Raw genomic sequence first — 56,761 nt, forward strand, 5'->3', positions numbered from 1 at the left:
AAGGATGAAGTCGATGCCGACCTCCTCGGCGATCAGGGCAAGACGCAGATTGTCTTCCCAGTCGCCCGACCAGCGCTCGGGGACCTTGGTGATGGACAGCCCCGAGGCCGTGTTCGGGGAGAACAGGCCCAGTTGGAAGTCTTGGCGGAGCGTCATTGCTCACTCGCCTTTCTGAGAGGTCGTTTTCCGGATGCCACCGCGTCCACCGGACGGGGCCGCTGCGCGTCCCTATAGGGGGAGCGATTAACGCATAACACGTCATAACTAGCCTTTTCCAACCAATCTCAACCCACCGCGACATGTCCGTTTAGCGCGCCGTCCAGAGTCCTAGTAGCCAGAAAACGAAAACCTCAGTAAGTTGAGTGTGTCCGGTAGGTTTCTCCCGCTTCCGGTGGGACGTCGTCCTCCGGCGGCCCGGAATGCGGACGGCATACCCGGGCTGCGGCGGCACCGGCCCCCTTGTCACGTCGCCAGCGCGACAACGGACCTGCTCAGCGGTCAGGTCCACCCTGTCAAGGGGGCCCGGTGCCGATCTCGGCGAAACACCTGCCACGCCCCGGAACACTTCGGCAGACGGCGCTCTCGCGCACAACGGAGCACGCCGCGCACGTCGTACAGGAAAAGAGATGGTCCTGTGTCAGATGATCCCAGCGAAGCCCTCGTGATACGCCTGTCCGGCGAGATCGACATGGCCACCGGACCGGCTCTGGGCGAATTGATCCGGCGCAGCGGATCCAGTCAGGCCCTGCCCCGCCCCGTCATCATCGACCTCTCGCACGTGGCCTTCCTCGACTCCGCGGGACTGCGCTCACTGTGCATGGCCCACGACACCCTGGCAAGGCAGGGGGTGGAGTGTGTGTTCGCCGAACCCCGCGGGATCACCGCCACCCTCCTGGAGTTGCACGACGTCGCACGCAGCATCGACGTCTACCCCATCGTGGAGACCGCACAGGCGGCGCTGAACCAGGCGGACCGGTGCGGCGACCGCTCGGGGACGGCGGGACGCAAGCAGCACTGAGAAGACTCCGGCTCCATCCGTCAGCCGTTCCCTCCCCACCATGGTTACCGGCGGCCCCACGGGTGGATCGGACACGCGGACACCAAGCACCGACCTCCCCGGCCTGAGGGTGAACCCTCCGGCCGGGGAGGTCCGCACCCCGGTGCGCTACCGCAGCTTCGACGGAGCGGGCCCCGACGGTGACCGACGACGGCGCGATCGTGCCCCACAACCGGATCGACGCCCGGAACCAACCCGCCGGCGTCTCGCCCCCGCCCGCAACCACGGGCGTGGGAAGGCACCCGCCCGAGGACGTATGGACACAGGGCGGACCCGGACAGCTCACGCCGGGGCGGCCTCGATGAGACAGAGTCCTGCGCCCGGGCCCGCCTGGCTGATCGCGGTGAGGGTGAACCCCGCCCTCTCGCACAGACGGACGAAATCGCTCCGTGTCCGCTCCAGGCCGCCGACGTTCACCAGCATGTTGAGATCACTGAGATAGGAGACCGGCTGCTGCTTGGGCTCGACTGTTTCGGGGAGCACCGGTTCGACGATGAGAAGCCGCCCCGTCTCGGGGACGACCCGGCGACAGTGACCGAGGATCGTCGCGGCACGGTCGTCGTCCCAGTCGTGCAGGATGCTCTTGAGCAGATAGAGGTCGGCCCCCTCGGGGACAGCCGCGAAGAAGTCGCCGGTGACGACACGGCAACGGTCGGCCACACCGGCCTTTTCGAGGGTGCCCACTGCCTGGGCCGAGCCCTCGACAGTGTCGAACACGATGCCGCTCAGGTGGGGATAGGCGCGCAGTACCGCGGACACCAAGGTGCCGTCCCCGCCCCCGATGTCGGCGACGGTGGTGAAACTGCCGAAGTCGAACTGCTGGGAGACGGCCGCGGCCAGCCCTTGGGTGCCCTGGCTCATCGCGGCGTTGAACAGAGCGGAGAGCTCGGGCTTGTCCTTGAGGTAGCCGAAGAAATCCGTGCCGAACACCGCGTCGAAACTGGTCTCGCCCGTGCGCAGGCTGGTGTCCAGGTGCTCCCAGCCCCGACACATCAGGGGTGCGGTGAACACCCGCACCAGTGCGTGCATGGAGTCCGGACGATCGGTGCGCAACAGCGCGCCGGCAGGGGCGAGCCGGAAGTGGTCGGGGCTCTCCTCCGCGAGAATGTCGAGGGCCGCGAGGGCACGCAACAGACGCCTCATCGACTGCACGGACAACTCGTTCTCGGCGGCGAGGTCGGGAGCGGAACGCACCCCGTCCCCGAGGGCGTCGGGCAGCCCGAACCGGGTGGCCGAACCGACGACCTGGGCCGCCATGGTCCCGAACATCAATCGGACGAGTCCGCCGCGTACCGCGGCCTCGGTACTCGTGTTCGTTGCCTCTGCCATGCCGGATCCTCCCCGTCGGCCCTGCCGAGTGTTGTTACGTCACAGCCCGACTCGACACCCCATCCGCACAAGAACAGCCGCCGAAACCGATCCCCGCCTATGAGAAACAGGACGGCGAACGCTGGCCGGCGTAACCCAACGACATATGCCGTGACCTGCAAATTCGCTTTCTTTCAATGGGGTGACACGGGTGATGCCCTTCGAGCGCGCTGGTGCTGTGCGAGGGACCCGACCAGCGGCCCCGGCCCGTGTCCCCGCCCCGGATCGGCTTCCATCCCTTGTGGTCCGCTGAGGAGTGCCTACAATGCTTCTCCGGTTCGGATCGCAGTAGGAGGTGGTCCCGGTGAAAACGGCGCCCCAGCCGTCCGCCAGGAGGGTCCGGAGCACGGACGGTGGGTCCCGGAAGGAACGAGATGTCCCGCACGGACAAGAGCAAACCGCTGTGGGTGCGCCAGCGCGAGCACGGCGCGGTGCCGGTGCACGACCACCGTTTCGGAACCTGCGACCTGCCGCCGCAACCGCTACGGGAGGATGCCTCGACGCGGTGCCGGTGGGAATCCCCCGAGGCGCTGTTGATGGGACACGAATGCTGTTCGGGGTGCCACAAGCGCGGCTGCACCGCGGAGTGGCAGGCCTACAACAGGACCGCCAACCGCAGACGGCGCCACGCGGACCGGTTGCGCACGCACCAGTGGGTGCGCAAGGCCAACACGCGGTAACCGCTCTGGCGACCACCGCCTCCTACAGCTTGTGCCCCGTCGTCCCGCCTGCCGTCGGGCCGATGCGAGCCATGGGAAGCCGGGCCGAAACACCAAGCGCCGCTGGCCTGTACTCGCAGGTCGGCGGCGCTTTTCCCATGTGTACGGCGAGTAGGCCGGGCGGGGCTCGAACCCGCGACCCAGGGATTATGAGTCCCCTGCTCTGACCAGCTGAGCTACCGGCCCCACACCCTGGAACCTCGAAGACGCTCCATACTTTCGAACCAGTCACAGGTTGACGGGGTGCCCGCGATTCTAGCAGTACCGGTCTTCTCGGCCACGGGCGCGATTGTCGGTCCGGCATGGGAAACCCGACCCGCAGCGCCGGCAAGGGGTTTCTCGAGGTCACCGTAACGACCGGACCGTCTCACGGGTGATCTGCGGGGACAGGGCTCATTTTTTCTCGATCGCGCAGTAGCCCGGAGGCCGGATTCGGCCACCTCTGGCCCGGGCGGTCCCGGCGCCGCGGTGACACACCGTGTCACCGAACATCGGCGGGGAGTAGGGGCGGGAGTAACGTGCGAAGACATGACGACTCACGTCCACTCGACACTGCTGGACCGGCTGCGCGCCGGCCTCCCCGACACCGTCTTGAGCAGCGATCCCGACGTTCTCGCCGGCCATCGCGAGGATGCGGCACCGCTGAGCCCCGTGGGTGTGCCCGCGGCGCTGGTGCGCGCGGGTGAACTGGGGCACGTGCGGCACGTGCTGGGAGTCGCCCAGGAACTGGGGGTCCCGGTGGTGCCCCAGGGGGCGCGTACCGGCCTGTCGGGCGGGGCCAACGCGGTCAACGGCTGCGTGCTGTTGAGCACCGAGCGGATGAACACGATCGAACGCATCGATCCGGTCGAGCAGATCGCCGTGGTGCGCCCCGGGGTGCGCAACGCCGACCTCTCACGGGCGGTACGGGCCGAGGGTCTGTACTATCCGCCCGACCCCGGCTCCTGGGAGACGTCAACGATCGGCGGCAACGTCGCCACGAACGCCGGCGGGATGTGCTGCGTCAAGTACGGGGTCACGGCCGACTTCGTGCGAGGTCTGGAGGCGGTCCTGCCGGGCGGGGAGGTGGTGCGTACCGGTCGCAGTACCGCCAAGGGCGTGGCCGGGTACGACCTCACCCGGTTGCTGTGCGGTTCCGAGGGCACGTTGGCCGTCATCACCGAGGTCACCCTGGCGTTGGTCCCGGAGCCGGAGGCTGCGCTGACCGCGGTGGCCACGTTCGGTTCGGTGCAGGATGCGGCGCGCGCGGTCGCGGGGGTCATGGCGGCGGGTCACCGTCCCTCGCTCCTGGAGCTGCTCGACGCGCCGACGATCCGCGCGGTCAACGCCCATCGCCCGATGGGACTGCCCGAGGAGGCTGCGGCGATGCTTCTGGTCCAGTCCGATCGCGGACCGTTGGCGTCCGGGGACATCGCCGCCTACGCGGAGGTGTTCGGCAGCCATGGCGCCCAGGAGGTGGCGACCGCTGACGACGCGGCGGAGTCGGACATGCTCTTGGAGGCCCGTCGCCTGCTGCTGCCGGCCCTGGGGGACCTGGGGTCGGTATTGGTGGACGACGTGTGTGTGCCGCGGGGGCGAATGGCGGAGCTGGTCGAGGGGGTGGCCGCGCTGGGCGCGACGAGCGGCCTGGTGACGGCGTGTTCGGGTCATGCCGGTGACGGCAACATGCACCCGTGCGTCATCTTCGACGCGGCCGACCCCGGCCAGGTGGAGCGGGCGCGGGAGGTGTTCGCCGCCATCATGGACCTGGGCCTGGCCCTGGGCGGGACCATCACCGGTGAGCACGGTGTGGGCCTGCTCAAACGCCCGTGGTTGGCGACCGAGCTCGGTCCGGTGGCGATGCGGCTGCACCGCGAGGTCAAGCGGGTGTTCGACCCCAAGGGCATCCTCAATCCGGGCAAGGTGCTCGGTTGAGGGGTGCGCGGCGGCGCGGTCGGGACGGGGGACGTCGGGGAGCGGGCACTATGGAGGGGTGAGCCTCATCGATCTTCTCCCCAGCGGCGGCGCCGAACCCGACTCCCTTTTCGACGCGTTCGAGACATGGGCCTCGGAGCGGGGGCTCACGCTGTACCCGCACCAGGAAGAGGCCCTGATCGAGGTGGTGTCGGGGTCCAACGTCATCCTGAGCACGCCCACGGGCTCCGGTAAGAGTCTGGTTGCCGCTGGGGCGTTGTTCGCGGCGCTCGCGCGGGACGAGTGCGCTTTCTACACCGCGCCGATCAAGGCGTTGGTGTCGGAGAAGTTCTTCGAGCTGTGCGCGATCTTCGGTACCGACAACGTCGGCATGATGACCGGTGACGCCAGTGTCAACGCCGATGCGCCGATCGTGTGCTGCACCGCGGAGGTGCTGGCCAACATTGCGTTGCGCGACGGTTCGTCGGCCGACATCGGCACCGTCGTGATGGACGAGTTCCATTTCTATGCCGAACCGGACCGGGGCTGGGCCTGGCAGATCCCGTTGCTGGAGCTGTCGCAGGCGCAGTTCGTGCTGATGTCGGCGACGTTGGGCGACGTGACCCGGTTCGAGGAGGACCTGGTGCGGCGCACCGGTCGGACCACGAGCGTGGTGTCGTCGGCGGTTCGCCCGGTCCCCTTGTACTACTCCTACAAGACCACGCCTTTGCACGAGACGTTGGAGGAGTTGCTCACCACGCGTGAGGCGCCCATCTACATCGTGCACTTCACCCAGGCCACGGCGGTGGAGCGGGCGCAGTCGCTGATGAGCATCAACATGTGCAGCAAGGCGGAGAAGGAGGCGATCGCGGCCGAGATCGGGGCGTTCCGCTTCACGACCAAGTTCGGCCGCAACCTCTCCCGTTACGTGCGGCACGGGATCGGTGTGCACCACGCCGGCATGTTGCCCAAGTACCGCCGGTTGGTGGAGCGTCTGGCCCAGTCGGGGCTGTTGAAGGTCATCTGTGGTACCGACACGTTGGGGGTGGGGGTCAACGTGCCGATTCGTACGGTGCTGTTCACCGCACTGTCCAAGTACGACGGTTCGCGGGTGCGCCGGTTGCGGGCCCGGGAGTTCCACCAGATCGCCGGGCGGGCCGGGCGGGCCGGGTTCGACACGGTGGGCAATGTGGTGGCACAGGCTCCCGAGCACGTGGTGGAGAACGAGAAGGCCCTGGCCAAGGCGGGTGACGATGTCAAGAAGCGCCGCAAGGTGGTGCGCAAGAAGGCCCCTGAAGGATTCGTGAGTTGGGACGAGGCCACCTTCGAGAAGCTGATCGGGGCCGATCCGGAGCCGCTGGTGTCGCGGTTCAGGGTCAGCAACGCGATGTTGCTCAGCATTATCGCGCGGCCCGGTGACTGCTTCGCGGCGATGAAGCACTTGCTCACCGACAACCATGACGAGCGCCGCAACCAGCGCCGCCATATCCGCGAGGCGATCGCGATCTACCGTTCGTTGCTGGACGGGGGGATCGTGGAGCAACTGCCCGAACCCGATGCGCAGGGGCGCACGGCGCGGCTGACCGTGGACCTCCAGCCCGACTTCGCACTCAATCAGCCGTTGTCCACGTTCGCTCTGGCGGCGTTCGATCTGTTGGACAAGTCCGCGCCGACCTATCCGCTCGACGTGCTCACGGTGGTGGAGTCCACTCTCGACGATCCGCGCCAGATCCTCGCCGCCCAGCTCAACAAGGCGCGTGGCGAAGCGGTCCAGCAGATGAAGGCCGATGGGATCGAGTACGACGAGCGGATGGAGCGGTTGGAGGAGATCTCCTACCCCAAGCCGATGCAGGAACTGCTCGATCATGCCTATGACGTCTATCGACGGGGTCACCCGTGGGTGGGCGACCACCCGTTGCAGTTGAAGTCGGTGGCGCGCGACATGTTCGAGCGCGCGATGACCTTCACCGACTATGTCGGCTATTACGAGTTGGCGCGTTCTGAGGGGCTGGTGCTGCGTTATCTGGCCAGTGCCTACAAGGCGTTGAACCAGACGGTTCCCGAGGACGCAAAGACCGAGGAGCTGCTCGATCTGATCGAGTGGCTGGGCGAGTTGGTGCGGCAGGTGGACTCCAGCCTGTTGGACGAGTGGGAGCAGTTGACCAATCCGGTCAACGAGCCGGGGGCGGCCCCGGTGGAGGCCAAGCCCAGGCCGGTCACGGGCAACGCGCGGGCTTTCCGGGTTCTGGTGCGCAACGAGCTGTTTCGTCGGGTGGAGCTCGCGGCGTTGCGCCGGTACTGGGAGCTGGGGGCTTTGGATGCCGAGGACGGCTGGAACACCGAGGCGTGGGAGGAAGCCATGGCGGAGTACTACGCCGACCACGACTCGCTGGGCACCGGTCCGGACGCGCGCGGCCCGCAGCTGCTGTTGATCGAGGAGAAGCCGGGTCTGTGGGAGGTCCGTCAGGTCTTCGACGATCCGGCCGGGGATCACGACTGGGGGATCACCGCGGAGGTGGATCTGGCGGCCTCCGACGAGGAGGGGCGCGCGGTCGTGCACGTGGTCGAGGTGGACCGGCTCGGCTAGGGGCCGAGGAGGTGGGCGTTGACCTCGCGCACGAGTGGAGCGAGGTCGGGGGCCTCGACGACCGTGCGGCCTGCGGCACGGAGGAGTTCGGCGCCCTCGCAGTCCACGAACAGCGCGGGTTCGCGCCAGGCGAAGACGATCCTGGTCACGGGGGTGGCCAGGATGAGCTGAGCGCACGGGACCGGACGCGAGGCGCGGGTGCTACAGGGTTCCAGGGAGCTGTAGAGGGTGGCGCCGGCGAGCCGGGGATCGCGGGCCGCCAGTGAGCGCAGGGCTGCCTCTTCGGCGTGCTCGTGGGGGTCGTCGCGCCGGGAGTAGCCGTCGGCGATGACCTCGTCCCGGGCGTCCACGATGAGGGCGCCGACGGAGAAGGCCGTCGCGGACGGTGGGCAGGAGCGGGACAGTTCGATGGCGGCGTGCAGGTGGCGTAGGTCGTTTTCGGTGGGGCCGCTCATGGGGTGCTCCTGTCGGTCGCGTAGTGCAGGACGGCGATGTCGCCGAGGGATCGGGTCCGTACGAGGCGCATGGGCCGGGCGGGCGGGTTGGTGAAGGTGCCCGGGTGGACGAAGCGCGGGGCGTCGGGGTCGCCGATGAGGAACGGGGCGACGGCGAGCCGTAGCTCGTCGGCGAGGCCGTGGGTGAGGAAGGCGGTGTGTACCGCTCCCCCGCCCTCCACCATGAGGCGCTCGATACCGCGCTCGGCGAGGTCGGAGAGCACGGTGGCCAGGTCCAGGGGCTCTCCGGCGGCGATGATGCGGGTGTTGGGGCGGTCGGCGAAGCGGTCGGCGGTGGCGGCGTGCACGGGGTCGGGGACGTAGACGAGGGTGCCGGCGTCTCCCGTGGTGAAGATGCGCGCTGTGGGATCGAGTTCGCCGCTGGCGCTGAGGACGACTTTGACCAGGTGGGCGGTTGTTCCTTGGTCGATTCTTCGCTGTTGGCGTTGGGGGGAGCGCACCAGGAGCCGTGGGTTGTCGGCCCGCACGGTTCCCGCGCCGACGAGGATCGCGTCGCAGCGGGCGCGCAGTTCGTTGACCTCGTCGAAGTCGGCCTCGTTGGACAGGCGCAGTCGGTCGGGGGAGGCATCGTCGATGTAGCCGTCGAGGGACATGGCGCAGCTGAGTACGACGTGTGGGCGGAGCGGATCCATGTCCGTCAGGCTAGCGTCGGGCCGGGCTGCGCCCCTCGAACGGGGGCGGGTGGCAAGGACGGCGCACCGTGCGGGCGTGGGTGGACAGCCGGACCGGGACGGTGGCCCGGCGTCGGCTGTCGGCAGCGGTGGCTCTCAGCCGCCGTGTCCGAAGGGGCAGCCGGCCTGGCGGGCCGTCACGCGGGGGTCGGGGAGGTAGTTGGGGAGCAGGTCCGCCTCGTCGTAGTAGCGGTGGTAGACGGGGGTGATCCCGCTGGACATCGGGGGAACGATCCAGGTCCAGTCGGCGGGCACGATCCGGCCTGCGCGCTCTTCCTTCTTCAGGTGCAGCAGGAAGCGTCGGGACTCGGTGTGGTGGTCGGTGATGGTCACCCCGGCTTCGCCGAAGGAGTGCAGGACCGCGCGGTTGAGTTCGAGGAGCACGCGGTCGCGCCAGAGGGTTTCTTCGCGGGAGGTGTCCAGACCCAGGCGTTTGGCTACCTCGGGGATGAGGTTGTAGCGGTCCTCGTCGGCGAAGTTGCGGGCGCCGATTTCGGTTCCCATGTACCAGCCGTTGAACGGGGCGGGGTAGCTGATGCCGCCGATGCTGAGGAGCATGTTGGAGATGACGGGGACGGCGTGCCAGCGCATGCCGAGCTCGGCGAACCAGGGAAGCTCCGGGTGGGTGATGAGGACTTCGAGGACCAGTTCCTCGGGGACGTCGCCGAGTAGTGGCTGATGTCCGGGGGCTTCGATGACCAGCGGCAGGAGGTCGAAGTCGCTTCCGCTTCCGCCGGTCCAGCCCATACGGCGGGCCATGGCGGTGAACTGGGCCTGACCGGGGTCGCCGACGACGGAACCGTCGGGGCGGCTCCAGCCGGCGTAGCGGATCAGCTGCTCGTTGTGGACGCGTACGCCTTCACCGTTGGGTTTGAGTGGGGGAAGGACGGTGACGACGGGGCGGATGGCTCCGCCGTTGGTGCTGATGCGGAGGTGGTCGGTCAGTGCCTGGTAGATGCCGGCGGGGGTGCGCTGGGACCGGTGGTCGCGCACTTGGAGGCTGTTCCAGTAGAGGCGTCCGATGCAGCGGCTGGAGTTGCGCCAGGCGACCTTGGCCCCGAACTGCAGTTCCTCAGGGGTGTGGGTGTAGGTGCCGGTCCGGGCGATCTCCACCCGGACCTGGCTCCAGCGGGTGCGGAAGTCCCCCGCGTCGGAGCGCTCCGTGTGGAAGAGCCGCAGGAACTCCTCTGCCTCCCCGGGGTCGGTCTCCACCGGCTCCACGGCGCCCGTGGGCTGCGGCGCGGCTGCTCTGACGCGCTCGGTCGGCTCTCCGGCAACAGCGCTACGACTCAACTCTTGATCCCCGCTTCCCACGAAACCACGACTCGTTCGTGCTCCATCACGCGACCAATAGGGTCCCATGTTCCACAAGAAAACGCCCCCCCGCAGGCGAACCGGAAAGAAAGCAACGAAAGATGCTTTTCTTCCCGGATTCGGCGCACCACCTCCACTGGAGGCCAGGGCGTGATCGAGGGGAGAAATCAGCTGCTCAGGGGGAGAAGAGCAATACTCTCACCCAGAGTAACCGCTCACTTTTTTCCGGTGAGCCGATCAAGCGTCGCACAGTCGCCCGCAAAAAGAGACATCGCCCCCATGCGCCCCACGGCACGCAAAGGGGACCTGCGCGAGACCTGCGGGCCCGCCCTGCTCCATGACGGCCCCGTCTCGAAACCGTTGGTGTGGCGGAGGGTAGGACAACGGGAAACCCGGGCACAGCGACCACCAGGGGGAATGACATGGCGGAGCACGGGGCCGGGGTCCTCGCTTCCTTCTCGCTACGGTGCGAGGAAACCGGCGAGGGCCGCAGCCAGCTGGGCGGGTGTGTTCTCCTGCACGAGATGCCCCGCCCCCGACAGCATGTGCAGGCGCGCACCGGGGATGAGTGCCACCAGTTCCCGCCCCTTCTCCGGGGGGATCCAGGTATCGAACTCACCCCAGCACACGAGTACGGGCAGATCGATTTCGCCGTAACGGGGCTGTACCTCGTCGGTGTGCTGCTGTCGGGCCTGGGCGATCTGGCGGTAGAACGCGGGTTGCCCGTACTCCCCCAGCCAGGGCGCCGTGAGCGCGTCCAGGGTCGGGGCGGGCAGTTCTCGGTGGCTGGCCGAGGCGATGTACGCGCGGACGAGGGCTTCGTGCAACGCGGGTGGCAGCGCGGCGAACACGTCGGGGTTGTCCCCCACCAGACGGAAGAACGAGGAGCCCCAGGGCGCCACGGCCACCGGGTTGACCAGCGCCAGCCGCTCGTAGTGTGCCCCGTGCAGCAGATGGGTTCGCAGCGCCACCGCACCGCCGAAGTCGTGGGCGACCACCGCGGGGGCGGGGAGTTCCCACAATCTCAGCAGATCGGCGAACACGTCCGTCTGCGCGGCGAGCGAGACGTCCTGGTCGGCTCGCTGCTCGGAAGAGCCGTAGCCCAGCATGTCCCAGACGTGGACACGGTGGGTAGCAGCCAATCCGCGAGCGATGTCGCGCCACACATAGGAGGAGAAAGGGGTCCCGTGCAGCAGGACCACGGGGGTGCCGCTGCCGAAGCGGTCCCACCGTACGGTCCCGCCCGGTGTCTGGTGGGCATGGCGAAGAGTCCAGTCGGTCACGGTCATGGGCAACACACGCGACAGGCCGGTCGATTCCCGGCGCCGCAGCGGATGCAACCGGTAAGGAGGATCAGGGATGAGCATTGACGTGCACTACACCGTTGACGGGCCGGAGGAGGCCCCCTTGGTGGTGCTGAGCGGTTCGTTGGGCAGCACGTTGGAGATGTGGGACCCGCAGATGGCCGGACTCGCGGGACGTTTTCGGGTGGTGCGTTACGACATCCGGGGGCATGGACGGTCGCCGCTGCCGCGTACACCGTGGACCATCGCCGACCTCGGCTCGGACGTGCTGCGACTACTGGACCGGCTCAAGGCCCGGCGGGCGCACTTCGCGGGGCTGTCCATCGGCGGGATGACCGGTATGTGGCTGGGCGCGCACGCGCCCGAGCGCGTGGGAAGACTCGCCCTGATCTGCACGTCGCCCAAACTCGGCACGCCTGAGGGGTGGGCGGCGCAGGCGGCGCTGGTACGCGCCAAAGGCACCGGGGCGGTCGCGGACGCGGTGATCGGGCGCTGGTTCACCCCCGCCTTCCTCGAACGGGAACCGCAGATCGTCGCCGACCTCACCTCGATGATCGCGGGAACCCCCGTTGAGGGCTATGCAGGCTGCTGCGAGGCGATCGGGTGCATGGACCTGCGCGGGGACCTCGGGTCGATCTCCGCCCCTACTCTCGTCATCACCGGTGAGCATGACTTCGCCGTCCCCCCGGAGGAGGGGAAACTGATCGCCGACATGATTCCCGGGGCCCGCCTCGAGGTCCTGGCCGACGCGGCGCACCTGGCCTCGTGGGAGCGTGCGCCGCAGATCAACGATCTCCTCACCGCGCACTTCACGGCGTGATCGGCCTTGCCCGCGGTGCGACGACGAACGGCTCGAAACGGTTGGCGTATATACAGGGGCCGGGCGCCGTAACGATGCCTCACCCATGGTCCGCCGACTCAGTGCCCGCGTCACCCGAGCAGTTTCTTCTCCCTGGCCCACGGTTCGAACGCGCCTTTGGAGAAAGGGAGCCGCATGCCCGAATCATGGAGCGGGACCACGCCCCTGCAAAACACCCCGAAACGCAGGCAGGACCCCCACCCGAGGAGGGTGGGGGTCCTGCCTGGCTGCTTTTTGCTCCCGCGATTGGACTCGAACCAATAACCTGCCGGTTAACAGCCGGCTGCTCTGCCAATTGAGCTACGCGGGATTGCGCTGTGCCGCCTGTTTCTTCGGGGCTGGCCCCTGGCGACATGAAATAGATTAGCGCACTCGGGCGGGTGTTCGTGACAGGTTTTCCTGCCGGGCACCACCGTGCGGCCATGCGCCCGCCGCCGGCGGCGGGCGCCTCCCCGAACGCGAGGTGACCACCGGGTAACCTGACGACCGTAACGACCGTGCCACGTCGAGAGGATCACATGCGCTACCGGATCACCTTCGTCGCTGGACTGGCCGTCGGCTACGTGCTCGGGACCAAGGCAGGCCGAGCCCGCTACGAGCAGATCACCCGCGCAGCCCGACGGATCACCGAGAACCCGGCCGTGCAGGAGACCGCGGGCCTGGTGGGCGCCCAGGTCAGCAATGCAGGAAAAACCGTCTACACCCAGGTCTCCCAGCGGCTTCCCGTCACCTCGGTCCGCGATTTCCTGTCGCGCCCCACCGAGGAGGAGGCCGCCGAGGCCGCCCTGATCGAACACGCCGAACTCAACGGCCGGCCACCGGGCGCCCCGCCCCGCGGCTGAACGACGGGCAGGGGGCTACCGTGGGAAGCATGCGATGGCCACACCGCGATCCCCTGCCCAGACACGTCCGCGAGCAACTGGCCCTGAAACGGGGCGAGCGGGTCCTGGCCCATGCCGGCACCCCGGAGGGAGCCGCGGTCGCCACCACCACGGCGCTGCACCTGCCCGACGGGGAAGTCGTTCCCTGGGAGAACCTCGACCACGCCCGCTGGGGCGAGGACGGTCTGCTGTTCACCGTGGCGGGCGAGCAGGAACGCTCGTTGCCGGTGGCCGAGCCGGGACGACTCGCCGAGACCGTGTTCGAACGGGTCACCTCCACCATCGTCGTCTCCAGCCACGTGGAACTGCTGGAGACCCCCGACGGTTCACGGGGCGCCCGGCTCGTCGCCCGACGCTCTCCCGGCTCCGCGGACATCGTCTGGCGGGTGCACTACGACGACGGCGTGGACCCCGAATCGCCGGGGATACGTTCCCGCGCCGAGACCGCCCTGGCCCACCTGCGTGCACAGATGGGCGTGTAGGAAATCGTCCTGCCTGACAGGAGATGTCAGGCAGGAGGGTGATACTCGGTTCCCATGACGACTTGGCAATCCTTCGCCGCGCAGGCGCCCGACCTCGCCGCACGGGTCCGCACCCGCTTCGAGGCCAACAAACACCACGTCCTCGCGACCCTGCGCAGGGACGGATCCCCGAGGGTGAGCGGCACCGAGGTCTCCTTTCACGGCCCCGACCTGGCCATCGGCTCGATGCCCGGTGCCCGCAAGGCCCGGGACCTCCAGCGCGACGGCCGGTTCGCGATCCACACGGGCACCGGCGACTCCTCCATGGACGGCGGCGACGCCAAGGTCGCCGGAGTGGCGGTGGAGGTGGTGGATCCCGCGGCGATCGAGGCGTACCGGGAACCGGGAACTCCGGCCGGTCCCTTCCACCTGTTCCTGCTGCACCTGACCGACGTGACCCTGACGTCGCTGGACGGCGACGCGTTGGCCATCGACACCTGGACGGCCCGCGACGGTGTGCGCCGGGTGCGGCGACGGTGAGCACACCGGCCGCGGTCAGTCCAAGGACTCGTCCATCGCCTCGACCAGTTCTCCGTCGGGGTCCATGTCCAGGTTCCACAGCATCAGACCGGCAAGGCCGTTGTCGCGGGCGTAGGCGCCCTTGAGCGCGACCACCTCCGGGGTGTCGTAGGTCCACCACTCGTCGCCGTCGTAGACCCAGTAGGCGCCGTTCTTGTCGTCGAGGAAGCGCTCGCCCGCGCGCTGTTCGAGGTCGGCGTAGGAGTCGGTGGCCATCCCGTAGCCCCCCTCAGCGGGCCCCTGCGCCTCGGCGTAGCGACCGGCTCCTTCTGCTCCCACGCCGTTCCATCCCCGCCCGAACCCCGGGAAGCCGAGCACGATCTTCTCCGCGGGCAGCCCGTAGTCGCGGTAGCGCCGTACCGCCCGGTCCGCGCTGGCCTCGTCGGGCGCCTCCTCCGAGGCGTAGAGCTGCGAGTGGTGGCCGGTGGTGGTGCTCCAGGAACCGGTGAAGTCGTACCCCTGGACCGTGGCGAAGTCGAGGTGACCGAAGACCTCCGGCTCATAGCCCTCGCGCATCGTCTCCTCACTGTGGGTGAGCGAGGCCGAGAGGGTGTAGTCGCGTCCGGTCTCCTCGCCCAGCGCATCCAACTGGCGGCGGAACTCCTCCACCACGAGGGTGAAGTTGCGCTTGTCCGCGGGGTGCTCGGTGTTGTCGGGGTTTCCGTTGCCGCCCGGCCACTCCCAATCCAGGTCGATCCCGTCGAAGATCCCGGCGGCCACTCCCGCACCGCCCTGGGGTTCGCCCGCGAACCGAGGCAGGTCGCCGCGCAGCCAGAGATCCACGCAGGAGGCGACGAACCGCTCGCGCGACTCCCGGGTGCGCACCGCCTCGGAGAAGTGGACCGACCAGTTCCATCCGCCCAGGGAGACACTGGCGTTGAGCCCGGGGTAGTCGTCCTGGAGTTTGCGCAACTGGTTCAGGCTGCCCGCCAACGGCTGCTCGTACTCGTCGGCCTCTCCGTCCACGCTGTCGTTCGCGTCGTAGCGGCGTTGGAAGATCTGCCAGGGCTGGCTGGCGCGCTCGGGGATATGGCATTCACCCGCCGCGCTGACGTCTCCGAACGCCCACATGAGTCGGTTGAGTCGTGCGGCTGCGCCGCTGTCGGCGACGTCCTTGATCGTGTAGCCGCGGTTGGCGGTGTTCCAGTCCGCGAAGTAGGCGATGCGCTGCTGGCCCGGCTCGGGCAGCGGAAGGCGGCCGGTGGCCACGACGAAGACACTGGCGAGGAGGGCGCAGAGTACGAGGACCGGCAGGGCTTTGCGGAGGGCGCTCCTGCGCCGCGTGGCCGGGCTTCGGGTCCGGTTCCGATTGCGGGCAGACATCTCCCCCACACGCTATCGGGATCGCCGTTCACTCGACAGCGTGTGGGCCAGTCGATGCCGTGTGCGGCCGGTATCGGCCGCGCCGGCAGGGTTGCGGGCAGCGATGGCCGTGCGCCCGGCTCCGCCATCACCTCAAGTAGTCGCGCAGCATCTGTGCACGGGAGGGCTGGCGCAGTTTCGCCAGGGCCTTCGACTCGATCTGGCGGATACGTTCCCGGGTGACGCCGAACTCCCGTCCGACCTCCTCAAGGGTGTGTGGACTGCCGTCGGCCATACCGAAGCGAAGTTCGAGAATGCGCTGTTCCCGCGCCGACAGTTCGCCCAGCATCCCGATCAACTGGTCCTGGAGCATGATGAACGCGGCGGCCTCCACGGGCACCACGGCGTCGGAGTCCTCGATGAAGTCACCGAAGTCGGAGTCCTCTTCGCCGATCGGGGCCTGGAGCGAGACCGGTTCCTGGGCGATGCGCTGGATCTCGGCTACCCGCTCCCCGCCGAGACCGAGCTCGCGCGAGACCTCGTCCGGAGTGGGCTCGCGGCCCAGTTCCTGGTGCAGCTGGCGCTGGACGCGCATCAGCTTGTTGATGGTCTCCACCATGTGCACCGGGATACGGATGGTGCGGGCCTGATCGGCGATCGCGCGGGTGATCGCCTGGCGGATCCACCACGTGGCGTAGGTGGAGAACTTGTAGCCCCTGGCGTAGTCGAACTTCTCCACCGCGCGGATCAGCCCGAGGTTGCCCTCCTGGATGAGGTCCAGGAGCATCAGCCCGCGCCCGATGTAGCGCTTGGCGATGGACACCACCAACCGGAGGTTGGCCTCGATCAACCGGTTCTTCGCGCGTTCGCCCTCCCATTCGAGTGCGCGGAGGTCGGCGAGCCGGTCGGGGTCGGGCCCGGGTGCCGGGATGCGGGACAGGTTGACCGCACAGAGCTTCTGCCGAGCGCAGAGCCCGACCTCGATCGACTTGGCGAGCTCCACTTCTTCTTCCGCCGTGAGCAGCGCAACGCGCCCGATCTCGCGCAGGTAGGTGCGGACGAGGTCGCTGGTCGGAGCACCGCGGCCCGTTCCGAGGGCCGTTGGCTCCTCCTCGGCCGGGTCGATGACGTTGACCCCCTGTTGGGACAGGCCGCGAACGACATGTTCGAGCGCCTCGGCAGGAGCATCCAACCGGTCCAGGACGGAGAGGACGTCGGCCAGGGGGACAGCGCCGTCGGTCTTCTCGCCCGCGACCAGTTCCACCACCTGCCGGATCGGTGGTATTTCACTGGACAGCGCCGAAAGAGCCACACCTACAGTGTGCCCGTTATCGCCCCGATATAGAGAGGTCTAATTTTGTCACCCTCGCGTCACGCACCCCCGGAGAAACGATCCCGGGCCGCTCGTTTGCGCTGGCCAAGCGCACCGAGCTGCGTCAGGATCGCGGTGCACTCCTCTGCATCGGCGATCGCGTCGAGCCGACCCAACCGGGCTTTCAGGTTTGACTCTTGACGATTAATGGAATGAATTCTTACCGTGCCGATAATTAGTCCGGCGAAGTGTTCGTCGAGTTCTCCGTCAACCTCGAGCGGTTCCACCGCGAGCTGGGTCACCAGGCCCTGCTGGGCCTCGTTGGGTGCGGCCTCGCGCAGTCGCCCCGCCCACTGGCCGGGGTCTGCTGCCGCCTCCACACCGCCCTGCGTCCGGATCAGCTGATGGACGGCCCGGTGCTGGGGCACCCCGAACGTGTCGTCATCGAGTTGGTCGAAGCCGGCCGCCAGGCCGGGAAACTGGATGGCGATCTTGAGGGCCTGACGCTCGCGCTGCAGTGAGGGGTCGCGCAGGTTGTAGACGGCCGCCTCGGCGGGGGCCACGGGACGTACGGGCTCGGGTGCCTGCCGCTGGCCGCGCGATGCCCGCTTGTCGCTCATGTGCTGCGACACCCGGCGCAGCACCTGCTGCTCGTCCATGAAGCCGGTCCACTTGTCGAGGTCCTTGGCGTACTCACGGCGCAGACCGCTGTCACGGATGGTCGCGATGACGGGCGCCGCGGCGTCGATCGCGGCCAGGCGCCCCTCATTGGTGTCGAGATTGTGTTCGATGATCCGGCTGCGGATCACGAACTCCACGAGTGGTTTACGCGCTGCGACCAGGTCGCGAACAGCGGCATCACCCTGCTGGATACGCAGGTCGCAGGGGTCGAGTCCATCCGCCTGCACCGCGACGAAGCTGTCGGAGCTGAACCCGTGCGTCTCCTCGAAGGCGCGCAGGGCGGCTTTTTGTCCTGCGGCATCGCCGTCGAAGGTGAAGATGACCTCGCCCCCGAACTCCGAGCGGCCGAGAAGCATCCGCCGCAGGATCTTGGCGTGCTCCTCGCCGAAGGAAGTACCGCAGGTGGCGATGGCGGTGGTGACCCCGGCCAGGTGGCAGGCCATCACATCGGTGTATCCCTCGACGACGACGGCCTGGCGCTGCTTGGCGATCTCGCGTTTGGCGAGATCGATGCCGTAGAGCAGAGTGCTCTTCTTGAACAGCGGGGTCTCTTGGGTGTTGAGGTACTTGGGGCCGTCGTCGTCGGGGTCGAGCTTGCGGGCGCCGAACCCCACGACCTCGCCGGTGACCTCGCGTACCGGCCACAGCAGGCGGTTACGGAACTTGTCGTAGGGGCCGCGCCGCCCCTGGCTGGCGAGGCCACCGAGGATGATCTCCTTGTCGGTGAAGCCCTTCCCGCGCAGGTGGGTGGTGAGGGACTCCCATCCGGGAGGGGCGTACCCCACTCCGAAGTGCTCGGCGTCGGCCCGCATGAACCCCCGCTCGGTGAGGAAACGGCGCGCCTCTTGGGCCTGTGGGCTGAGAAGTTGCTCGGCGTAGAACTCCGCCGCGGCCTTGTGCGCCTCGATGAGGCGCTGGCGCTGCCCCTGCTCGTTGCGGGGAACGTAGCCGCCCTGTTCGTAGCGGAGCTGGATGCCCGCCCCCCGGGCCAGGTTCTCCACCGCCTCGACGAAGCTCAGGTGCTCCATCTGCTGGACGAAGGCGATGACGTCGCCGCCTTCGCCGCACCCGAAGCAGTACCAGAGGTTGCGCGAGGGGGTGACGTTGAACGAGGGGGACTTCTCGTCGTGGAAGGGGCACAGGCCCTTGAGGGAGCCGCCGCCGGCGTTGCGGAGCTGGAGGTACTCACCCACCACGTCGGCAATGGGGGAACGCTCTCGCACGAGTGCGACGTCTTCGTCTCTGATTCGACCGGCCACGATAGATCAGGGTAGTTCGTCGGGATGACGGTGGAGCACAGGGCGCTTGCGCGGCGTCCGCGGTCGGGGCCTGGCGGGCGGCCCCGGACCTCAGTGCCCTCAGCCGATGTCGAGGTGGCGCAGCACGCCCTTGGCCTCATAGGCCAGGCGGGTGGCGGTGACGAGCGCATCGAGTTCTTTGCGCACCTTGGTGATGCCGATGGCGCCGCCCATCATCCCGGTGCTGGCCTGGAACAGCGAGACGGTGACGGTGTCGTCGCCGTTGAGGTCGATCTGTAGGGAGTAGGGGTAGTACATGGAGAAGACCCCGAGCAGTGCCGCCTTGGTCTTGCTGCCCTTCTCCGCCAGGCCGCGCTGCTGGTGCTCCCAGGAGTAGCGGTAGCGTGCGGCGGTGAGCACCTCCTGCAGGATGAGGCGGGCGTCCTCCGGGTGGAGGGCTACGACGAACTTCGCGTGTTTGGCCATCGGTTCTTTCCTCGGTTCGGGTAGCGGCGGGCCATGAGCGGCCGCGCGGTACCGGTCGCGCCGAACCCCCGGCACGACCGGCCAAAACCTACCGCTCCCGGTGCTCACCGGGATGATCGGGCGATAACAAGCTCGTCACATCGCCGGGGCCCTGCCCTTCTCTTGCGCCGGGACCGGTTCACCGCTGTCGGGGGCGGTGTGCTGTGCGCGGTTCTTCCTGCGCCGGGTGCCCACCCGGTTCTTGTTGTAGATGTCGAACGCGACGGCTGCCAACAGGACCAGGCCCTTGATGCCCTGCTGCCAGTCCACTCCGAGGCCGATCAACGACATTCCGTTGTTCATGACGCCCATGACCAGTGCGCCTACGACGGCGCCGATGACGGTACCGACGCCGCCGGCCGCCGACGCCCCGCCGATGAAGGCAGCGGCGATGGCGTCCAGTTCGAACATCGTCCCGGCCCGCGGGGTGGCGGCGTTGAGGCGGGCCATGAAGACCAGGCCGGCCAGGGCCGAGAGTGCTCCCATGGTCACGAAGACCCAGAAGGTCGTCTCCTTGGTCTTGACGCCCGACAGCATCGCCGCCTTCTCGTTGCCGCCCACCGCGTAGACGTGACGCCCCATGGTGGTGGCGTTCATGACGAACGAGAAGACGACGATCAGCGCGAGGAGCAGCAACCCGACCACCGGGATGCCGCGGTGGACGGCCAGAACGAAGGCGAAGGTCAGCACGACGGCCACCAGCGCCGCCTGTTTGAGGGCGAAGACCCGTGCCGACGACGTGCCCAGGCCGTGGCGCAGGGAGCGGGCACGACTGCGCGACTGGGTCCACACGAGTACCGCGGCCGCCGCGCCCCCCAGGACGAGGGTGAGCACGTGCACCGGCGCGTCAACGATGTCGGGGACGTAGCCCGATCCCAGCGCGCGCAGTGAGTCGGGCAACGGGCCGATGGACTCGCCCCCCAGGACGATCATGGTGGCACCGCGGAAGATGAGCATGCCCGCGAGGGTCACGATGAAGGCGGGGATGCGCACGTAGGCGATCCAGAAGCCCTGCCAGGCGCCGATGAGCGCGCCCATGAGCAGGGCGAGTGGCACCACCACGAGGGTGGGCAGCCCCCACCCGGTGAGCATGACGGCGGAGGTGGCGCCGACGAAGGCCACGATGGAGCCCACCGAGAGGTCGATGTGGCCGGTGATGATGACCATCATCATCCCGATCGCCAGGATCAGCACGTAGCTGTTCTGCATGATCAGGTTGGTGACGTTGAGGGGGCGCAGCAGCAGCCCGCCGGTGAGGATCTCGAAGAGGACGACGATGACGACGAGCGCCATCAGCATCCCGTACTGCCGGGCGTTCTCGCGCATTAGGCGGCGAAGGGCAATCACGGGGCATCACGCCTTGGGGTGCTCGCGGTGGTCATGAGTCGCATGAGGGGCTCCTGGGCTGCGCTTTCCCGGGGCAGTTGTCCGGTGATACGGCCCCGGTTCATCACGTAGATGCGGTCGCACATGCCCAGGAGCTCCGGGAGTTCGGAGGAGATGAGCAAAACGCTGCGCCCTTGGGCGGCGAGGCGCCGGATGATGAGGTAGATCTCGTACTTGGCGCCGACGTCGATGCCGCGCGTGGGCTCGTCCAGGATGAGCAGTTCGGGGTCGGTGAAGACCCATTTGCCCAGCACGACCTTCTGTTGGTTGCCGCCGGACAGGTCGGCGGCCGCCTGGAAGACGTCGCGGCTCTTGACGCCGAGCCGGCGGCGGGACTCCTCCGCCAGGACCACCTCCTGGCCGGGGTCGATGACGCGGCGCCGGCTGACCTTGCCCAGTGCGGCCAGCGTGGTGTTGCGGCGGATGTCGTCGTCGAGGATGAGTCCGAGTTCTTTGCGGTCCTCGGGTACGTACGCGATACCGGCGGCGATTGCGTCGCCGACGTCGCGGATGCGCAGCTCCCGGTCGTCGCGGTGGACCCGCCCGGAGACGTAGCGGCCGTAGGAGCGTCCGAACAGGCTCATCGCGAACTCGGTGCGGCCGGCCCCCATCAGCCCGGCGATGCCCACGATCTCGCCGCGGCGCACCTCCAGTCCGACGTCTTCCACGACTCGTCGTCCGGACTGGGTGGGGTGGTCCACGGTCCAGCCGCTCACCCGGAACCGGACCTCCCCGATGTCGCCTTCGCGTTCGGGGAAGCGATGGTCGAGGTCGCGTCCCACCATGCCGCGGATGATGCGGTCCTCGGTGACTTCGCCGGAGTCGGTGCGCAGCGTCTCGATGGTGCGGCCGTCGCGCAGGATGGTGATGGAGTCGGCGACTCGGGTGATCTCCTCCAGTTTGTGGGAGATGAGGATGGAGGTGATGCCGTGCTCGCGCAATCCGTCGAGCAGGGCGAGGAGGGTGTCGCTGTCGCGGGCGTTGAGCGCGGAGGTGGGCTCGTCCAGGATCAGCAGACGCACCCGTTTGGACAGCGCCTTGGCGATCTCCACGAGTTGCTGGCCGCCGACCCCGAGTGCGGCCACCGGCATCGACGGGTCGGCGTCGAGCCCGACCCTGGCCAGTAGTTCGGTGGCCTCACCGGTGGTGCGCCCCCAGTCGATGACGCCGCGCCGGGCCCGCTCGTTGCCGAGAAAGATGTTCTCGGCGATCGAGAGCTGCGGGATGAGCGCCAGCTCCTGGTGGATGATGACGATGCCCGCGGCTTCGCTGTCCTTGATCCCGTCGAACGCGCAGACCTTGTCGTCAACCAGGATGTCGCCGGTGTAGGAGCCGTGCGGGTAGACCCCGCTGAGCACCTTCATCAGGGTGGACTTGCCGGCGCCGTTCTCCCCCATCAGGGCGTGGATCTCGCCCCGTTCCACCTCCAGGTCCACGTCTGCCAGGGCCATGACCCCGGGGAACTCCTTGGTGATGGCGCTCATGCGCAGGATGTGGTCGGTCATTGTCGGTCTCCTCGCCGGGCAGCGGTTCAGCCCGCCAGCGCGTCCTCGGTGTAGTAGCCGCTGTCGAGGAGCACCGACTCGTAGTTGTCGGTGTCCACCGACACCGGTTCCAAGAGGTAGGAGGGAACGATCTTGACGCCGTTGTCGTAGGTCTCGGTGTCGTTGACCTCGGGTTCCGTTCCGCTGACGATGGCGTCGGCCATGGTGGCGGCGGTGGCGGCGAGTTCGCGGAGGTCCTTGAAGACGGTCTGGGTCTGCTCGCCGGCGATGATCGACTTGACCGAGGCGACCTCGGCGTCCTGGCCGGTGATGATCGGCATGGGTTTGGCGTCGGTTCCGTAGCCGGAGCTCTTGAGGGCGGAGATGACGCCGATGCTGATGCCGTCGTAGGGGGAGAGCACGGCGTCGAGGTCGTCTTCGCTGTAGTTGGCGCCGATGAGGTTGTCCATCCGGGCTTGGGCGGCTGCGCCGTCCCAGCGCAGGGTGGCGATCTGCTCCATGGTGGTCTGACCGCTGCGCACTTCGAGTACGCCTTCGTCGATGTAGGGGCGCAGGACCGACATGGCACCGTCGTAGAAGAAGTAGGCGTTGTTGTCGTCGGGTGAGCCGCCGAAGAGCTCGATGGTGAAGGGCCCTTCTTCTCCGGCCAGGTTCAGCCGCTCTTCGATGTAGGTGCCCTGCAGCACTCCGACCTGGAAGTTGTCGAAGGTGGCGTAGTAGTCCACGTGCTCGCTGCCGAGGATCAGCCGGTCGTAGGAGATCACCGGGATGTCGGCGCTGTCGGCCTGTTCGAGGACGTCGCTGAGGGCCCCGGCGTCGATGGGGGCGATGACGAGGACGTCAACGCCCTTGGTGATCATGTTCTCGATCTGGGAGATCTGGTTCTCCACCACGTCCTCGGCGTACTGGAGGTCTGCGGCGTAGCCCAGTTCTTCGAACTCGGCGACTATGTTGGCGCCGTCGTTGACCCAGCGCTCGGAGGACTTTGTCGGCATGGCGATCCCGGCCGTACCGTTCTCGCCCTCCGAGCGGGCGGCGTCGCCCACTGCGCAGGAGGAGAGGGTCAGGCAGGCGCTCAGCAGCAGGGCCGCGAAAGCCGTGGTCTTCTTCATGTCAGCACCTCTGTAAGGGGGGCTCCGGAGGGCGGAGCGAGGAGTGGGCAAAGAAGTCAGGAGTCGGCAGGAGGGGGTGTACTGCCGGGAGTGGGCGGTTGGCTGGTCATACGCGGTGGAACTCGATGCCGGCCAGGGTGCAGAACACCTCCCAGTCGGCTGCGCGGTGGCCCAGGTTCATCACCATGTGGTGGGTGCCCCCGGCGCGCAGCCAGGCGTTCATACAGGCGCGCACCCCGGTTTCGGGCCGGAACTGCCCGTAGGGCATCTCCAAAGCGGGCAGGGGCGGGCTGTCCAGGACCTCGCCCTCGCTGACGACCAGGCGGAAGCGCTCACCGCCCAGCGCGACGAGGGAGGCGAGTGTCGCGGGTCCGGGCCGGACGCGGAACACGATGGTCGGCGGGTCGTCGAGGTCGCCGATTCCCAGCGGCCGTTTGATGAGGCGGACCGGTTCGTCGTCGCGGGCGACCTTCCAGTTCCCCTCCCCCATGTGGCTCATGAGGATGGAGTCGGTGGGGAAGTCCATGGCGTACATCTCGGTGAAGTGGCCGTCCCCGCACAGCCTCGCCCCGGCGTGGACGACGGATGCGGCGAGCACATCGCCTTCACCGGCGAACCCGTACCCCTTGGCCATGAGGGTCGAGGCCGCCGCCATGGGGAGCCGGGTGAAGCGGCCGTCCTCGCCGATGGCGTCGAAGTGCGTGGAGTAGGCCTCACAGCCGTAGGCGGTGAGAAGGTGTTCGATTCCCAGTTGGAGGCGGGCGTGGTCCTGGCGCTCCTCCTTGGTCAGGCGGGGGTCCACTTCGAAGCGTCCGTCCTCCCAGTCAAGGAGTTCGGTGACGACGTCGTCGGGCAGTTCGCCCATGGTGCGGTGCAGTTCGCCCGGGGCGATGACGTGCACCTCGGGGCCGAGCGCACGGATGAGCGCGCTCTCGTCGAAGCGGGCGTCGCCCATTCCGTTCATCGCGTACCCGAAGACGCCTACACGCAGGCGCCGCCAGGCGGTGAGCGCGCGGGCGGCTCGTGCCCAGCGGCCCACGCGCTCGGCGAACGCATCGGTGTCCCATTCCTCGGTGACGACGTCGAAGGCGAGTCCGGCGCGCACCATGGCGTTAGCGGTGTCCTGTGCGCCGTGGATGCCCTGGTTGTAGGTCATGTCCGCCATGTCCCAGGCGGGGGTGACCGAGGGTTCGGGCTGGATGTTGGCCAGGCACACCGGCAGCCGCATCTGGCTGAACAGCCGGGTGACGCGCAGCGACGGGCCGTAGGTGAGCATGATGACGAGTACCCCGTCGAGGTCGGCGTTCTCGAAGTCGCGGACGACTCGTTCGGCGTCGGCCCGGGACCGCGCCGGGGGTGCGACCGTGCAATCGGCGACGGCGGACAACCGCCTGGCGACGTCGGCCGCGTATCCGGCCTGGCGTTCGGTGATCTCGGGGAGCATCTGGTCGTAGAGGGACTGCATGATGCCGAGAACGCCGATGCGGGGCTGGCGGTGGTTCATGGCCGTGCTCCTTGTGGGTCGTCGTGCTGGCCGTAGACGTTCTGGTAGCGCTCGTAGAGGGCGTCAACATGGTGCTCGGGCAACGGTTGGAGGGGGCCGTGCACCCGGGCCAGGTGCACGGTGCGGGCCACGTCCTCGCACATGACCGCGGCTTTGACCGCCGCTTGGGCATCGGCGCCGATGGTGAAGACTCCGTGGCCGCGCATGATGACCGCCGGGGAGCGGTGCCCGGAGAGGGTGGCCACGATGCCGCGGCCGATCTCGTCTCCGCCGATGAGGGCGAACGGCCCCAAGGGGATCTCCCCGCCGAACTCGTCGGCCATGGCGGTTATCGCGCAGGGCACGGCCTCGTTGCGGGCCGCCCAGGCGGTGGCGTAGGGGCTATGGGTGTGGACGATGCCGTTGACGTGGGGCATCGCACGGTAGACGTAGGCGTGGGAGGCGGTGTCGCTGGAGGGGGCGTGCTCTCCCTCGACGACGGTGCCGTGCAGGTCGGTGACGACCATGGTGTCGGGGGTGAGGTCGGCGTATCCCAGTCCGCTGGGTTTGATCACCATCAGATCGGCGTCTGGCACGCGAGCCGAGACGTTTCCACTGGTCCATGCGACCAATCCCCAGCGGAGGAGTTCGGCGTGCAGGCGGTTGACCTCCTCGCGCACCCGGCGCAGGGTCTCGGCTGGGCGGCTCATCGGTTCCCTTCCAGAGTGGCGTTGCGGATGCGGCGCAGCCGGTGCAGGGCGTCGCTTGCGCCGCGCCCGAAGTGGTCGTGGAGTTCGGTGTAGACGGCGTAGAGGGCGTCGTAGGCGTCGGCGCGGCCGGGGTCGGGGGTGAAAGCGTCGCGGCGGACCCGGCCCATGGCGACGGCGGCCTTTTGGATGGTGGGGTGGGCGCCGGCGGCGACCGCGGCGTGGATGGCCGCGCCCAGGGCGGGCCCTTGGTCGGAGTCGGTGGCGTGCAGGGGCCGGCGCAGGACGTCTGCGTAGATCCCCATGACGAAGGGGCTGGCGACCAGGCCGCCGGCGACGGTGATGTCGTGGACGGGCACCCCGTTGCGCTCACAGGTCTCCACGATGGTGCGGGTACCGAACGCCGTGGCCTCGACGAGGGCACGGTAGATCTCCTCCGGGCGGGTGGCCAGGGTCAGACCGGCGATCACCCCGGAGAGGCCGTGGTTGACCAGGACCGAACGGTTGCCGCTGTGCCAGTCCAGCGCGACGAGTCCGTGCCCGCCGACGGGCTGGTCGGCGGCCCTTGCGGCGAGCAGTTCGTGGGCGGAGAGCCCCTGGGCGGCCGCTTCCTGTGCGTAGTCGCCGGGGACTCCGGTGCGCGTGAACCAGGCGAAGATGTCGCCGACCCCGCTCTGGCCGGCCTCGTAGCCCCACAGACCGGGGATGATGCCGTCGCGCACGGCACCGCACATGCCCGGGACCTCGGCCAGGGTCTCGGAGTTGACGAGGTGGCAGGTGCTGGTGCCCATGACCGCGAGCATGCGGCCCGGTTCGACCGTCTGGGCGGCGGCAGCCGTGGCGTGGGCGTCGATGTTGCCGACCGCGACCGCGATCCCTTCGGGAAGTCCGGTCCAGGCTGCTGCACGGGCGGTGAGTCCCCCAGCGCGTTCCCCCAGTTGGGAGATGGGGTGTTCGAGCTTGTCCCGGGCGAAGTCGGCGAAGCGGGGGTGCAGCGCGGCCAGGAAGTCGCGGTCGGGATAGGCACCGTCCTGGTGGATGCCCTTGTAGCCGGCGGTGCTGATGTTGCGCGTCTCGTGTCCGCACAGCTGCCACACGATCCAGTCGGCGGCCTCGATCCAGCGTTCGGCACGGTCGTAGACCTCGGGGTCCTCCTGGAGCACCTGGAGGGCCTTGGCGAACTGCCATTCCGCGGAGATCTTGCCGCCGTAGCGGGCCAGCCAGGGCTCGCCGCGTTCGCGGGCCAGGGTGGTGATCTGGTCGGCCTGGGGCTGGGCGGCGTGGTGCTTCCAGAGCTTGGGGTAGGCGTGCGGGCGGGCGGCGAGGTCGGGGAGTTCGGCCAGCGGTGTGCCGTCAGCGGTGGTGGGAAGCACGGTGCATGCGGTGAAGTCCACCCCGATGCCGACGACACTGTGTGCGGGGACCCCTGCTGTCGCCAACGCCTCCGGGACGGCTCTGCGCAGGACGTCGCGGTAGTCGTCGGGGACTTGGAGGGCAGTGTCGGGTGCCAGGGCGGTGACCGCTCCGGGCAGGGTCGTCTCGACGACTCCGTTGGAGTAGGCGTGGACGGCCTCGCCCAGGTGGGTGCCGTCACTGGCGCGCACGACGACGGCCCTGCCCGAGAGCGTCCCGAAGTCGATTCCCACCACGCAGGAAGATGAAATGTTAACGCTAACATTCAGGTTCACGGTTGGCTCCTCGGTAGGGCACCGAAAGGTCAGGGCATCCTGGTCAGGGGCGATTCACGGGGCGCTGGCCCGGGCGATCAGCCGGGCGGGAACGATGTCGGAGGCGGGAGGCTCGGTGGAACGGGGCGCCTCGATACGGTCGAGCAGGAGGTTGATGCTGCGCCGGCCGACCTCGGCGAAATCCTGGAAGACGGTGGTCAGGGGCGGGGTGAAGAACTCTGCCTCGGGGATGTCGTCGAACCCTGCGACGCTGACGTCCTCGGGCACCCGCCGCCCCGCTTCGGCAAGCGCCCGCAGGACTCCCAACGCCATCTGGTCGTTGGCGACGAACAACGCGCTGACGTCGGGATCGGCTGCCAGTTGCGCACCGAGCGTGTAACCCGAGCGTGAACTCCAGTCGCCGTAGACGGGCTCGGGAACCGGGCGCCCGGCCTCCTCCAGCGCCTGACGCCAACCCAGCACCCGCCCCTCCGCCTCGAGCCAGCCCAGCGGGCCGGCGAGATGGTGGACGGTGCGATGGCGCCCTTGCGCCAGCAGGTGCCGCACGACGTCGCGCGCACCTCCTCGCTGGTCAACGCAGACCACGGGAAGTCCGGGCGCCTCCCCTCCTTCCACCGCCACCACCGGCAGGGGAAAGGCGAGCTCGGCGAGTGCGTCGACGACGATGCGCTGGGGGGCGATGACGATGCACCCTTCGGCGGACTGCTGGGCGAGATAGTCCATGGCCTCGCGCATCGCCTCACGGGTGACGCCCTGGAGACCGACCATGCTGAGGAAATATCCCTGTGCGCGGGCCGCCTGCTCGATCCCGGCGAGCGTGCGCGCGGGCCCGTAAAGGGTGAGGTCGAAGGCGACGACCCCGATGACGCTGGTCCGGCGGGTGACCAGGGCGCGGGCCGAGGAGTTGCGGCGGTAGCCCAACTCCTCGATCGCGACCAGGACCCGGGTCCGAGTGGCCGGCTTGACATTGGGATGGGAGTTGAGGACGCGCGACACCGTCTGGTGCGAGACCCCCGCGAGTCTGGCCACGTCGGCCATGACCGGCTCCCTGCTGCTGGCCGACGACATGGCCCCACCACTCCCCCGTGTGACACGTCACGCACTCTGCTGTGACGTGAGCTACATTGTTAGCGCTAACACAATGGGGGGTCAAGGGAGTGGCGCACGTCTCTTGCCGCCGGATTCAGCTCAGTAGTCGGGCGTGCCAGGCGAGGGCTGAGGTGTCGGTCAGGGCGGATACCTGGTCAATGACGACTCGCAGGGCCGCGGCGTCGTCGCGGGCGGCGGCGTAGTCGGCGCGAAAAGGCGTGTCCAGCGTCGCGGGGGCACCCAGACGTATCGCCGACACCAGTTCGGCGATCACCTCACGCTCGCGGGCCTGGTAGGCCTGGGCCTCCGAGCGCGCCATCACGTAGTGGGCGGCAAGGGCCTTGAGCAAGGCGCACTCCAGGAGCTGGCGGCGGGGCACCACCAGTTCGGCGGCGTAACGGGTCAGCGGCTCCGGTCCGTAGGCAGCACGGGTCGCCTGCTCCGCGGCACGGCAGAAGCGACCGATCAGCTGGCTGGTCAGGTTCTTCAGTGCCGCCAGGGAGGTGAGGTCGCCGTCGTAGGAAGCCGGCCAGAAGGACCGGGTGAGCAGGTGCTCGAAGACCTCCGACAGTTCTGCTGGGTCGGCGTCGCAATAGCGTTTCGCGGCCATGGCCACGACCTCGACCCGTTCGACCGGGCTGTGCAAGGCGTCCAGGCTGATCAGCCCGGCGTAGAGACCGTCCTCCAGGTCGTGCACGGAGTAGGCGACGTCGTCGGCCCAGTCCATGATCTGCGCCTCGAAGCAGGAGCGGCCCGCCGGCGCGCCCTCGCGCGCCCAGGCGAAGACGTCGGCGTCGTCGGCATAGGCGTTGAACTTGTGGGTCCGGGGCCCGCAGCCGCGCTCCCACGGGTACTTGAGGGTCGCGTCCAGGGTGGCACGGGTCAGGTTCAACCCTGCGCTTCGCCCGTCGGCGGTAGCGACCTTGCCCTCCAACCGGGTGAGGAGGCGCAGGCTCTGGGCGTTGCCCTCGAATCCGCCGCAGGAACGGGCCGCCACGTCCAGTGCGGTCTCCCCGTTGTGACCGAAGGGCGGGTGACCGAGGTCGTGGGCCAGGCATGCCGCCTCTACGAGGTCGGGATCGCAGCCGAGCCCTTGGCCGAGTTCACGGCCGATCTGGGCGCACTCGAGTGAATGGGTGAGCCGGGTGCGGGGAAAATCGCTGGCGCCGGGCTGGACGACCTGGGTTTTGGCGGCGAGTCTGCGCAGCGCGAAACTGTGCAGGACTCGGGCCCGATCCCGCTCGAACGTGCTGCGCGAACGGCTCTTGGGCGGTTCGGGAGCCCATCGCTCCCGGTCGAAGTCGGTGTAGGCGCTGGTGGGGACGACGGTATTGACTGTCATGGTCCATCCGACTTTAAGCAATTCCGGCAACGAAAGCGCATATGACGTGCCCCACCGTGGCGTCGGCGCCGTGCCCGCTCGTGGGCGGGCACTGGGCCGCAAGGATGTCCGGGCTCTTCGGCCGGCCGGTGATCGCAGGGACGAGCGGACCTGGGCGGGGTCAGACGGCGTCGACCCGGACCGTGGCGCTCTCTCCGAAGATCCAGTAATGCCACAGCGAGACGGTTTCCCGGGTGATGTAGCGCAATTGGGTGTCGCGCTCGCGCACGGCGGGACCGGAACGGGCCGGTGAGGTCGCCGACTCGATGCCGAAGTCCTCGGCCATCTTGCGGGAGCGCAGCGAGTGCCACGGGTCGCTGACGATGACGGCGGTGCCCCATCCACGCTCACGGAAGACATCGGAGACGAGTTCGAGGCTCTGCAGGGTGTCGCTGCCGTCGCCGATCGCGACGATCTGGTCGCCGGGGATCCCTGCCTCCATGAGCCAGTTTCGGCCGCTCTCGCCCTCGGTGAAATTGTCGCCGGGCTGCTTGCCGCCGACAGTGACGATGGCGGGGGCGACGCCGTCTCCGTAGAGTTCGGCGGCGTGGCTGAGCCTGGCCTCGAAGACGGGTGAGGGAGTGCCGTTGTACTGGCTGGCCCCCAGGACGACGATCGCGTCGGAGACCGGGCGGTCGTCCTGGCGTGCGGTATACCAGACCCAGCCCCAGGTACCGACCGGAACCATGACCGCGGTCAGCATCAACAGGACCAGCACCAGTGCGGCAGGAGAACGGCGTCGGCGCCGGCGGGCAGGGGTGCGTCGGCGCGTGCTTGCACCCGCGTCGTCATCGTCGTCATCGTCGTCGAAGAAGTCGTCCAGTGGTTCCGCGACAGAGGCGCGGCGCATGGTCTGGGTGACGCCCTCGGAACGTTCCCGCCCCGGTCTCGGGTCGTCTCGGACCGGACGGTCCATGGTGCGGGTAGCACGGTCGTTATGGCCGAAAGGCTCGGTCAGGGCTCGCGGTTCCTGCACATCGGCGGCCCTGCCGAACCCGGCAGGACGGGTGAAGGTCTGCGCGTGTGCGCGATCTGGCGACCGGCTGAAGGTGTCGGAACCCGATCCTGGTCCCGGGTCGGCTGCCTCCGACTCGTCGGCGTCGTTGTCGGCCCTGGTGAAGACCTGGGTCACCTCGTCATGGGACGCGGCGGCGCCTGGGGCCTGACGGCCCTCCCCCTCGCGGCCATCCCCGGTCATGCGCACCCGCGACCTCCTCAACGATCGACAACGGACCCTGTCTGCGCGAAACGATAGCGACCTCCGGAGGCGCAGCGCATAAGGAGCACCGGAGCCGGCACGGTCCTCGGGAAACGGAACCGGGGCGCACTCGGACGGGTCTGCTGTTTTTCGCTCCTCGATTGCCAATACTACGAGAAGGTCACAACGAGATAACCCGTTTGTCCTGTATTGACTGCCACAGTCGGGCGGCGGACCCGGTGGTGCACCGGGTCCGCCGAAATCGTCGCCGGGGCGGGCTCGGCCGACGCCGTGTCAGCGTCTGGCCGCGCGCCCCGACTCCAGGCGGGCCACGGGCACCCGGAACGGAGAACAGGACACGTAGTCCAGACCGGCTTGGTGAAAGAAGTGCACCGAGGCCGGGTCGCCACCGTGCTCACCGCAGACGCCGAGCTTGATACCGGGGCGTGCCTCCCGCCCCTCCTGGACCGCCAGCGTGATCAGCCGTCCGACTCCGTCAACGTCCAACGATTCGAACGGAGAGACCCCGAATACGCCCTTCTCCAGGTAGTTGGAGAAGAACGACGCTTCGACGTCGTCGCGGGAGAACCCCCAGACCGTCTGGGTGAGGTCATTGGTACCGAAGGAGAAGAAGGCGGCGCTCTCGGCGATCTGCCCGGCGGTCAATGCGGCGCGCGGCAGTTCGATCATGGTGCCGACCGGGAAGTCCAGCTCGACTCCGGCTTCCTCTCCGACCTCCCGCATCACCTTGATCGACTCGTCTCGGACGATCTCCAGCTCCTGGACGGTCCCCACCAGCGGGATCATGATCTCGGGACGCGGCCGCCCTCCCTCCCTGATGCGCTCGGCCGCGGCCTGGGCGATCGCGCGGACCTGCATGGTGAACAGTCCGGGCACGACCAGGCCCAGACGCACGCCGCGCAGGCCGAGCATCGGGTTCTGCTCGTGGAGGCGGTGAACCGCCTGGAGCATGCGCAGGTCGCCCTCGTGCTCTTCCCCGCGGGCCTCGGCGACGGCCACACGTACCGACAGTTCGGTGATGTCGGGGAGGAACTCGTGCAGGGGCGGGTCGAGCAGGCGTACGGTGACGGGCAGTCCGTCCATTGCTGCGAAGATGCCGACGAAGTCCTCGCGCTGCATCGGCAGCAGGGTTGCCAGCGCCTCCTCCCGCTCCTTGTCGGTATCGGCCAGGATGAGCCGCTCCACGAGCGCCCGGCGATCGCCCAGGAACATGTGCTCGGTGCGGCACAGTCCGATGCCCTGCGCGCCCATCCGGCGGGCGCGCGCGGCGTCCTCGGGGGTGTCGGCGTTGGCGCGCACGTTCATCCGACGAGCGGCGTCGGAGTACTGCATGAACCGGTGCACCGCGCGCACGAGGTCGTCGGCCTGGTCCGAAGCGGGGTCGATCTCGCCGTCGAAGTAGCGCACGACCGGTGAGGAGACGACCGGGACCTCGCCGAGGAAGACAGCGCCGCTGGTGCCGTCGATCGAGATGACGTCGCCCTCTTCGATGACCTCTCCCCCGGGGGCGACCAGGCGGCGGTTCTTGGTGTCGATGTCGAGTTCCTCGGCACCGCAGACACAGGTTTTTCCCATGCCGCGGGCGACGACGGCGGCATGGGAGGTCTTGCCGCCACGGCTGGTGAGGATGCCTTGGGCGGCGATCATCCCCTCCAGGTCGTCGGGGTTGGTCTCGCGGCGGCACAGGATGACGTCCTCGCCGCTGCGCGACCACTTGATCGCGGTGTAGGAGTCGAAGACGGCCCGGCCGACGGCCGCCCCCGGGGAGGCGTTCATCCCGTGGCCCAGCCGGTGGCGTTTGGCCGCGTAATCGAACCGGGGGAACATCAACTGGGCGAGTTGGTCGCCGGTCACCCGGGAGACGGCCTCGTCCAGGGTGATGAGGCCCTGGTCGATGAGCTGGTTGGCGATGCGGAAGGCCGCGGCGGCGGTGCGCTTGCCGACGCGGGTCTGCAACATCCACAGCTTGCCGCGCTCGATGGTGAATTCGATGTCGCACAGATCGCGGTAGTGCGTCTCCAGCGTCTCCATGATGTCCATGAGTGCGGCGTAGGAAGCGGGGTCGATCCGTTCGAGGTCTCCCAGGGGGACCGTGTTGCGGATCCCGGCCACCACGTCCTCGCCCTGGGCGTTTTGCAGGTAGTCGCCGTAGACGCCCTGCTGACCGGAGGCGGGGTCGCGGGTGAAGGCCACACCGGTCCCCGAGCTCATACCGAGGTTGCCGAAGACCATGGAGCAGATGTTGACCGCGGTCCCCAGGTCGGTGGGGATGCGCTCCTGGCGGCGGTAGAGGATGGCGCGCGGCGCGTTCCAGGAGTCGAAGACCGCCCGGATGGCCTGCTTCATCTGCTCACGGGGATCGGCCGGGAACTCCTTGCCGGTCGCGTCGCGCACGATTTTCTTGAAGGTCTGCACGAGTGCCTTGAAGTCGCCGGCGTCGAGGTCGAGGTCGTCGCTGACGCCCTTGTGCTGTTTGGCCTCCTCGATGGCGTCCTCGAAGAGCTCGCCGTCGATGTCCTGGACGGTCTTGCCGAACATCTGGATCAGGCGGCGGTAGGAGTCCCAGGCGAACCGGGCTTCGCCGGCCTGCGCTGCCAGCCCCTCGACCGACTCGTCGTTGAGGCCGATGTTGAGGACGGTCTCCATCATGCCGGGCATGGAGAACTTCGCCCCCGAACGCACGCTCACCAACAGCGGGTCGTCGGTCTGGCCGAGCCGCTTGCCCATCGCGGCTTCCAGCGCAGCGAGCTTCTCGTCGATCTGGGCGTCGAGGCCCTGGGGCAGGGCCTGGTGTTTCAGGTAGTGCCGACACGCTTCGGTGGTGATGGTGAATCCCGGGGGCACGGGCAGCCCGAGGTTGGTCATCTCCGCCAGGTTGGCGCCTTTGCCGCCGAGCAGGTCCTTGAGGTCCTTGTTGCCCTCGGTGAAGTCGAAGACGTACTTGGGCACGGGTGGCTCCTTTTCACGGCCGCTTGACCTCGAACTGGCGCGACTCTACCCGAGCGTGCAGAGCAACACAGCTAACCACGGCGCAATTTAAGCGTTTTTGCAGGTCAGCGACATTAATTTGGACTAGACCAATGGTCCAGTGATTTTCGTGCCCGGACAGCCGCCACGGGCACTCCGACAGCCCCGAGGACTTCAATAACCGCTGCTCGAATGGGATAAAGATTTTTCGGCCGCCCCACCCTCGGCAGCATTGGTCCAATACGGCACCCCGAACATCGGAATGTGCCGAGCGCCACATCCCTACCTTCAAGTAACCTACGGTTGCGTAGGTAGAGTTTCACCAGAGAGCCGGGCATTCCGGCTCATCCACCGGTCGCCGTCGGCGGCCGCCATACAGCGAAATGACGGAGACGAACGTGTCAGTGGAGCAGGCCAACGAGGAGCGGCGCCCACACGGACGCAGCGACTCCGACGCAAGCACGGGAGACCCCGTCGCCAAGGCAGGCTCGGCCGCAGCCGACTTCCTGGAAGCGGTCAAACCCCGACTGCGCGGCTGGCTGCACCTGGGCACCGCACCCCTTGCCCTGGCGGCAGGAGTCGTCCTGGTCTCGCTGGCCCCCACTGGGTTGTCCCGGTTGGCCAGCGCCATCTACGCGATCAGCTCAGTACTGCTGTTCAGCACATCGGCGATCTACCACGTGGGCCGATGGTCCAACCGGGCCGTAGCGGTACTGCGGCGAATGGACCACGCCAACATCTATCTGATCATCGCGGGAACCTACACGCCGTTCGTGCTTCTGGTGCTCGGCGGCGGGCTGCGCACCGCGATGATGACCGTGATCTGGGGCGGCGCCACGGCTGGCGTGCTGTTCAAAATGTTCTGGCTGAACGCCCCGCGCTGGCTGTCCACCGCCCTCTACCTGGCCATCGGCTGGGTCGCGGTGCTGTTCATCCCGCAACTGGTGGGTGGCACCCACCCCGCGACCTGGATCCTGATCCTGGTCGGCGGCGTCCTCTACAGCCTTGGAGCGGTCGTCTACGGACTCAAATGGCCCAACCCGGCGCCGCGCTGGTTCGGCTTCCACGAGATCTTCCATTCACTGACGATCGCGGCCTTCGTCTGCCACTACATCGCGGTGTCCTTCGTGGTCTACACGGTGGGCTGACGTCATCTGCACGGAACGTCACCATCGAGCTGACCGCTTCGCGGCATTAGTCACGATTGACTTACGAGGTCGGACTCAACGGACAAAACACCGAACGAATGAGTGCTATCTCACTAGGTTGGTGCCTGGTCGGACCGTTCACCGGACCGGCCACGCGAGGCGGCCGGAGCACCTCATTCCCCCCGGAGCCGGCCGCCTCCACACCGAACACGACGGGCCGCGAAGCAGTTGCTTCGCGGCCCGTTTCGCGGTCTCCGACCGATGCCTCAGCAGCCGGGCAGGCGCTCCCAGAGGTAACGCTCGACCTGGTCCAGGGCGACGCGCTCCTGGCTCATGGTGTCGCGCTCGCGAACGGTCACGGCGTCGTCCTCAAGGGTGTCGAAGTTGACCGTGACGCAGAACGGGGTGCCGATCTCGTCCTGGCGGCGGTAGCGGCGCCCGATCGCGCCGGCATCGTCGAATTCCACGTTCCACCGCTTGCGCAACGCGGCCGAGAGGTCGCGGGCCTTGGGCGAGAGGTCGGTGTTGCGCGACAGCGGCAGCACCGCCGCCTTGACCGGCGACAACCGCGGGTCCAACCGCATGACGGCGCGCTTCTCCAGCTTGCCCTTGGCGTTGGGGGCCTCGTCCTCGGAGTAGGCGTCGAGCATGAACGTGAGCAGCGCGCGGTCCACACCTGCGGCCGGCTCGATCACGTAGGGGATGTAGCGCTCCTTGCTCTCCTGGTCGAAGAACGAGAGATCGGTGCCCGACTTCTCGGAGTGCGTCTTCAGGTCGTAGTCGGTGCGGTTGGCGATTCCCTCCAGTTCTCCCCACTCGCTGCCGATGAAGTTGAACCGGTACTCGATGTCCACGGTCCGCTTGGAGTAGTGCGACAACTTCTCCTGCGGGTGCTCGAAGAGCCGCAGGTTGTCCTTGTTGATGCCCAGGTCCGTGTACCACTGGAACCGGGTGTCGATCCAGTACTGGTGCCATTCCTCGTCGGAGCCGGGCTTGACGAAGTACTCCATCTCCATCTGCTCGAACTCACGCGTGCGGAAGATGAAGTTCCCGGGCGTGATCTCGTTGCGGAAGGACTTGCCGACCTGGCCGATCCCGAACGGGATCTTGCGCCGTGCGGACTGCTCGACGTTCTTGTAGTTGATGAAGATGCCCTGCGCGGTCTCGGGGCGCAGGAAGGCCAGGCCGCTCTCGTCCTGGATCGGGCCCAGGTAGGTGCGCAGCAGGCCGTTGAACATCCTCGGCTCGGTGAAGGAGCTCTTGGCACCGCAGTTGGGGCAGTTGAGGTCGGCGAGGCCGCCCGCGGGCTCCTTGCCGTGCTTCTCCTGATAGGCCTCGACGAGGTGGTCGGCCCGGAAACGCTTGTGGCAGGACTGGCACTCGGTCAGCGGGTCCACGAAGGCGGTGATGTGGCCGGACGCCTCCCAGACCTCACGCGCCAGGATGACGCTGGAGTCGAGGCCCACGATGTCGTCGCGCTCCTGGACCATCGAACGCCACCACTGGCGCTTGACGTTGTTCTTCAGCTCCACGCCCAGCGGGCCGTAGTCCCAAGAGGCGCGCAGACCCCCGTAGATCTCACTGGACGGGTAGACCAGACCCCGGCGTTTGGCGAGATTGACCAGGGTGTCCATTGCCTCTGACTTGGCGGCCATGGTTGATTGACTCTCCATCCGGCTGGCGGTCGGCGGATCGCGTAGAAGGCGCGATGCTCGATTGAAAAGGGTGAGCGCCAAGCCTATTGGACCTGTCGGCGTTGACGTGCCCGAACGGGAATACGTCCGGGTCCGCCTCTCGCGCTCCTCTTCGACGGTACGCCCGGTTGCGGCGACGTGAAAGCAATTAACCGTCGGCGGGTCTGCGCGACACCACTTCGAACGCGCTCGCCTCGTCGTGGGCGGTCAACAGGAGCGGAACCGCGGCGATCTTGACATCGAAGTTCGAGAGAGCCCTGCGGTAGAAGCCGGGCCCTTCCCACTCGGTGACGACGGTCCACAGCTCCGGCTCGTCAACGGCACGCGCCATCGAGCCCGACTGATAACCGGGTCGCCTGGCGAGCGCATCCAGCGCCGCGGCGGCACGCGCCACGAAGTCGTCTGCGTCCTCGGGGGCAACGGTGTGTCTGGTGATGACGATCACGCCCCCATCGTGGCACGGACCGGTGGCGTCCGAGCCGGTCTACCGCCAAAATCTTCAGTGGTCTATACCGGTACGAACCACTTTTCCTTCCATTCGAGGAGTCCCGCCCATGTCATTGCGCTTCGAGGTCTGCACGGAGAGTGTGGCCGGCACCGTCATCGCCGGACAGGCCGGAGCCGACCGGGTCGAGCTGTGCTCGGCACTGGTGGCGGGCGGGTTGACCCCGACGCTGGGGACGGTGCGTGCGGCACTGGCTGCAGCTCCCGACCTCGGCGTACTGCCGATCATCCGCCCCAGGGGCGGGGACTTCATCTACGACGACCACGAGGTCGCGGCGATGGAGCAGGACATCCTGGAGTTCCGCCGAGAGGGGGTCCATGGCGTGGTGATCGGCGCCCTGACGCCCGAGGGCGAGATCGATGTCCCGGTCACCGCACGCCTGCTGGACGCGGCCGGCCCGTTGACCGTCACCTTTCACCGGGCCTTCGACATGACCGTTGACCCCCGTGGCGGCCTGGAGACACTGATCGAACTGGGCGTGGAGCGGGTGCTCACCTCCGGGCAGGAGGCGACCGCGCTGGAGGGCGTCGAACTGCTGGCCGAACTGATCGGGCAGGCCGCGGGCAGGATCGTCGTCATGCCCGGCAGCGGGGTGAACGAGGACAACGCGGCAACGATCATCGCTCGCAGCAAGGCCGAGGAGTTGCACTTCTCCGGGATGGACACCACCCCGGGCCCGGCAGTTTTTCGCAACCCGCGCGTAGCCATGGGCGGCGGCGCAACACCCTCGGAGTACGAACGCCGGATGAACTCCCCCGAACGCATCAGGCGCATCATGGCAGCGGCCGGAAACCAGGCGACCGTGATGGACGGCCAAAAGCGCCGCCGTACGCTTGAGTAGGCTTTACCGACCGTTTAGCGCCGAACCCCCTGGAGGAGTCGGGTGTCCCCCAAACGCGAGAAGCCCGATCGGGAAGGACCGTCCGAACGGCCGTTGCCGCCCGGAACGACGCTTTACACCCCCGGCGCCTCACCGCTGCGCCGCGCGATCGAGAAGCGCAGCGCCGTGCCGCTCCTGGTCCTGCACAACGCACCCAGGTGGGTACTGCCCGTGGCGATGGTCGGGGTGTTCTTCTCCGGGCTGATGCTGGCCGGAGTCGCCGGTGCACTGCTCTTGGGGCTCATCGCGGCGTTCTTCGCGTGGCTCACCTTCCTCGGCTGGCCGCGGCTCCAACGCTCGGAGCGAGCGATGCGCTGCATCGTGGCGGCGACACTGCTCGGTCTGGGCATACTACAAAGCGGTCTATTTTGACAACCGTTTTCGTTTTCTTAGACTGGTGAAGTGTCTACAGACGCTCTACCCGCCCAGAACCTCGCCGCTGTGAGCGGCTTCGAGCGCTCCCCCGCCTTCACGGTGCGCGACGCCGTCGTCGAGTACGACCGCGTTCCCGTGTTGCGCGGTGTCTCTTTGACGATCGACGCGGGTGAGACCGTCGCCATCGTCGGCGCCAACGGGTCGGGCAAGTCCACCCTGCTGCGCGCGATGCTCGGCTTGGTGAACCTCGGCTCGGGTTCGATCGAGGTACACGGGCGCCCGCTCCGGCGCTTCCGGGATTGGGCCAGGGTCGGCTACGTCCCCCAGCGCCTCTCCGCCGGGGGCGGGGTGCCCGCCACCGTGCGCGAGGTCGTCTCCTCCGGGCAGGTCGCCCGGAGGCGCCGATTCCGTCTGCCCACCGCCGCCGACCGCGCGGCCGTCAACCGGGCGTTGGCCTCCGTGGGACTGACCGAGCGCGCGGGGGACTCGGTTCACGAACTCTCCGGCGGCCAACAGCAGCGGGTGCTCATCGCACGCGCCCTGGCAGCCGAGCCCGACACCTTCGTCATGGACGAACCGATGGCCGGAGTGGACGCCACCAACCAGGAGGCACTGGCCACCACCATCGGACAGCTGTCCGCGCGCGGGGCGACCGTCGTGGTGGTCCTGCACGAGCTGGGCCCGCTGGCCTCCCTCATCGACCGCGCCGTCACGCTGGACGACGGCGAGATCGCCCATGACGGCTTTCCCCTCAGCCCTCAGGGCGACTGCGCCCGCCCCGGCCATGACCACGTCCACCCGCACGCCGACGCCGGGCGCAGCGCCCCGGCCGTCCCGGTCCTTGAGGTCCCCCGCCGTGATTGAGCTCTTCACCATCGATTTCATGATCCGCGCGTTGATCTCGGCCGCGCTGGTCGGCCTGGTCGCACCGGCGATCGGCACCTTCATGGTGCAGCGCAAACTGGCCCTGCTCGGCGACGGGATCGGACATGTCGCGCTGACGGGGGTCGCGCTGGGCATCCTGACCGGGACCTCCGAAGTACTGACCGCGTTGATCGTCTCCTCAGCGGGAGCGATCCTGATCGAACTGGTGCGTGTGCGCGCCCGCACCAGTGGCGACGTCGCACTGGCACTGCTGTTCTACGGCGGGATCGCCGGAGGCGTTCTCCTCATCGGACTGGCGCCGGGTTCCAACGTCGGCAACCTGACCAGTTTCCTGTTCGGCTCCGTGGTCACCGTCAGCGAGCAGGACGTGTACGTGATGGTCGGGTTGGCCGTACTCGTACTCGGTTTGATGGCCTACTTCGGCCGTGAACTGTTCGTGCTCTGCCAGGACGAGGAGGTGGCGCGCACTCACGGTCTGCCGGTGCGGTTCCTGAGCATGGTGATCGCGGTGACGGCAGCCCTGACCGTGGTCATCTCGATGCGGGTGGTGGGCGTGCTGCTGGTGAGCGCCTTGATGGTGGTGCCGGTGGCCGCCGCTCAGCAGCTGACCAGGAGTTTCCGGGTGACCATGGGGCTGGCCATGGTGATCGGCGTCCTCTCGGCAGTGGGCGGACTGTCCACCGCCTACTACACCGACACCGCCCCCGGGGCCTCCATCGTGCTGATCGCGCTCGCCGTGTTCGGCGTCGCCATCGGCGTGGGGCAGATGCTGCGTGTCCGGCGCGGCAGGCACGGCCGCGATGCGCGGCCGACCGTGTCCGTGGGTACGATTTCCCGGACAGAAGCGGGGAGTGTACCGACATGAGCACACGTCGCGAGACCGTGCGGCAGGCACTGAACGACAGCATCGGCTTTCGCAGTGCCCAGGACCTGTACGCGGCACTACGAGCCGAAGGATCGAAGATCGGCCTCACGACCGTCTACCGGGCGCTCCAGGCGCTCAGTGACGCGGGCGAGGTCGATGTGCTGCGTACCGACGACGGGGAGGCGGTCTACCGCGCCTGTCTGACCGACGAGCACCACCACCACCTGGTCTGCCGTTCCTGCGGCAAGGCCGTGGAGATCGAGGGACCCGCTGTGGAGGACTGGGCCGAGGGCCTGGCCGCCAAACACGGGTTCGTGGACCTGACCCACACCGTCGAGGTGTTTGGCACCTGCACGGAGTGCGCACGGGCCGGGGTCCACGCCTAGGGGCTGGGCCCTCGCCATCCGAACAGCCGTAGACGGCCCCTCCGCACGATCCGCGGAGGGGCCGTCTCACGTCTCCCCTCCATCAAGCTGGGAACGTAGCGCAGGCCCCGCCCCTCGATATCCCTACCTGTTTCGTCGGTTAATGGTTAGACTCAGCCCACGAATGAACACTCTCCGGATTCATTTGACTACCACCAGCCATGTGACAAGGAAATGGGGTGTCGTCATGAGCGTGACCGACGAACTACTCGCCAACGCGGCAGACTACGCGCAGAACTTCGACTTGGGAGACCTCGCCCTGCCCCCGGCAAAGAAACTCGCCGTCGTGGCCTGCATGGACGCGCGGCTCAATCCTTACGCACTTCTCGGGCTGACCGAGGGCGACGCCCATATCATCCGCAACGCGGGCGGAGTCATCACCGCCGACGAACGACGCAGCCTCGCGATCAGCCAGCGACTGTTGGGGACGGAGGAGATCATCCTGATCCAGCACACCGCATGCGGGATGCTGACCTTCACCGACGACGACTTCAAACGGGAGATCGAGCAGGAGACCGGAATCAAACCCGACTGGGCCGCCGAGGCGTTCACCGACGTGGAGGCCAATGTCCTGCAGTCGATCAGGCGAATCGAGGCCGACCCGTCGATCCCGCGCAAGGACTCCATCCGCGGTTTCGTCTACGAGGTCGAGTCCGGCAAACTCCGCGAGGTCGTCGCCCGGCCGAACTGAATCCGACCGGCCCGCGCCCCTCGGGCGCCGGCTCCGGTTATCCGGGGCGCTGACCGAGACGCTCCAGGTTGGGCCGTTTGGGACCCAAGCCGTCACCGGAGGAACGTCCGGTCAGCCGGCGGTGGATCCAGGGCACCAGGAACTCCCGCGCCCAGTGCAGGTCATCCTGGCGGGCCGCACGCCAGTGCATCGGCTCGGCGCCGGGCCACGGCTCGTTCCAGTCCTCCCCCGCCTCGGCCCCCACCGCCGCACACACCTTGAGTGCGAGCCTGCGGTGCCCCTCGGTGAACAGATGCAGGCGATCCCAGTCCCACGCCTGACGGTCCTGGAAGATCTTCATGCTCCACAGGTTGACGACCTGGCAGCCATGGGCATCGGCGATACCGCGCAGGTGCATGTTGTAGGTCGCGATGCGTCCGCGCAGGTGACGCATGACCGGCTGGAACCCGATGTCGAAACCCGTGAAGATGATGACGTCGGCACCGGTGGCACGCAGTTGCCCAATACCGTCCTCGAAGATTTCTGCGAGCACGTCGGGATCCGCACCCGGCCGGATCAGGTCGTTGCCGCCAGCGCAGATCGTCACCAGGTCCGGAGCGAGCTCGACGGCGCGCGGAAGCTGATCGGCCAGAATCTGGCGCAACAGCTTGCCGCGCACCGCGAGATTGGCGTAGCGCACTTCCCGCCCCTGGTCGGCGAGATGCTCGGCGAACCGGTCCGCCCACCCGCGGAAACCACCGTCGGGATGGGGGTCGCTGAGACCCTCGGTGAAACTGTCACCGAGGGCGACATAGGAAACGATGTCATGCCCGTTGTGAAAACCGCTCATGGTAGACGATGATGCACCGACCGTCCATGGTTACGCGACAGTAGGTTTTGGGTTCGCGGCCCATTGTGATGCAGAGCTCACCTACCCTCCGGGCAGGAACTTCTCCAGGTCGGGACGCTTGGCGTCGAGCGTGTCGCCCGAGGATCGTCCGGTCAGGCGGCGCCCCACCCACGGCACCAGGAACTCCCGCGCCCAGCGGGCGTCCGCCCGACGCGCGACCCTCCACTCCACGGGCTGCACCTCGGGCAACGGTTCGTCCCAACACCGCTCTGTGGGCACCCCCACGACTTCCGCGACCCGCAGCGCCAGGCGACGATGCCCTTCGGACGACATGTGCAAGCGGTCGGTGTCCCAGACCGACGCGGCGGAGAGAACCGGCATGGACCACTGGTTGACCAGGTGACAGTCGTGGCGGTCGGCGATCGAACGGATGTTGAGGTAGTACCGGGCGAACCGTCCGACCAACCCCGACATATAGCCGCGTGACACGTTCACCCCGGTGAACAGAACCACTTCGGCTCCCGCCTCCCGAAGCCGGCGCACCCCCTCCTCCAGGACCGCGGCCAGGAGATCGGGGTTGCCGCTGGGGCGCAGCAGATCGTTGCCTCCTGCACTGAAGGACACCAGAGTTGGACGTAGCCCGACCGCGGCCGGCAGCTGATCGCGCATGACCTGGCGCAGCAGCTTGCCGCGCACCGCGAGATTGGCGTAGCGCACTTCCCGCCCCTGGTCGGCGAGATGTCCGGCGAACCGGTCCGCCCACCCGCGCGCGGTGCCATCGGGGTACCAGTCCCCCACGCCTTCGGTGAAACTGTCGCCGATCGCAACATAGTTGACCGGGGCGGCGGGTTCCAGCGGGCGCATCAGACCCCCTTCTCGGGGGCCGCCCCGGAGGCCGCGGGCTCCACCGGGTTGGGTATCGCACCGCCGTAGCGGCGATCCCGGCTGGCATAGATCTCACAGGCGTGCCAGAAGTGACGGCGGTCGAAGTCGGGCCAGAGCGTGTCGAGGAAGACGAACTCCGAGTAGGCCGACTGCCAGAGCAGGAAGTTGGAGAAACGCTGTTCGCCCGAGGAGCGCACGAAAAGGTTGACGTCAGGGATGTCGGTTTTATACAGGTACTTGGCGAGGGTCGCTTCGTTGACCTTGTCCGGATTGAGTTTTCCTGCTGCGGCGTCGCGGGCGATCGCGGCCGCGGCGTCGGCGATCTCGGCCCTGCCCCCGTAGTTCACACAGAACTGCAGGGTGAGCGCGGTGTTGTCGCGGGTCAGCTCCTCTGCATCCTCGAGTTCGCTGATGACGCTCTTCCAAAGCCGTCCACGCCGTCCCGACCAGCGCACCCGGACTCCGCGCGCGTGCAACTCGTCACGACGGCTGCGGATGACATGGCGGTTGAAGCCCATCAGGAAGCGCACCTCCTCGGGCGAACGCTTCCAGTTCTCGGTGGAGAAGGCGTAGGCGGACAGGTAGGAGACACCCAGTTCCAGGGCCCCCTCTATGACGTCGAACAGGGAACTCTCACCGGCTTTGTGCCCTTCCGTTCGGGGCAGGCCCCGCTCCTTGGCCCAGCGGCCGTTGCCGTCCATGACGATGGCCACGTGCTTGGGCACCAGCTCCTTGGGCAACTCCGGCGGCTGAACGCCACTGGGATGCGGCACCGGCGCGACGAACTGTCGCGGGGCCTGCTTGGACGAGAAGGCGTTGTACAGGCTCACGTACGCTCCACAAGGCGCAAAGATCGGATTCCGTTCTCCAGGTGCCACTGGAGATAGGCGGCCACCAGGCCGCTGCACTCACTGCGGTTGCGGTCGGCACTCGCGTCAGCGGCCGCCCAGTCGCCGCGCAGCAGCGCCAGCATCAGCGCGATCGAGTCGGGCGAGGGGGTGGCGGACCCCGCGGGCCGGCAGAGCGAACACACCATTCCCCCAGCATGCACCGCGAAGTTGCGGTGCCCCCCTTGCGAACCGCAACGGGCACATTCTTCCAGTGCCGGTGCGTAGCCGGCCACGGCGAGCGAGCGCAAGAGGTAGGCGTCCAGTACCAGCCGCGGATCGTGCTCGCCTTCGGCGAGCGTGCGCAGGCCGCCCAGCAGCAGCAGGAACTGCCGTAGCGAGGGATCCTTCTCCACGACCACGATCTTCTCCGCGGTCTCCAGCATCGCGGTGCCCGCTGTGTAGCGGGCGTAGTCGACGACCAGCAGACCGCCGTAGGCGTGCAGGCTGTCCGCCTGGGTGACGACGTCCAGGGTCCGCCCGACATGCAGCTGGAGATCGACGTGGCTGAAGGGCTCCAGCCTGGCGCCGAAGCGCGACTTGGTGCGCCGGACACCCTTGCCGACCGCGCGGACCAACCCGGTACGCCGGGTCAGCAGGGTCACGATGCGGTCGGCCTCGCCCAGTTTCTGGGTGCGAAGGACTATGCCCTCGTCGCGGTAGAGGCTCACCCGCCCATTCTCGCCGATGCCACGGCCACTCGACGCAAACGGCCTCCCATCAGCCTCTCCACAAGGGCAAACTCTCCCGAGATAACACTTTTACCGCGATTTGGTCTAGCATCACCCGCCAACGGGACATTCGACTTCAACGAAACGGGGTTTCGACGGATGCCGCGAGACGATCACCATCGCCGAAGATCCCGGTCGGGCCGACGGCGCAACAGCGGTCGCCCCCGCCGCAGGAGCGGTGCTGTCAAGCCCTGGCGCGGCCCACTGATCGGGGCGCTGCTGGCGGTTCCGGTGGGCACGGGGCTGGCCGCCGCGCTGGTACTCAGCTCGATGTCGCCCGAGAGGTCCGACCCTCTCGCGCAGGCTCCCGGCTCGGCGATGCTGCCCGATGACAGCGCGGTCGCACCGACGGACTTCTTCGCCCAGTCGGGCACCCGCCCCTCCGGCCCTCCCACCGCACGCCCCAGCAGGGACACCTCCGCCGACCAGGTGGCCGGCGTCGAGGTCGAGGCCAGTGCACAACCCGAGAGCCCCGAATCCGACGGGGACGAAGGTTCCAACGGCGGAGGCGGTTCGGGCTCGGGCGGCAACAGCGGAGGCGGCGGTGGAAACTCCGGTGGCGGCTCCGGCGGGGGCGGTGGCGGGGGGAACTCCGGCGGCGACACTCCGCGGGGCGGGGACACCGGCAGCATGAACACGCTGAGCTCCCAGGTGTTCGACATCGTGAACTCCGAGCGCTCCAACGCCGGGTGCTCAGCGGTCCGTGTGGACAACCGCCTGGTCTCGGCCGCCCAGCTGCACAGCGAGGACATGGACCGCCACGACTACATGTCGCACACCGGCCGGAACGGCAGCTCCCCTGGTGACCGCGCCAGCGCGCAGGGCTACGACTCCTGGTCCGGCGAGAACGTGGCCAAGGGCCAGCGCAGCGCCGAACAGGTGATGGACGCCTGGATGAACAGCCCGGGGCACCGGGCCAACATCCTCAATTGCGACAACAAGGCGTTGGGGGTCGGCGAGGCGAACGGGGCCTGGACGCAGCTCTTCGGTCGCGAGTAGCCGAGGGCCCTCGCCCTCACCCGTCAAGACGACAGGTAGTACGAAGGCCGGCGGGCCGGGAGTGTCCTCCCGACCTGCCGGCCTTCGCCGTTGTTCCCGGTCAGTGATGCGCGCGGTTGACCGCGCTGCACACTGCCTTCAGCGAAGCAGTGGTGATGCTGCTGTTGATGCCCACTCCCCAGAACGTCTGACCGTCCACCTCCGCCTCGACGTAGGCGGCAGCACGCGCGTCCCCGCCTGCGCTCATGGCGTGCTCGCTGTAGTCCACGACCCGGACCTGCACCCCTACGGCGGACAGAGCGTCCACGAAGGCCGAAATGGGACCGTTTCCGGTTCCGGACACCTCACGGATCTCCCCGCGGACCTTGACGTCGGCGCTGATGCGGTATTCGCCGTCGGTCGCGGTCTGCGAACGGTGCGCCACGACGCCCAGGGGGCCGTTGTCGGCCAGGTAGGTGTCGGAGAAGATCTCCCAGATCCGTGCGCCGTTGAATTCACCGCCTTCGACGTCGGTGAACTCCTGGACGACCCGGGAGAACTCGATCTGCAGCCGACGCGGCAGGTTGACGGCGTGGTCGCGCTGGAGGATGTAGGAGACACCGCCCTTGCCGGACTGGCTGTTGACCCGGATGACGGCCTCGTAGTTGCGGCCGACCTCCTTGGGGTCGATGGGCAGGTAGGGCACCTTCCACGGGTACTCGGCGACGGGGACTCCCGCCGCCGCCGCGTCTTTCTCCAGCGCGACCAGTCCCTTCTTGATCGCGTCCTGGTGCGAGCCGGAGAAAGCGGTGTAGACCAGGTCCCCGCCGTAGGGGTGGCGAGGGGCGACGGGCAGCTGGGTGCAGTGCTCGACGATCCGGCGGATCTCGTCGATGTCGGAGAAGTCGATCTGGGGGTCAACCCCCTGGCTGTACAGGTTCATGCCGAGCGTGACCAGGCAGACGTTGCCGGTACGCTCACCGTGCCCGAACAGGCAGCCCTCCACCCGGTCCGCGCCGGCCATGACTGCCAGCTCGGCCGATGCCACCCCCGTGCCGCGGTCGTTGTGGGGGTGCACCGAGACGCATACGTACTCGCGCCGGGACAGGGTGCGGCTCATCCATTCGATCTGGTCGGCATAGACGTTGGGTGTGGCGCGCTCGACCGTCGCCGGCAGGTTCAGGATGATCTCGCGGCCCGGACCCGGCTGGTAGACGTCCATGACCGCTTCGCAGACCTCGACCACGAAGTCCAGTTCGGTGTCGATGAAGATCTCGGGCGAGTACTCGTAGCCGAAGTACTCGGTGTCGCCCAGATACTGCTCGGCGAACTTCAGGACGTGACGAGTGCCCTCGACCGCGATGCCCTTGCACTGGTCGCGGTCCACATTGAACACCACGCGCCGAAATTCCGGGGCGGTGGCGTTGTACAGGTGCACGGTGGCGCGCTTCGCACCGACCAGGCTCTGCACGGTCCGCTCGATCAGTTCCTCGCGGGCCTGCGTCAGAACGGAGATCTGCACGTCGTCGGGGATGCGGTCGCCCTCGATCAGCGAGCGCACGAAATCGAAGTCGGTCTGGCTGGCCGCCGGGAAGCCGACCTCGATCTCCTTGTACCCCATGCGCACCAGCAGGTCGAAGATCTCGTGCTTGCGTTGGCCGTCCATCGGCTCGATCAGGGCCTGGTTGCCGTCGCGCAGATCGGTGGAGAGCCAGCGCGGGGCCTGGGTGATGGTGGCGTCGGGCCAGGTGCGATCGGGCAGATTCACCGGCGGGAAAGGCTGGTAGCGCTGGAAAAGCATACCACTGTTTTGCTGCTGCGGCACCATGAAAAGCTCCTCAAGAAGTCTCGCGGAAAAGGCCGACAAAAGACAGGTCGAAGCCCCGCGGCGAGGGAGCCGGCCTATCGGCCCCCGCCGCGGCCGCTAAGAAGGAGCAGCTCGCGCAGCATAACGGCACTCACGTTAGCAGATCCGTGGTGCCGCACAGGGCGGGCCCCCGCCGCTCGCCTCCACCGTGGGTTTCTCGATCGGGCAGGGCCTGAACGGCCCCGGGTCAGCCGAGGAGCGCCACCACCTCGACGGGCAGGTCGGCCAGGGTGGCAGCGGGCCGGATCGCGCGGAGCCGCTCGATCGTGTCCTCGGTGGCGCCCATACCCGTCAGCGCCACGAGCAATTGCGCGTCGGGCAGGGTGTTGAACCAGCGCAGCCACAACGCGTCGGCTCCCTCGGTGGACAACTGCCCGATCGCGTGGAACCGGGCGAGCCCTCCATCGGGGTAGACGTCCAGGCGCAGTCGGGTGGCAGGGGGAGCATCGTGGACCGCGAACCGGTGACGTGTGTCCGGGCTCAGGTCGGTGCGCTCCAGGAGGGTGAACCAGGAACCAGGGTCGGCCGGGTCGGCACTGGTCTCGTTGACCCCGGTGACCTTCGCGGCGCCGGGTGCGTTGAAGAGGAAGTAGCTGGTGTCCAGCTCCAAGAGCTGGACCCGTCCCGAACCGGCAAGCGCGAATTCCACGAAGTCGTTGCCGCCGTCGCGGCGGCGTGCGTTCTCCCAGCCGTCCGCCATGGCTTTGGCCAGCCCCGGCGAGATGAGCTGGTTGGGTGAGCCGTAGAACTGGTTGCTGCACGCGGTGACCAGTCCGCCGTTCTCCAGTGAAGCGAGGTCGAGCCCTCCGGTGACCAGGAGGCGCGGATCGGTGACCGCCTCGCCGTGCACCCTGAAACGGGCGATCCCCCCGTCGGGGTACATGCTCAAACGAACGTGGGTGTAGCGCCGGGGGTCGTTGACGGTGAAGGGGGTGGCGGCGTGCCCCTCCACGAAAGCCCTGGGGACGATCGTGGCCCATTGCGCCGTGTTGAGCTGTTCGGGTGTCGGATAACCGTCGAATCCGGCCGCCTCCACCGAGATCTCGGGCGGATAGTTGCCCCGGAAGAAAGCGGTGTCCACGATCACGCCGTGCACGACACCGGGGACCCCCAGCCGCACGATCGCCCAGTCGTGGCCGGGTGTTCTGCGGCGCCGGGTCTCCCACCCGTCATAGACCTTGCCCTTGTGTCCGAACTCGGTGGGATCGTGTACCGCCGGAGCGGGTTTGATGAGGTTCTCACGCTCGGCAAAGGACTCGTCGTTGGCGTAGACGACGGCACCTCCGAGGGCTCGACCAGCAAGGTCGGGGTAACGGAGGAACTCCCGGTCACTCACGAATCCATCATCTCCTCGCCGAGGGCGGCGGTGGAACGGGCACGGTCGCGGAAAAAGCGCTGGCCCCTCCCATGTGACCAGGTGGCCGGCCAGCGAGCGGAACAGGGACGCTCCGCACTCACCGATCGCCCCCATCGTGCCCATCTGTACTATTTACCCAAACCCTTCAGTGCTAGGGGGTTGGCGGCCACGCCGGTGACAGCGCCCGACTCCGGGCCCCGTCCCGGCCCGGCCGCCGGGTACCGCCGGCAGGACTTGGGGTGCGGCCAACACCCAGGTGGCCCGGCCCCTCGCCGATTACACGTAAGACGCGGGGCCGGTTGACCAGTCCCGCCGGCGGTCGCCCGACTCTTCTCCCCTGCCGTACGGCCACAGGACGGTGCGACGCTCGGCCGCGCATCGACTTCCCCTCCGACGCCTCCCCGGGGTATTGACAGCACACGGCCCACGCGGTTTACAGTCCGTGCACGGATTTCTGCACGGTGAGACCGCGCGATGGCGTTGGTTTCAAACGCTCGCGCACCCGCACGGGCTCGGTCTTCTCGAAACGTCTCCGAAAATGCCATCGAACAGGTGCGGCATGCTGCCGGTGGATTCCGCCGCCGTGGCCACGACTGGAGAACGCATGCACGACGACGGCACCGCGCTCGACCACGCGGTCGAGCGGCTCAACGCACTGGACCCGCAAGAATTCCACGCGGTGTTCGCCGCGTGCCTCGACATCGACCGGTGGGTGCGCGCGCTGGAGGCCGAGCGGCCCTTCGCCTCCGCCGACGCACTGGTGTCGGCCGCCGACCGCCACGCCGCGGCCATCACTCCCGAAGAGGTGGGTACGGCGATCGCGCGACACCCGCGCATCGGCGAGAAAGCGGCCGGATCGGACACCGAGTCCGCGTGGTCGCGCGCCGAGCAAGCCGGGGTGTCCCTGGCCGACGCCAGAACCGCTGCCTCCCTCTCCCGAGGCAACACCGACTACGAGGAGCGGTTCGGGCACATCTACCTGGTCTGCGCGAACGGTCGGTCAGGCGACGAACTGCTCGCCGACCTGAACAGCCGCCTGAGCAACGATCCCGCGGCCGAGACCCGGGTCGTCGCCGAGGAATTCCGCAAGATCGCGCTGGTGCGCGTGCGGAAACTACTACTGGAGCCGTGATGTCCACCAGCCACGTCACCACGCACGTCCTGGACTCCGCGCTCGGCCGCCCGGCCGTTGACGTGCCGGTCCTGTTGGAGGCGGCGAGCACCCCGGAACGCACGTCCTGGACCCGGGTCGCCTCCGGTGTCACCGACGTCAACGGCCGGATCCCGGCCCTGGGCCCGAAACGACTGCCCGTCGGTATGTACCGGATCACCTTCGACACCGCGTTCTACTTCGCCGCCACCGGGCAGAACGGCTTCTATCCCGAGGTGAGCGTGGTTTTCGCGCTCACCGAGGAGGACGCGCACTACCACGTTCCCCTGCTGCTCAGCCCGTTCGCCTTCTCCACCTATCGGGGCAGCTGAGGCGCGAGCCCCTCCCACCGGCCCTGCCTTTGCCTCCCGCCCTCATGAAGCCGGGGCCGGGAATCCCTACCCTTGAAGGAGCCACCCGACGATGGCGATCCGTCTCGGCGACAACCAGTACGGCAAGGCAGAGGTGCGTCTGGTGCGCGTCACCCGCGACACCGACAGACACACCATCCGCGACCTCAACGTCACCTCGCAACTGCGCGGCGACTTCACGGCCGTGCACACAACCGGCGACAACACCAACTGCGTGGCCACCGACACCCAGAAGAACACCGTCTACGGACTTGCCCGCAAGCACGCCCTCGGCGCGATCGAGGAGTTCGCCCTGCTGCTGGCGCGCTACCACGTGGACGGGTTCGGCTTCGTCCACGGTGCCCGTATGGAGATCGAAGAGTATCCCTGGGACCGGATCGCCACGGTGGACGGCGCACACGACCATTCGTTCGTGCGCGGCGGCGGCGGAACCCGCACCACCCTTGTCGTCAAGGACGGGCCCACCGAAACGGTGCTCTCGGGGGTAACCGGACTGACGGTGCTGAAATCGACCGGTTCGGAGTTCCACGGCTTTCCCCGGACCGAGTTCACCACACTGGCCGAGACCACCGACCGGATCCTGGCGACCGACGTCACCGCGCGCTGGCGCTACATCGGCACCGACGTCAACTGGGACGCCAGCCATGACTCGATCCGGCGGATCATCGTGGAAACCTTCGCCGTCCAGCACAGCCTGGCCCTGCAGCAGACGCTCTGGGAGATCGGACGGGCCGTGCTGGAGGCCCACCCGGAGGTTGCCGAGATCCGGTTCTCCTGCCCCAACAAGCACCACTTCGCGGTGGACCTCTCGGCTTTCGACATGGACAATCCCGGTGAGGTCTTCTTCGCCGCGGACCGCCCCTACGGCAAGATCGAGACCACCGTCGAGCGCGACGACGCCCCCTCGGCGGGGCGCGTCTGGGAAAGCGTCCCCGGTTTCATCTGAGCGGGGGCGGGCGGCCCTCTACAGCGGCCCGGGACGCAACCGATGCCCTCAGGGGTTGACGTACACGAATCGTCCCGTACCGTCAGAAGCCCCTCAGCCGGCTCCTTCCCCGATGCCGTGGTCCCCACTTTGCGCCGCCCCGGCCAGGAGCGCTCCGGCCCGGGCCAGCTCGGCCGGCAGGTCGGCCTCCTGGACCAAGGGATTCCACACGGTGCTCACCACTTCGGTCAGCGCCGCGTCAACTTCTCTGGCGATCGTGCCGCGCATGCACCAGGCCCCGACTGCGACCAGCGGCCGGGCCCACCTTCTTCCGCGCACGATGACCAGTACCGTCACCCGGCTCACCCCCTCAGAGGTACTGATCGGGGTGAGCGCCAACTTCGCCCGCACGAGCCGGTGGGTGAGCTCGACCGTCACCGGAGCAGTGCCCTTGGCCGTGGAGGAGAAGTCGGCTCCAGCGGTGACGGAGGCGCCGCGCAGCCAGGCCAGGGCCCCGTTGGCCACGCGCAGTTCGCCGGTGGCACGGATACGGGGCGGCAGCTCTTGGGCGTGCGTGCTGAGAGTGCCGTCGAAGGAGTAGGCATCTTCGCCCTGGACGAAGTTCCCGCTCGCGGTCAGGACCGTTGTCGCGGATGGGTTCCACTCGGCCACCGTCACATCGGTTGTCAACTCGGCAGCCTCGGTCGTGTGATCGCCCTCATCGCGCACACAAAAGCGGTAGCGGGCGCCGGGGCGCAGGTGCACCCCCGCGATGAGTCGGACGTCCACCCGCTCTTCCGCTGCGGCCGGCGCCCCTGCCCGGCCTACTGGTTCGTCCACCGACTCCTCGCCACCGAGTCCTACAACGTCGGGGAAGGCGTCCGGCGGAGGCAGGATCGGGCGCCCCTCGGAGTCCAGGCGGACGTTCTCGGCGAGCCCGTGCATCCCGACGAGGACGTCGCGCAACCATTGGGGAGTCACCGATGCGGCAAGGGTCCCGGCGCGGATCGTGGCCATGAGTTCCTCTCGTCGTTGCGCCCCTCGACGCTAACTCCGACCGCCCGCACCACTCGACCCGGTGGCCGTGGCGATCATGACTCAGGTGTCGTCCTCGGTGGCACCGATCGGGGCGGAGCCGGTCGAGGGGCCTGCTCCCGGCAGATCGGTTTCAGTGCCCACCCGCTTGCGCCGGTCGGGCGAGGCCCGCTGTCCGCGCTCCAGCAGTCGGCCTCTCCGCACTCCGTGGACCACTGGCTCGCCGCGCAACCAGGTCTGTCGGATCACCCCCTTGAGCTCACGACCGTCGTAGGCGCTGATGGGGTTCTTGTGGTGCAGGCGGGCGGCGTCCACCCGCAGAACGGCATCCGGGGCGAACACGGCGAAGTCCGCGTCGCAGCCGATCGCAATCTGCCCCTTTCCTGCCACGCCGGCGATCTCGGCAGGGCGCCTGCCCATCCAGTGCACCACGTCTGCCAGGGCAAACCCTCGCGCGCTCGCTTCGGTCCATACCGCGGGCAGGCCTACCTGAAGACCGGCGATCCCTCCCCAGGCGGTGCCGAAATCCCCGGTGTCCAGGTCCTTCAACGCCGGTGTGCTGGGCGAGTGGTCGCTGACCACACAGTCGATCACCCCCCTTTCCAGCGCGGCCCACAGGGCGTCGCGGTTGGCCGAGTCCCGGATCGGCGGGCAGCACTTGAACTGGGTGGCACCGGGCGGTATCTGCTCGGCTGCGATGGTCAGGTAGTGGGGGCAGGTCTCCACCGTGAGAGGTACGCCCTCGGCACGGGCAGCTGCGATCTGGGGCAGAGCTCCGGCGCTGGACAGGTGCAGGATGTGGCAGCGGGTGCGCGTGGCACGAGCGGTGGCGATGAGCAGGGAGATCGCATTGTTTTCCGCACTTTCCGGACGTGATGCGACAAAGCCCGCGTAATCACGACCGGTGGCGGGCGGGGCCTCGGCCAGCGCGCGGGGATCCTCCGCATGCACGATGAGCAGCCCTCCGAAGCCGCCGATCGCGACTGCTGCACGCCGCAACGCCTCGGGGTCCAGGTGTCCGAACTCCTCGACACCCGAAGGCGACAGAAACGCCTTGAAACCGTACACACCGCGTTCGTGCAGTGCCACGAGGGCATCGGGGGGACCCGGTGCGGTGTTGTCCGGGACCGCACCGCCCCAGAAACCGACGTCCACCGCGATCTGGCCGTCGGCCGCGGCGTGTTTGGCGTCGAGCCCGGCGATCGTGGTCGTCGGGGGAACACTGTTGAGCGGCATGTCCACGATCGTGGTCACTCCCCCGGCCGCAGCGGCGCGGGTGGCGCTGGAGAAGCCCTCCCATTCGGTACGACCGGGCTCGTTGACGTGCACGTGGCTGTCCACCAGGCCGGGCAGCAACACCTCGTCCTCCGCGAGCTCGACGGTACGCGTGCCCATATGGGGGGTGTCGAACGGGTCGATCGCGACGATGCGCCCGCCGTTCGTCGCGACCGCGACCGCACGCTCTCCCTCTGGCGTGACCGCCCTCCGGGCACGTACCACCAGGTCGAATCGCTCGGTCATCCTCGCCCTCGTCTCACTGCTGAGTGGTCCTGCGGTTCCATCACCCCGCACGCGCAACGGTCAACCGACCCTGCGGTTGGCGAAGCTTTCCAGCGTTGACCGGCCGACACCGGTGGCTGCTGTCACCTCGTCGTCACCCAGCGCCCCGCAATTCAGCCCTCTGACCAGAGCCGAAGCCAACGCCTGCGCGGTCGCGGGCTCGTCCATGACCCCACCGCCGACCACGCCGAGGTAATCCCTGAGGCGGGCCGCGGCTGGTGCGAATGCCTCCCGGTAGAAGGCGTACGTGGCGAGGTAGCGTGTGGGCAGCTGATGCGGATGCAGATCCCAGCCCTGGTAGTAGGCGCGTTCGAGCGAGCGCCTGACCAGTTGGGCGTGCAGGCGCCAGGCAGCGTGTACCTGGTCGGGAGCGCCCACGGGAACGACGTTGGTCAACCCGTCCGACAGCCATACTCCGGTCCCGGCAGCAGCAAGCTGCATGACGGCTTTGGCGTGATCGGCGACCGGGTGCGCCATGCTCTGGAAAGCGGCGGTCACGCCGCAGGCCGCACTGTAGTCGTAGGTCCCGTAGTGCAGCGCGCTGATCCTCCCCTGGCCGCTGCGCAGCATCAGCGCCACTGCAGCGCTTCCGTCGGGGCCGAGAATGGACTGGGGCGTCTCGATCTGCAATTCGAAGGTCAGCACTCCCTCTGCGAGTCCGAGCCGCTTCTCCACCTCTTCGACCGCCCAGACCATGGCCTCCACCTGCTGCACCGAGGTGATCTTGGGCAGGGTGAGGGTGAAGCCGTCCGGGATGCCTCCGCTTCGCTCCAGGACCGTCTGGGTGAACAGCACAAGGCTGCGCGTCCCCCGGCGGCGCCCGGCCGCCTCCATCCCCTTCATGCGGATACCGAAGTAGGGTGGGGCCTCCCCCGCCTCACGAGCGGCACACAGCGCATCGGCAGCGCCGAGGACGTGCCCGTCCTCCTCCGCGTCCGGACGCGAACCGTAGCCGTCCTCCAGGTTGACGCGCAGGTCCTCGATCGGTTCGCGGCGCAGCTTGTCCACGACTCTGGGCAGGTTCTCGGCGACGGCCTGCTCGGACAGCCCGGTAGCGGCGGCCAGAGCGGCGTGATCGGGGGCGAATTCTTCGAGGGAGGCCAACGCCTGTTCCCCCCACTGACCGACGACACCGGCGCCGACCCGGTCGGCGGGAAGGTAAACCGTGTGGACGGGTTGGCGGCGACCGTCGTTCCCCGGGTAGTCCCGCAGGAGAAGCGCATCGGCTTGCGCGAGCCTGGCGTCGAGCGCGTCGTTGAGAGCGGTGAGGCCGAGACCGGCCTCCACCTCTCCCACCTGGGAATCCTGCACGCATGCACCCCTTCCCGGTTCGTCGTGTCCTGCCACCGGACCGGGGAGGACTCGACCGCGCTTCTCGACAGCGGACATTAACCCCTGGGATCGACCTCAGGCAATCACTCGGTGGGAAACGTGGTCGGGTTCGACGGCACCGGAGTCACCGCCGAACATGCAAAAACATGGGACGAACGGTACTCGCCCCACTGCCCCGAGCGCGGATTAGCGGGTAAAGCTTTCCGTATCGCAGAATGGCTACTCCGTACTCGATCAACAGTCAGCCGTCTGGTCACGGTGATGGGAGCTGGACCTTTGGCAACGTCACACACAGTGGGCGGGAACACCGGTGGCGACGAGCGCGCGGACGGCCTCGGGAACCGGACTCGCACCGGTGGTGTGCAGTCGCTGGACCGCGCGTTCACCCTGCTGGAGATCATGGCCGATGCCGGTGGGGAGATCTCGCTCAGCCAGCTGGCCGAGTCCTCCGGCCTGCCGTTGCCCACCATCCACCGGATCATCCGCACCCTGGTCGGCAACGGTTACGTCCGGCAGCTGCCCTCCCGTCGTTACGCGTTGGGCCCCCGGCTGATCGGCCTGGGCGAGAGCGCATCGCGGATGCTGGGAACCTGGGCACGGCCGCACCTGGCGCAACTGGTGGAAGAACTCGGCGAGACCGCCAACCTCGCGATGCTCGACGGCGACAAGGTCATTTACGTCGCGCAAGTGCCCTCACCCCATGCGATGCGCATGTTCACCGAGGTGGGACGGCGCGTGCTGCCGCACTCCGCGGGGGTCGGAAAGGCATTGCTGGCTCAAATGCCGGAGGCCGAGGCACTGGCGACCGTACGCCGCACCGGAATGCCAGCTGCTACCGACCGGACCATCACCAACACCGAGGACTTCGCCGCTGAGCTGGATCGGGTCCGGTTGCAGGGCTATGCGATGGACGACGGGGAACAGGAGGTCGGCGTGCGCTGCCTGGCCGTTCCGGTGCGGGGCGGACCCGCGATGATGGCGATGTCCATCTCCGGCCCGGAGTCGCGTGTGAGCTGGGATTTCGTGGAGAGGGCCGCCCCTATCGTGCGCCGGATCGCGTCCAGTCTGGCCGCCGACCTGAACCACCGGGGGTAGCTCCCGACGGTTGTCGGTGGTCGGGCGGGGCCCGCACCCTGGGTACGCACCGCCCTGCTCATGACACCCGCTCCGCCCACACGGCTACCGGTTGCCCGAGAAGCCCCCGGTCGGCCGACTGTTCGGTCGCGGCACCGCGGGGCGTGCGCACCCCTTCCTCGGTGCGCAACCGTTGACGCGGAGAGCCCACGCGTTGACGGTGCGTGTCCGGCAACCGATCAGGTCTGTTGGTCAAAACCAAGGCGACGCAACTGCTTGGGGTCGCGCTGCCAGTCCTTGGCCACCCGCACTCGGAGGTCGAGAAAGACCCTGGTGCCCAGGAGTGCCTCGATCTGCTTGCGCGCGCGGGTCCCCACATCGCGAAGGCGCGCCCCTTTGGAACCGATCACGATGGCCTTCTGGCTGGAGCGCTCTACGTACAGCGACGCGTAGATGTCCATCATCGAATGGTCGGGCCGGGTGTTCGCCCGCATCGCCATCTCCTCGAC

52 protein-coding genes and 2 tRNA genes (2 of these 54 only partly in view) are annotated in these 56,761 nt (G+C 68.1%); 20 read left to right on the plus strand and 34 right to left on the minus strand.

Features of this window, described 5'->3' with window-relative positions:
- On the minus strand, positions 1-156 hold the 5' end (the start) of the coding sequence (locus tag AC0VYP_RS17650) for an LLM class flavin-dependent oxidoreductase (RefSeq protein WP_285757131.1). 945 nt of this gene lie to the left of the window's left edge; only the first 156 of its 1,101 coding nucleotides appear in the window; the start codon lies at positions 154-156; its stop codon lies beyond the left edge, outside the window.
- Positions 157-634: 478 nt separating this feature from the next.
- On the opposite strand from AC0VYP_RS17650, the gene AC0VYP_RS17655 reads away from it, so the two are divergent.
- Complete coding sequence (locus AC0VYP_RS17655) at positions 635-1,018, plus strand: STAS domain-containing protein (protein ID WP_285757132.1); 384 nt, start codon at positions 635-637, stop codon at positions 1,016-1,018.
- Positions 1,019-1,339: 321 nt separating this feature from the next.
- Here AC0VYP_RS17655 and AC0VYP_RS17660 read toward each other — a convergent pair whose 3' ends face one another.
- A complete protein-coding gene (locus AC0VYP_RS17660) occupies positions 1,340-2,386 on the minus strand; it encodes a methyltransferase (RefSeq protein ID WP_475470772.1) in 1,047 nt (348 codons plus the stop codon).
- Between the two features lie 413 nt (positions 2,387-2,799).
- Here AC0VYP_RS17660 and AC0VYP_RS17665 point away from each other — a divergent pair, with 413 nt between their 5' ends.
- Positions 2,800-3,105 (plus strand): hypothetical protein, encoded by a 306-nt coding sequence (locus tag AC0VYP_RS17665; RefSeq protein WP_285757134.1) that lies wholly within the window; start codon positions 2,800-2,802, stop codon positions 3,103-3,105.
- A gap of 151 nt (positions 3,106-3,256) precedes the next feature.
- Here AC0VYP_RS17665 and AC0VYP_RS17670 read toward each other — a convergent pair.
- Positions 3,257-3,330, minus strand: a tRNA-Ile gene (locus tag AC0VYP_RS17670).
- Positions 3,331-3,672: 342 nt separating this feature from the next.
- On the opposite strand from AC0VYP_RS17670, the gene AC0VYP_RS17675 reads away from it, so the two are divergent.
- Together AC0VYP_RS17675 and AC0VYP_RS17680 are read left to right on the plus strand one after the other, a co-directional pair.
- Complete coding sequence (locus AC0VYP_RS17675) at positions 3,673-5,058, plus strand: FAD-binding oxidoreductase (protein ID WP_475470774.1); 1,386 nt, start codon at positions 3,673-3,675, stop codon at positions 5,056-5,058.
- A gap of 58 nt (positions 5,059-5,116) precedes the next feature.
- On the plus strand, positions 5,117-7,624 hold the full coding sequence (locus AC0VYP_RS17680) for a DEAD/DEAH box helicase (RefSeq protein WP_475470776.1): 2,508 nt from the start codon (positions 5,117-5,119) through the stop codon (positions 7,622-7,624).
- Here the strand turns inward: AC0VYP_RS17680 and AC0VYP_RS17685 are convergent.
- The 4 genes from AC0VYP_RS17685 to AC0VYP_RS17700 form a co-directional block, all read right to left on the minus strand.
- Entirely contained in the window at positions 7,621-8,079 is a 459-nt protein-coding gene (locus tag AC0VYP_RS17685; RefSeq protein ID WP_475470777.1) for a dCMP deaminase, read from the minus strand. The genes AC0VYP_RS17680 and AC0VYP_RS17685 overlap by 4 nt on opposite strands.
- Positions 8,076-8,771, minus strand: a complete 696-nt coding sequence (locus tag AC0VYP_RS17690; protein WP_475470779.1) for a RibD family protein — start codon at positions 8,769-8,771, stop codon at positions 8,076-8,078. Before AC0VYP_RS17690 ends, AC0VYP_RS17685 begins: the two co-directional genes overlap by 4 nt.
- Before the next feature lie 135 nt (positions 8,772-8,906).
- Positions 8,907-10,103, minus strand: a complete 1,197-nt coding sequence (locus AC0VYP_RS17695) for a nitric oxide synthase oxygenase (protein ID WP_285757181.1) — start codon at positions 10,101-10,103, stop codon at positions 8,907-8,909.
- Positions 10,104-10,585: 482 nt separating this feature from the next.
- Positions 10,586-11,413 carry an alpha/beta fold hydrolase gene (locus AC0VYP_RS17700; protein ID WP_475470781.1) on the minus strand — a complete coding sequence of 276 codons (828 nt, stop codon included), beginning with the start codon at positions 11,411-11,413 and terminating at the stop codon, positions 10,586-10,588.
- A gap of 70 nt (positions 11,414-11,483) precedes the next feature.
- Between AC0VYP_RS17700 and pcaD the strand changes: the two genes are divergently transcribed.
- Entirely contained in the window at positions 11,484-12,248 is a 765-nt protein-coding gene (gene pcaD, locus AC0VYP_RS17705) for a 3-oxoadipate enol-lactonase (protein ID WP_285757184.1), read from the plus strand.
- Between the two features lie 276 nt (positions 12,249-12,524).
- Here pcaD and AC0VYP_RS17710 read toward each other — a convergent pair.
- Positions 12,525-12,597: transfer RNA gene (locus AC0VYP_RS17710), tRNA-Asn, on the minus strand.
- A 208-nt stretch (positions 12,598-12,805) separates the two neighbouring features.
- Between AC0VYP_RS17710 and AC0VYP_RS17715 the strand changes: the two genes are divergently transcribed.
- The 3 genes from AC0VYP_RS17715 to AC0VYP_RS17725 are packed head-to-tail and all read left to right on the plus strand — an operon-like array spanning position 12,806 to position 14,169.
- The gene (locus tag AC0VYP_RS17715) at positions 12,806-13,129 is read left to right on the plus strand and encodes a hypothetical protein (RefSeq protein WP_285757880.1); all 324 of its coding nucleotides are present in this window, start codon (positions 12,806-12,808) and stop codon (positions 13,127-13,129) included.
- A gap of 29 nt (positions 13,130-13,158) precedes the next feature.
- Positions 13,159-13,650 (plus strand): hypothetical protein, encoded by a 492-nt coding sequence (locus AC0VYP_RS17720; RefSeq protein WP_475470783.1) that lies wholly within the window; start codon positions 13,159-13,161, stop codon positions 13,648-13,650.
- 54 nt (positions 13,651-13,704) lie between these two features.
- Positions 13,705-14,169 (plus strand): pyridoxamine 5'-phosphate oxidase family protein, encoded by a 465-nt coding sequence (locus AC0VYP_RS17725; RefSeq protein WP_285757187.1) that lies wholly within the window; start codon positions 13,705-13,707, stop codon positions 14,167-14,169.
- 15 nt (positions 14,170-14,184) lie between these two features.
- On the opposite strand, the gene AC0VYP_RS17730 is transcribed toward AC0VYP_RS17725, so the two are convergent.
- From AC0VYP_RS17730 to ppdK, 14 genes are all read right to left on the minus strand, one after another.
- Positions 14,185-15,531: a glycoside hydrolase family 18 protein gene (locus AC0VYP_RS17730; RefSeq protein ID WP_475470786.1), complete on the minus strand. Its 1,347-nt coding sequence runs from the start codon at positions 15,529-15,531 to the stop codon at positions 14,185-14,187.
- A 127-nt stretch (positions 15,532-15,658) separates the two neighbouring features.
- Positions 15,659-16,777 carry an RNA polymerase sigma factor RpoD gene (gene rpoD, locus AC0VYP_RS17735; protein WP_475470788.1) on the minus strand — a complete coding sequence of 373 codons (1,119 nt, stop codon included), beginning with the start codon at positions 16,775-16,777 and terminating at the stop codon, positions 15,659-15,661.
- A 104-nt stretch (positions 16,778-16,881) separates the two neighbouring features.
- Positions 16,882-18,762, minus strand: a complete 1,881-nt coding sequence (gene dnaG, locus AC0VYP_RS17740; RefSeq protein WP_285757190.1) for a DNA primase — start codon at positions 18,760-18,762, stop codon at positions 16,882-16,884.
- 99 nt (positions 18,763-18,861) lie between these two features.
- Complete coding sequence (locus AC0VYP_RS17745; protein ID WP_285757191.1) at positions 18,862-19,227, minus strand: hypothetical protein; 366 nt, start codon at positions 19,225-19,227, stop codon at positions 18,862-18,864.
- Between the two features lie 135 nt (positions 19,228-19,362).
- A complete protein-coding gene (mmsB, locus tag AC0VYP_RS17750) occupies positions 19,363-20,592 on the minus strand; it encodes a multiple monosaccharide ABC transporter permease (RefSeq protein WP_475474284.1) in 1,230 nt (409 codons plus the stop codon).
- 17 nt (positions 20,593-20,609) lie between these two features.
- Entirely contained in the window at positions 20,610-22,157 is a 1,548-nt protein-coding gene (gene mmsA, locus AC0VYP_RS17755; RefSeq protein ID WP_475470789.1) for a multiple monosaccharide ABC transporter ATP-binding protein, read from the minus strand.
- Positions 22,158-22,183: 26 nt separating this feature from the next.
- A complete protein-coding gene (gene chvE, locus AC0VYP_RS17760; protein WP_285757194.1) occupies positions 22,184-23,269 on the minus strand; it encodes a multiple monosaccharide ABC transporter substrate-binding protein in 1,086 nt (361 codons plus the stop codon).
- A 106-nt stretch (positions 23,270-23,375) separates the two neighbouring features.
- Entirely contained in the window at positions 23,376-24,773 is a 1,398-nt protein-coding gene (locus AC0VYP_RS17765) for an L-fucose/L-arabinose isomerase family protein (RefSeq protein ID WP_285757195.1), read from the minus strand.
- Positions 24,770-25,462 carry an L-ribulose-5-phosphate 4-epimerase gene (locus AC0VYP_RS17770; RefSeq protein ID WP_285757196.1) on the minus strand — a complete coding sequence of 231 codons (693 nt, stop codon included), beginning with the start codon at positions 25,460-25,462 and terminating at the stop codon, positions 24,770-24,772. Before AC0VYP_RS17770 ends, AC0VYP_RS17765 begins: the two co-directional genes overlap by 4 nt.
- Complete coding sequence (araB, locus tag AC0VYP_RS17775) at positions 25,459-27,108, minus strand: ribulokinase (RefSeq protein ID WP_475470790.1); 1,650 nt, start codon at positions 27,106-27,108, stop codon at positions 25,459-25,461. The genes AC0VYP_RS17770 and araB overlap by 4 nt, the downstream gene beginning before the upstream one ends.
- A 93-nt stretch (positions 27,109-27,201) precedes the next feature.
- Positions 27,202-28,215 carry a LacI family DNA-binding transcriptional regulator gene (locus tag AC0VYP_RS17780; protein ID WP_285757198.1) on the minus strand — a complete coding sequence of 338 codons (1,014 nt, stop codon included), beginning with the start codon at positions 28,213-28,215 and terminating at the stop codon, positions 27,202-27,204.
- Between the two features lie 115 nt (positions 28,216-28,330).
- Complete coding sequence (locus tag AC0VYP_RS17785; RefSeq protein ID WP_285757199.1) at positions 28,331-29,578, minus strand: deoxyguanosinetriphosphate triphosphohydrolase; 1,248 nt, start codon at positions 29,576-29,578, stop codon at positions 28,331-28,333.
- 160 nt (positions 29,579-29,738) lie between these two features.
- A complete protein-coding gene (locus AC0VYP_RS17790; RefSeq protein WP_285757200.1) occupies positions 29,739-30,815 on the minus strand; it encodes a YdcF family protein in 1,077 nt (358 codons plus the stop codon).
- A 294-nt stretch (positions 30,816-31,109) separates the two neighbouring features.
- Positions 31,110-33,785: a pyruvate, phosphate dikinase gene (gene ppdK, locus AC0VYP_RS17795; RefSeq protein WP_285757201.1), complete on the minus strand. Its 2,676-nt coding sequence runs from the start codon at positions 33,783-33,785 to the stop codon at positions 31,110-31,112.
- A 401-nt stretch (positions 33,786-34,186) separates the two neighbouring features.
- On the opposite strand from ppdK, the gene trhA reads away from it, so the two are divergent.
- Complete coding sequence (gene trhA, locus AC0VYP_RS17800; protein WP_285757202.1) at positions 34,187-34,951, plus strand: PAQR family membrane homeostasis protein TrhA; 765 nt, start codon at positions 34,187-34,189, stop codon at positions 34,949-34,951.
- A gap of 266 nt (positions 34,952-35,217) precedes the next feature.
- On the opposite strand, the gene AC0VYP_RS17805 is transcribed toward trhA, so the two are convergent.
- On the minus strand, positions 35,218-36,606 hold the full coding sequence (locus AC0VYP_RS17805; RefSeq protein ID WP_475470793.1) for a glycine--tRNA ligase: 1,389 nt from the start codon (positions 36,604-36,606) through the stop codon (positions 35,218-35,220).
- Positions 36,607-36,793: 187 nt separating this feature from the next.
- Positions 36,794-37,090: an antibiotic biosynthesis monooxygenase family protein gene (locus AC0VYP_RS17810; protein ID WP_475470795.1), complete on the minus strand. Its 297-nt coding sequence runs from the start codon at positions 37,088-37,090 to the stop codon at positions 36,794-36,796.
- A gap of 109 nt (positions 37,091-37,199) precedes the next feature.
- On the opposite strand from AC0VYP_RS17810, the gene AC0VYP_RS17815 reads away from it, so the two are divergent.
- The 6 genes from AC0VYP_RS17815 (at position 37,200) to AC0VYP_RS17840 (ending at position 41,271) form a co-directional block, all read left to right on the plus strand.
- Positions 37,200-37,991: a copper homeostasis protein CutC gene (locus AC0VYP_RS17815; RefSeq protein ID WP_285757206.1), complete on the plus strand. Its 792-nt coding sequence runs from the start codon at positions 37,200-37,202 to the stop codon at positions 37,989-37,991.
- A 42-nt stretch (positions 37,992-38,033) separates the two neighbouring features.
- The gene (locus tag AC0VYP_RS17820) at positions 38,034-38,402 is read left to right on the plus strand and encodes a DUF6703 family protein (RefSeq protein ID WP_285757207.1); all 369 of its coding nucleotides are present in this window, start codon (positions 38,034-38,036) and stop codon (positions 38,400-38,402) included.
- A 30-nt stretch (positions 38,403-38,432) separates the two neighbouring features.
- Positions 38,433-39,269: a metal ABC transporter ATP-binding protein gene (locus tag AC0VYP_RS17825; protein WP_285757208.1), complete on the plus strand. Its 837-nt coding sequence runs from the start codon at positions 38,433-38,435 to the stop codon at positions 39,267-39,269.
- Positions 39,262-40,155 carry a metal ABC transporter permease gene (locus tag AC0VYP_RS17830; RefSeq protein WP_432707412.1) on the plus strand — a complete coding sequence of 298 codons (894 nt, stop codon included), beginning with the start codon at positions 39,262-39,264 and terminating at the stop codon, positions 40,153-40,155. The genes AC0VYP_RS17825 and AC0VYP_RS17830 overlap by 8 nt, the downstream gene beginning before the upstream one ends.
- On the plus strand, positions 40,152-40,541 hold the full coding sequence (locus AC0VYP_RS17835) for a Fur family transcriptional regulator (protein WP_285757209.1): 390 nt from the start codon (positions 40,152-40,154) through the stop codon (positions 40,539-40,541). Before AC0VYP_RS17830 ends, AC0VYP_RS17835 begins: the two co-directional genes overlap by 4 nt.
- 226 nt (positions 40,542-40,767) lie before the next feature.
- The gene (locus AC0VYP_RS17840) at positions 40,768-41,271 is read left to right on the plus strand and encodes a beta-class carbonic anhydrase (RefSeq protein ID WP_475470799.1); all 504 of its coding nucleotides are present in this window, start codon (positions 40,768-40,770) and stop codon (positions 41,269-41,271) included.
- A 37-nt stretch (positions 41,272-41,308) separates the two neighbouring features.
- On the opposite strand, the gene AC0VYP_RS17845 is transcribed toward AC0VYP_RS17840, so the two are convergent.
- The 4 genes from AC0VYP_RS17845 to recO form a co-directional block, all read right to left on the minus strand.
- Positions 41,309-42,100 (minus strand): SGNH/GDSL hydrolase family protein, encoded by a 792-nt coding sequence (locus tag AC0VYP_RS17845; RefSeq protein ID WP_475470801.1) that lies wholly within the window; start codon positions 42,098-42,100, stop codon positions 41,309-41,311.
- A gap of 81 nt (positions 42,101-42,181) precedes the next feature.
- Complete coding sequence (locus tag AC0VYP_RS17850) at positions 42,182-42,964, minus strand: SGNH/GDSL hydrolase family protein (protein WP_475470803.1); 783 nt, start codon at positions 42,962-42,964, stop codon at positions 42,182-42,184.
- Positions 42,964-43,815, minus strand: coding sequence for an isoprenyl transferase (locus AC0VYP_RS17855; RefSeq protein WP_475470805.1), 852 nt, complete (start codon positions 43,813-43,815; stop codon positions 42,964-42,966). Before AC0VYP_RS17855 ends, AC0VYP_RS17850 begins: the two co-directional genes overlap by 1 nt.
- Entirely contained in the window at positions 43,812-44,543 is a 732-nt protein-coding gene (gene recO / locus AC0VYP_RS17860; RefSeq protein ID WP_285757214.1) for a DNA repair protein RecO, read from the minus strand. The genes AC0VYP_RS17855 and recO overlap by 4 nt, the downstream gene beginning before the upstream one ends.
- Before the next feature lie 159 nt (positions 44,544-44,702).
- Here recO and AC0VYP_RS17865 point away from each other — a divergent pair, with 159 nt between their 5' ends.
- On the plus strand, positions 44,703-45,602 hold the full coding sequence (locus AC0VYP_RS17865) for a CAP domain-containing protein (RefSeq protein ID WP_285757215.1): 900 nt from the start codon (positions 44,703-44,705) through the stop codon (positions 45,600-45,602).
- 100 nt (positions 45,603-45,702) lie between these two features.
- Here the strand turns inward: AC0VYP_RS17865 and leuA are convergent, their stop codons facing one another.
- Both leuA and alc read right to left on the minus strand, forming a co-directional pair.
- A complete protein-coding gene (gene leuA, locus AC0VYP_RS17870; RefSeq protein ID WP_475470807.1) occupies positions 45,703-47,409 on the minus strand; it encodes a 2-isopropylmalate synthase in 1,707 nt (568 codons plus the stop codon).
- A 226-nt stretch (positions 47,410-47,635) separates the two neighbouring features.
- The gene (gene alc, locus AC0VYP_RS17875) at positions 47,636-48,784 is read right to left on the minus strand and encodes an allantoicase (protein WP_475470809.1); all 1,149 of its coding nucleotides are present in this window, start codon (positions 48,782-48,784) and stop codon (positions 47,636-47,638) included.
- Between the two features lie 625 nt (positions 48,785-49,409).
- Here alc and uraD point away from each other — a divergent pair.
- The 3 genes from uraD (at position 49,410) to pucL (ending at position 51,272) form a co-directional block, all read left to right on the plus strand.
- A complete protein-coding gene (uraD, locus tag AC0VYP_RS17880) occupies positions 49,410-49,937 on the plus strand; it encodes a 2-oxo-4-hydroxy-4-carboxy-5-ureidoimidazoline decarboxylase (RefSeq protein WP_285757882.1) in 528 nt (175 codons plus the stop codon).
- Positions 49,937-50,287 carry a hydroxyisourate hydrolase gene (gene uraH, locus AC0VYP_RS17885; RefSeq protein WP_475470810.1) on the plus strand — a complete coding sequence of 117 codons (351 nt, stop codon included), beginning with the start codon at positions 49,937-49,939 and terminating at the stop codon, positions 50,285-50,287. Before uraD ends, uraH begins: the two co-directional genes overlap by 1 nt.
- Positions 50,288-50,378: 91 nt before the next feature.
- Positions 50,379-51,272 (plus strand): factor-independent urate hydroxylase, encoded by an 894-nt coding sequence (pucL, locus tag AC0VYP_RS17890; protein WP_475470812.1) that lies wholly within the window; start codon positions 50,379-50,381, stop codon positions 51,270-51,272.
- Between the two features lie 93 nt (positions 51,273-51,365).
- On the opposite strand, the gene AC0VYP_RS17895 is transcribed toward pucL, so the two are convergent.
- The 3 genes from AC0VYP_RS17895 to AC0VYP_RS17905 all read right to left on the minus strand — a co-directional run bounded on the left by AC0VYP_RS17895 (position 51,366) and on the right by AC0VYP_RS17905 (position 55,157).
- Positions 51,366-52,268, minus strand: coding sequence for a hypothetical protein (locus tag AC0VYP_RS17895; RefSeq protein ID WP_475470813.1), 903 nt, complete (start codon positions 52,266-52,268; stop codon positions 51,366-51,368).
- An 81-nt stretch (positions 52,269-52,349) separates the two neighbouring features.
- A complete protein-coding gene (gene allB / locus AC0VYP_RS17900; RefSeq protein WP_285757221.1) occupies positions 52,350-53,807 on the minus strand; it encodes an allantoinase AllB in 1,458 nt (485 codons plus the stop codon).
- Between the two features lie 60 nt (positions 53,808-53,867).
- The gene (locus AC0VYP_RS17905; RefSeq protein WP_475470815.1) at positions 53,868-55,157 is read right to left on the minus strand and encodes a DUF6986 family protein; all 1,290 of its coding nucleotides are present in this window, start codon (positions 55,155-55,157) and stop codon (positions 53,868-53,870) included.
- Between the two features lie 381 nt (positions 55,158-55,538).
- Between AC0VYP_RS17905 and AC0VYP_RS17910 the strand changes: the two genes are divergently transcribed.
- On the plus strand, positions 55,539-56,273 hold the full coding sequence (locus AC0VYP_RS17910; RefSeq protein ID WP_432707433.1) for an IclR family transcriptional regulator: 735 nt from the start codon (positions 55,539-55,541) through the stop codon (positions 56,271-56,273).
- 218 nt (positions 56,274-56,491) lie between these two features.
- Here the strand turns inward: AC0VYP_RS17910 and era are convergent, their stop codons facing one another.
- A protein-coding gene (gene era / locus AC0VYP_RS17915) for a GTPase Era (protein ID WP_285757222.1) crosses the window boundary here: on the minus strand, positions 56,492-56,761 show its 3' portion. It continues 699 nt past the right edge of the window; only the last 270 of its 969 coding nucleotides appear in the window; the start codon falls outside the window, past its right edge; the stop codon is at positions 56,492-56,494.

The sequence above is a fragment of the Nocardiopsis sp. iso_186 genome, assembly GCF_056173365.1.

Coding starts and splice junctions, on each gene's coding strand:
- pucL (WP_475470812.1), top strand. CDS start 50,379: ATGGCGATCCGTCTCGGCGACAACCAGTACGGCAAGGCAGAGGTGCGT.
- AC0VYP_RS17785 (WP_285757199.1), bottom strand. CDS start 29,578: ATGACAGTCAATACCGTCGTCCCCACCAGCGCCTACACCGACTTCGAC.
- uraH (WP_475470810.1), top strand. CDS start 49,937: ATGTCCACCAGCCACGTCACCACGCACGTCCTGGACTCCGCGCTCGGC.
- AC0VYP_RS17745 (WP_285757191.1), bottom strand. CDS start 19,227: ATGGCCAAACACGCGAAGTTCGTCGTAGCCCTCCACCCGGAGGACGCC.
- mmsA (WP_475470789.1), bottom strand. CDS start 22,157: ATGACCGACCACATCCTGCGCATGAGCGCCATCACCAAGGAGTTCCCC.
- AC0VYP_RS17720 (WP_475470783.1), top strand. CDS start 13,159: ATGCGATGGCCACACCGCGATCCCCTGCCCAGACACGTCCGCGAGCAA.
- AC0VYP_RS17815 (WP_285757206.1), top strand. CDS start 37,200: ATGTCATTGCGCTTCGAGGTCTGCACGGAGAGTGTGGCCGGCACCGTC.
- AC0VYP_RS17840 (WP_475470799.1), top strand. CDS start 40,768: ATGAGCGTGACCGACGAACTACTCGCCAACGCGGCAGACTACGCGCAG.
- AC0VYP_RS17715 (WP_285757880.1), top strand. CDS start 12,806: ATGCGCTACCGGATCACCTTCGTCGCTGGACTGGCCGTCGGCTACGTG.
- pcaD (WP_285757184.1), top strand. CDS start 11,484: ATGAGCATTGACGTGCACTACACCGTTGACGGGCCGGAGGAGGCCCCC.
- AC0VYP_RS17665 (WP_285757134.1), top strand. CDS start 2,800: ATGTCCCGCACGGACAAGAGCAAACCGCTGTGGGTGCGCCAGCGCGAG.
- chvE (WP_285757194.1), bottom strand. CDS start 23,269: ATGAAGAAGACCACGGCTTTCGCGGCCCTGCTGCTGAGCGCCTGCCTG.
- AC0VYP_RS17895 (WP_475470813.1), bottom strand. CDS start 52,268: ATGGCCACGATCCGCGCCGGGACCCTTGCCGCATCGGTGACTCCCCAA.
- AC0VYP_RS17770 (WP_285757196.1), bottom strand. CDS start 25,462: ATGAGCCGCCCAGCCGAGACCCTGCGCCGGGTGCGCGAGGAGGTCAAC.
- AC0VYP_RS17845 (WP_475470801.1), bottom strand. CDS start 42,100: ATGAGCGGTTTTCACAACGGGCATGACATCGTTTCCTATGTCGCCCTC.
- AC0VYP_RS17865 (WP_285757215.1), top strand. CDS start 44,703: ATGCCGCGAGACGATCACCATCGCCGAAGATCCCGGTCGGGCCGACGG.
- AC0VYP_RS17765 (WP_285757195.1), bottom strand. CDS start 24,773: ATGAACCACCGCCAGCCCCGCATCGGCGTTCTCGGCATCATGCAGTCC.
- AC0VYP_RS17835 (WP_285757209.1), top strand. CDS start 40,152: ATGAGCACACGTCGCGAGACCGTGCGGCAGGCACTGAACGACAGCATC.
- uraD (WP_285757882.1), top strand. CDS start 49,410: ATGCACGACGACGGCACCGCGCTCGACCACGCGGTCGAGCGGCTCAAC.
- AC0VYP_RS17780 (WP_285757198.1), bottom strand. CDS start 28,215: ATGTCGTCGGCCAGCAGCAGGGAGCCGGTCATGGCCGACGTGGCCAGA.
- AC0VYP_RS17675 (WP_475470774.1), top strand. CDS start 3,673: ATGACGACTCACGTCCACTCGACACTGCTGGACCGGCTGCGCGCCGGC.
- allB (WP_285757221.1), bottom strand. CDS start 53,807: ATGACCGAGCGATTCGACCTGGTGGTACGTGCCCGGAGGGCGGTCACG.
- AC0VYP_RS17730 (WP_475470786.1), bottom strand. CDS start 15,531: ATGTCTGCCCGCAATCGGAACCGGACCCGAAGCCCGGCCACGCGGCGC.
- leuA (WP_475470807.1), bottom strand. CDS start 47,409: ATGGTGCCGCAGCAGCAAAACAGTGGTATGCTTTTCCAGCGCTACCAG.
- mmsB (WP_475474284.1), bottom strand. CDS start 20,592: ATGCGCGAGAACGCCCGGCAGTACGGGATGCTGATGGCGCTCGTCGTC.
- AC0VYP_RS17685 (WP_475470777.1), bottom strand. CDS start 8,079: ATGAGCGGCCCCACCGAAAACGACCTACGCCACCTGCACGCCGCCATC.
- AC0VYP_RS17700 (WP_475470781.1), bottom strand. CDS start 11,413: ATGACCGTGACCGACTGGACTCTTCGCCATGCCCACCAGACACCGGGC.
- trhA (WP_285757202.1), top strand. CDS start 34,187: ATGACGGAGACGAACGTGTCAGTGGAGCAGGCCAACGAGGAGCGGCGC.
- AC0VYP_RS17660 (WP_475470772.1), bottom strand. CDS start 2,386: ATGGCAGAGGCAACGAACACGAGTACCGAGGCCGCGGTACGCGGCGGA.
- AC0VYP_RS17725 (WP_285757187.1), top strand. CDS start 13,705: ATGACGACTTGGCAATCCTTCGCCGCGCAGGCGCCCGACCTCGCCGCA.
- AC0VYP_RS17790 (WP_285757200.1), bottom strand. CDS start 30,815: ATGACCGGGGATGGCCGCGAGGGGGAGGGCCGTCAGGCCCCAGGCGCC.
- AC0VYP_RS17805 (WP_475470793.1), bottom strand. CDS start 36,606: ATGGCCGCCAAGTCAGAGGCAATGGACACCCTGGTCAATCTCGCCAAA.
- AC0VYP_RS17850 (WP_475470803.1), bottom strand. CDS start 42,964: ATGCGCCCGCTGGAACCCGCCGCCCCGGTCAACTATGTTGCGATCGGC.
- AC0VYP_RS17690 (WP_475470779.1), bottom strand. CDS start 8,771: ATGGATCCGCTCCGCCCACACGTCGTACTCAGCTGCGCCATGTCCCTC.